Annotated in this window: 49 protein-coding genes, 2 tRNA genes and 2 pseudogenes (1 of these 53 cut by a window edge); 45 read left to right on the top strand and 8 right to left on the bottom strand. The window is 72.0% G+C overall.

What is annotated here, in order from left to right; genetic code table 11:
• From ACLF5H_RS05580 to obgE, 6 genes and pseudogenes are all read left to right on the top strand, one after another.
• Positions 1 to 2719: pseudogene (locus tag ACLF5H_RS05580) on the top strand (Rne/Rng family ribonuclease); the annotation flags it as partial.
• Between the two features lie 120 nt (positions 2720 to 2839).
• A complete protein-coding gene (locus tag ACLF5H_RS05575; RefSeq protein ID WP_381888159.1) occupies positions 2840 to 3592 on the top strand; it encodes a sugar phosphate nucleotidyltransferase in 753 nt (250 codons plus the stop codon).
• A complete protein-coding gene (locus ACLF5H_RS05570) occupies positions 3580 to 4647 on the top strand; it encodes an iron-containing alcohol dehydrogenase family protein (protein ID WP_421674934.1) in 1068 nt (355 codons plus the stop codon). Before ACLF5H_RS05575 ends, ACLF5H_RS05570 begins: the two co-directional genes overlap by 13 nt.
• Positions 4648 to 4817: 170 nt before the next feature.
• Complete coding sequence (rplU, locus tag ACLF5H_RS05565; RefSeq protein ID WP_009188585.1) at positions 4818 to 5138, top strand: 50S ribosomal protein L21; 321 nt, start codon at positions 4818 to 4820, stop codon at positions 5136 to 5138.
• Between the two features lie 14 nt (positions 5139 to 5152).
• The gene (gene rpmA, locus ACLF5H_RS05560) at positions 5153 to 5407 is read left to right on the top strand and encodes a 50S ribosomal protein L27 (protein ID WP_030779398.1); all 255 of its coding nucleotides are present in this window, start codon (positions 5153 to 5155) and stop codon (positions 5405 to 5407) included.
• A gap of 120 nt (positions 5408 to 5527) precedes the next feature.
• A complete protein-coding gene (gene obgE, locus ACLF5H_RS05555) occupies positions 5528 to 6973 on the top strand; it encodes a GTPase ObgE (protein WP_421674933.1) in 1446 nt (481 codons plus the stop codon).
• An 80-nt stretch (positions 6974 to 7053) separates the two neighbouring features.
• Here the strand turns inward: obgE and galU are convergent, their stop codons facing one another.
• Positions 7054 to 7962: a UTP--glucose-1-phosphate uridylyltransferase GalU gene (gene galU, locus ACLF5H_RS05550; RefSeq protein WP_421674932.1), complete on the bottom strand. Its 909-nt coding sequence runs from the start codon at positions 7960 to 7962 to the stop codon at positions 7054 to 7056.
• Between the two features lie 108 nt (positions 7963 to 8070).
• Entirely contained in the window at positions 8071 to 10374 is a 2304-nt protein-coding gene (locus ACLF5H_RS05545; RefSeq protein WP_421674931.1) for a bifunctional glycosyltransferase/CDP-glycerol:glycerophosphate glycerophosphotransferase, read from the bottom strand.
• A 787-nt stretch (positions 10375 to 11161) separates the two neighbouring features.
• Between ACLF5H_RS05545 and proB the strand changes: the two genes are divergently transcribed.
• The 5 genes from proB (at position 11162) to ACLF5H_RS05520 (ending at position 15984) form a co-directional block, all read left to right on the top strand.
• Entirely contained in the window at positions 11162 to 12268 is a 1107-nt protein-coding gene (gene proB, locus ACLF5H_RS05540) for a glutamate 5-kinase (protein ID WP_421674948.1), read from the top strand.
• A gap of 133 nt (positions 12269 to 12401) precedes the next feature.
• Positions 12402 to 12827: a hypothetical protein gene (locus tag ACLF5H_RS05535; RefSeq protein WP_128790027.1), complete on the top strand. Its 426-nt coding sequence runs from the start codon at positions 12402 to 12404 to the stop codon at positions 12825 to 12827.
• A gap of 94 nt (positions 12828 to 12921) precedes the next feature.
• Complete coding sequence (locus tag ACLF5H_RS05530; protein WP_421674930.1) at positions 12922 to 14208, top strand: glutamate-5-semialdehyde dehydrogenase; 1287 nt, start codon at positions 12922 to 12924, stop codon at positions 14206 to 14208.
• Positions 14209 to 14266: 58 nt separating this feature from the next.
• The gene (locus ACLF5H_RS05525) at positions 14267 to 14839 is read left to right on the top strand and encodes a hypothetical protein (RefSeq protein ID WP_421674929.1); all 573 of its coding nucleotides are present in this window, start codon (positions 14267 to 14269) and stop codon (positions 14837 to 14839) included.
• Positions 14840 to 14919: 80 nt separating this feature from the next.
• Positions 14920 to 15984 carry a hypothetical protein gene (locus ACLF5H_RS05520; RefSeq protein WP_421674928.1) on the top strand — a complete coding sequence of 355 codons (1065 nt, stop codon included), beginning with the start codon at positions 14920 to 14922 and terminating at the stop codon, positions 15982 to 15984.
• Positions 15985 to 15990: 6 nt separating this feature from the next.
• Here ACLF5H_RS05520 and ACLF5H_RS05515 read toward each other — a convergent pair whose 3' ends face one another.
• Entirely contained in the window at positions 15991 to 17070 is a 1080-nt protein-coding gene (locus tag ACLF5H_RS05515; RefSeq protein ID WP_421674927.1) for a M48 family metallopeptidase, read from the bottom strand.
• 100 nt (positions 17071 to 17170) lie between these two features.
• Here ACLF5H_RS05515 and ACLF5H_RS05510 point away from each other — a divergent pair, with 100 nt between their 5' ends.
• The 14 genes and pseudogenes from ACLF5H_RS05510 (at position 17171) to ACLF5H_RS05445 (ending at position 30915) form a co-directional block, all read left to right on the top strand.
• Positions 17171 to 17338: a hypothetical protein gene (locus tag ACLF5H_RS05510; RefSeq protein WP_421674926.1), complete on the top strand. Its 168-nt coding sequence runs from the start codon at positions 17171 to 17173 to the stop codon at positions 17336 to 17338.
• 131 nt (positions 17339 to 17469) lie between these two features.
• Entirely contained in the window at positions 17470 to 17625 is a 156-nt protein-coding gene (locus tag ACLF5H_RS05505; protein WP_164932529.1) for a hypothetical protein, read from the top strand.
• Positions 17626 to 17681: 56 nt separating this feature from the next.
• Entirely contained in the window at positions 17682 to 18383 is a 702-nt protein-coding gene (gene nadD / locus ACLF5H_RS05500) for a nicotinate-nucleotide adenylyltransferase (RefSeq protein WP_421674925.1), read from the top strand.
• A 16-nt stretch (positions 18384 to 18399) separates the two neighbouring features.
• Positions 18400 to 20199 (top strand): LytR C-terminal domain-containing protein, encoded by a 1800-nt coding sequence (locus tag ACLF5H_RS05495; protein ID WP_421674924.1) that lies wholly within the window; start codon positions 18400 to 18402, stop codon positions 20197 to 20199.
• 155 nt (positions 20200 to 20354) lie between these two features.
• Complete coding sequence (gene rsfS, locus ACLF5H_RS05490; RefSeq protein WP_421674923.1) at positions 20355 to 20798, top strand: ribosome silencing factor; 444 nt, start codon at positions 20355 to 20357, stop codon at positions 20796 to 20798.
• A complete protein-coding gene (locus ACLF5H_RS05485; protein ID WP_421674922.1) occupies positions 20798 to 21466 on the top strand; it encodes a histidine phosphatase family protein in 669 nt (222 codons plus the stop codon). The genes rsfS and ACLF5H_RS05485 overlap by 1 nt, the downstream gene beginning before the upstream one ends.
• 97 nt (positions 21467 to 21563) lie before the next feature.
• Positions 21564 to 21636 (top strand) — tRNA-Ala (locus ACLF5H_RS05480).
• A 133-nt stretch (positions 21637 to 21769) separates the two neighbouring features.
• A complete protein-coding gene (locus ACLF5H_RS05475) occupies positions 21770 to 22003 on the top strand; it encodes a hypothetical protein (RefSeq protein WP_037655034.1) in 234 nt (77 codons plus the stop codon).
• A 125-nt stretch (positions 22004 to 22128) separates the two neighbouring features.
• Positions 22129 to 22201: transfer RNA gene (locus ACLF5H_RS05470), tRNA-Ala, on the top strand.
• 250 nt (positions 22202 to 22451) lie between these two features.
• Positions 22452 to 25325 (top strand): leucine--tRNA ligase, encoded by a 2874-nt coding sequence (leuS, locus tag ACLF5H_RS05465; protein ID WP_421674921.1) that lies wholly within the window; start codon positions 22452 to 22454, stop codon positions 25323 to 25325.
• 128 nt (positions 25326 to 25453) lie between these two features.
• Positions 25454 to 26110 (top strand): hypothetical protein, encoded by a 657-nt coding sequence (locus ACLF5H_RS05460; RefSeq protein ID WP_421674920.1) that lies wholly within the window; start codon positions 25454 to 25456, stop codon positions 26108 to 26110.
• A 126-nt stretch (positions 26111 to 26236) separates the two neighbouring features.
• Positions 26237 to 27082 (top strand): DegV family protein, encoded by an 846-nt coding sequence (locus tag ACLF5H_RS05455; RefSeq protein ID WP_421674919.1) that lies wholly within the window; start codon positions 26237 to 26239, stop codon positions 27080 to 27082.
• Positions 27083 to 27204: 122 nt separating this feature from the next.
• Complete coding sequence (locus ACLF5H_RS05450) at positions 27205 to 28197, top strand: helix-hairpin-helix domain-containing protein (protein ID WP_421674918.1); 993 nt, start codon at positions 27205 to 27207, stop codon at positions 28195 to 28197.
• Positions 28194 to 30915: pseudogene (locus ACLF5H_RS05445) on the top strand (ComEC/Rec2 family competence protein). Before ACLF5H_RS05450 ends, ACLF5H_RS05445 begins: the two are co-directional and overlap by 4 nt.
• On the opposite strand, the gene ACLF5H_RS05440 reads toward ACLF5H_RS05445, so the two are convergent.
• Positions 30912 to 31457 carry a DUF3761 domain-containing protein gene (locus tag ACLF5H_RS05440; RefSeq protein ID WP_421674917.1) on the bottom strand — a complete coding sequence of 182 codons (546 nt, stop codon included), beginning with the start codon at positions 31455 to 31457 and terminating at the stop codon, positions 30912 to 30914. The pseudogene ACLF5H_RS05445 and the gene ACLF5H_RS05440 sit on opposite strands and share 4 nt — an antisense overlap.
• A gap of 253 nt (positions 31458 to 31710) precedes the next feature.
• Between ACLF5H_RS05440 and ACLF5H_RS05435 the strand changes: the two genes are divergently transcribed.
• The 3 genes from ACLF5H_RS05435 (at position 31711) to holA (ending at position 33978) form a co-directional block, all read left to right on the top strand.
• A complete protein-coding gene (locus ACLF5H_RS05435) occupies positions 31711 to 32601 on the top strand; it encodes a YceI family protein (RefSeq protein WP_421674947.1) in 891 nt (296 codons plus the stop codon).
• A gap of 41 nt (positions 32602 to 32642) precedes the next feature.
• Entirely contained in the window at positions 32643 to 32888 is a 246-nt protein-coding gene (locus tag ACLF5H_RS05430) for a hypothetical protein (protein ID WP_421674916.1), read from the top strand.
• A gap of 100 nt (positions 32889 to 32988) precedes the next feature.
• Positions 32989 to 33978 (top strand): DNA polymerase III subunit delta, encoded by a 990-nt coding sequence (holA, locus tag ACLF5H_RS05425; protein ID WP_421674915.1) that lies wholly within the window; start codon positions 32989 to 32991, stop codon positions 33976 to 33978.
• 187 nt (positions 33979 to 34165) lie between these two features.
• Here holA and rpsT read toward each other — a convergent pair whose 3' ends face one another.
• Positions 34166 to 34432, bottom strand: coding sequence for a 30S ribosomal protein S20 (gene rpsT / locus ACLF5H_RS05420; RefSeq protein ID WP_037655051.1), 267 nt, complete (start codon positions 34430 to 34432; stop codon positions 34166 to 34168).
• 226 nt (positions 34433 to 34658) lie between these two features.
• On the opposite strand from rpsT, the gene lepA reads away from it, so the two are divergent.
• From lepA to ACLF5H_RS05395, 5 genes are all read left to right on the top strand, one after another.
• Positions 34659 to 36533, top strand: coding sequence for a translation elongation factor 4 (lepA, locus tag ACLF5H_RS05415; protein WP_421674914.1), 1875 nt, complete (start codon positions 34659 to 34661; stop codon positions 36531 to 36533).
• 271 nt (positions 36534 to 36804) lie between these two features.
• A complete protein-coding gene (locus ACLF5H_RS05410) occupies positions 36805 to 38682 on the top strand; it encodes an AMP-dependent synthetase/ligase (RefSeq protein ID WP_421674913.1) in 1878 nt (625 codons plus the stop codon).
• Between the two features lie 161 nt (positions 38683 to 38843).
• A complete protein-coding gene (locus tag ACLF5H_RS05405) occupies positions 38844 to 40640 on the top strand; it encodes a SpoIIE family protein phosphatase (RefSeq protein ID WP_421674946.1) in 1797 nt (598 codons plus the stop codon).
• 55 nt (positions 40641 to 40695) lie between these two features.
• Complete coding sequence (gene hemW, locus ACLF5H_RS05400; protein WP_421674912.1) at positions 40696 to 41928, top strand: radical SAM family heme chaperone HemW; 1233 nt, start codon at positions 40696 to 40698, stop codon at positions 41926 to 41928.
• A 99-nt stretch (positions 41929 to 42027) separates the two neighbouring features.
• Positions 42028 to 42606: a Uma2 family endonuclease gene (locus ACLF5H_RS05395; RefSeq protein ID WP_093681343.1), complete on the top strand. Its 579-nt coding sequence runs from the start codon at positions 42028 to 42030 to the stop codon at positions 42604 to 42606.
• Here the strand turns inward: ACLF5H_RS05395 and ACLF5H_RS05390 are convergent.
• Both ACLF5H_RS05390 and ACLF5H_RS05385 read right to left on the bottom strand, forming a co-directional pair.
• Complete coding sequence (locus tag ACLF5H_RS05390) at positions 42584 to 43453, bottom strand: DUF3097 domain-containing protein (protein ID WP_421674911.1); 870 nt, start codon at positions 43451 to 43453, stop codon at positions 42584 to 42586. The two genes, ACLF5H_RS05395 and ACLF5H_RS05390, sit on opposite strands and share 23 nt — an antisense overlap.
• 34 nt (positions 43454 to 43487) lie before the next feature.
• Positions 43488 to 44210: an MBL fold metallo-hydrolase gene (locus ACLF5H_RS05385; RefSeq protein ID WP_421674910.1), complete on the bottom strand. Its 723-nt coding sequence runs from the start codon at positions 44208 to 44210 to the stop codon at positions 43488 to 43490.
• 172 nt (positions 44211 to 44382) lie between these two features.
• Here ACLF5H_RS05385 and hrcA point away from each other — a divergent pair, with 172 nt between their 5' ends.
• The 7 genes from hrcA to ACLF5H_RS05350 all read left to right on the top strand — a co-directional run bounded on the left by hrcA (position 44383) and on the right by ACLF5H_RS05350 (position 52864).
• Entirely contained in the window at positions 44383 to 45399 is a 1017-nt protein-coding gene (gene hrcA / locus ACLF5H_RS05380; protein ID WP_085564686.1) for a heat-inducible transcriptional repressor HrcA, read from the top strand.
• A complete protein-coding gene (dnaJ, locus tag ACLF5H_RS05375; protein ID WP_085564685.1) occupies positions 45400 to 46536 on the top strand; it encodes a molecular chaperone DnaJ in 1137 nt (378 codons plus the stop codon). It begins immediately after the preceding gene.
• Positions 46537 to 46691: 155 nt separating this feature from the next.
• The gene (locus ACLF5H_RS05370) at positions 46692 to 47765 is read left to right on the top strand and encodes a nitronate monooxygenase (RefSeq protein ID WP_421674909.1); all 1074 of its coding nucleotides are present in this window, start codon (positions 46692 to 46694) and stop codon (positions 47763 to 47765) included.
• Entirely contained in the window at positions 47762 to 48508 is a 747-nt protein-coding gene (locus tag ACLF5H_RS05365) for a 16S rRNA (uracil(1498)-N(3))-methyltransferase (RefSeq protein WP_421674908.1), read from the top strand. The genes ACLF5H_RS05370 and ACLF5H_RS05365 overlap by 4 nt, the downstream gene beginning before the upstream one ends.
• Before the next feature lie 17 nt (positions 48509 to 48525).
• The gene (locus tag ACLF5H_RS05360; RefSeq protein WP_421674907.1) at positions 48526 to 48918 is read left to right on the top strand and encodes a VOC family protein; all 393 of its coding nucleotides are present in this window, start codon (positions 48526 to 48528) and stop codon (positions 48916 to 48918) included.
• A 154-nt stretch (positions 48919 to 49072) separates the two neighbouring features.
• Entirely contained in the window at positions 49073 to 49606 is a 534-nt protein-coding gene (locus tag ACLF5H_RS05355; RefSeq protein WP_421674906.1) for a hypothetical protein, read from the top strand.
• Between the two features lie 108 nt (positions 49607 to 49714).
• Positions 49715 to 52864, top strand: a complete 3150-nt coding sequence (locus ACLF5H_RS05350; RefSeq protein WP_421674945.1) for a S41 family peptidase — start codon at positions 49715 to 49717, stop codon at positions 52862 to 52864.
• Between the two features lie 8 nt (positions 52865 to 52872).
• On the opposite strand, the gene ACLF5H_RS05345 is transcribed toward ACLF5H_RS05350, so the two are convergent.
• Positions 52873 to 53196, bottom strand: a complete 324-nt coding sequence (locus ACLF5H_RS05345) for a putative quinol monooxygenase (RefSeq protein ID WP_421674905.1) — start codon at positions 53194 to 53196, stop codon at positions 52873 to 52875.
• A 117-nt stretch (positions 53197 to 53313) separates the two neighbouring features.
• On the opposite strand from ACLF5H_RS05345, the gene ACLF5H_RS05340 reads away from it, so the two are divergent.
• From ACLF5H_RS05340 to ACLF5H_RS05320, 5 genes are all read left to right on the top strand, one after another.
• Positions 53314 to 53667: a histidine triad nucleotide-binding protein gene (locus tag ACLF5H_RS05340; RefSeq protein WP_421674904.1), complete on the top strand. Its 354-nt coding sequence runs from the start codon at positions 53314 to 53316 to the stop codon at positions 53665 to 53667.
• A gap of 6 nt (positions 53668 to 53673) precedes the next feature.
• The gene (locus tag ACLF5H_RS05335) at positions 53674 to 54579 is read left to right on the top strand and encodes a ribonuclease Z (protein WP_421674903.1); all 906 of its coding nucleotides are present in this window, start codon (positions 53674 to 53676) and stop codon (positions 54577 to 54579) included.
• A gap of 20 nt (positions 54580 to 54599) precedes the next feature.
• Positions 54600 to 55589: an adenosine deaminase gene (locus tag ACLF5H_RS05330; RefSeq protein WP_421674902.1), complete on the top strand. Its 990-nt coding sequence runs from the start codon at positions 54600 to 54602 to the stop codon at positions 55587 to 55589.
• A gap of 313 nt (positions 55590 to 55902) precedes the next feature.
• The gene (locus ACLF5H_RS05325; RefSeq protein ID WP_421674901.1) at positions 55903 to 57045 is read left to right on the top strand and encodes a carbohydrate kinase family protein; all 1143 of its coding nucleotides are present in this window, start codon (positions 55903 to 55905) and stop codon (positions 57043 to 57045) included.
• Between the two features lie 137 nt (positions 57046 to 57182).
• A protein-coding gene (locus ACLF5H_RS05320) for a PhoH family protein (protein WP_421674900.1) crosses the window boundary here: on the top strand, positions 57183 to 57214 show its beginning. The gene runs 1045 nt beyond the window's last position; only the first 32 of its 1077 coding nucleotides appear in the window; its start codon is at positions 57183 to 57185; the stop codon falls past the right edge of the window.

Below are 57214 nucleotides of genomic sequence, written 5' to 3'. Positions count from 1 at the left end.
ACACCAACGAGCCCGCGCGCGGCGCCGGGGCCGAGGAGGGCTCGCGCCGTCCGGCCCGGCCCGCCGTCGCCGTCTTCCAGGCGCCGGTGTTCGCCGAGCCGCGTTTCCAGACCCCCGAGCGGGCCGCCGCCGAGGCCGCCGCGGGAGCCGCCGAGCCCGTCGAGCCCGTCGAGGCCGAGCAGCCCGCGGAGCCGCAGCAGCGTGCCGAGTACGCCGAGGAGCGTGCCGAGGCCGGTTCGCGCCGCCGCCGTCGCCGTCGTGCCGAGCGCGTGGAGGAGGCCCCGGTCGTCGAGGCCGCCGCCGAGGACGAGGACGAGGAGCCGGAGGGCGCCGAGGGCGAAGCCGAGGACGGGGAGGGCTACGAGGAGTCCTCCTCGCGCCGCCGTCGCCGCCGGGGCGGCCGTCGCCGCCGTCGCGGGGACGCCGCCGAGGGCGAGGGCGGCGAGGAGTCCGAGGAGCTGGCCGCCGAGCAGGCCGCGCAGGACGCCGAGGACACCGCCGAGCAGGAGGAAGAGGACGACGAGGAGGCGCACGGCGAGGAGTCCGGTGGCTCCAGCGCCGGCAGCCGTCGCCGTCGTCGCCGCCGTCGTCGCGCCGGTGAGTCCGCCGCGGACGGCGAGCCGTCCTCCGACGACCCGGAGCGTACGGTCGTCAAGGTCCGCGAGCCGCGCAAGCAGAGCGAGCCGTCCGACGAGGTGCAGTCCATCAAGGGCTCGACCCGTCTGGAGGCGAAGAAGCAGCGCCGCCGCGAGGGCCGTGAGCAGGGCCGTCGCCGGGTCCCGATCATCACCGAGGCCGAGTTCCTGGCCCGCCGTGAGGCCGTCGACCGGGTGATGGTCGTCCGCCAGCACGGCGAGCGCACGCAGATCGGCGTCCTCGAGGACAACGTGCTCGTGGAGCACTACGTCAACAAGGAGCAGTCGACGTCGTACGTCGGCAACGTCTACCTCGGCAAGGTGCAGAACGTGCTGCCGTCGATGGAGGCCGCCTTCATCGACATCGGCAAGGGCCGCAACGCCGTGCTGTACGCCGGTGAGGTCAACTTCGGCGCGCTCGGCATGGGCAACGGCCCGCGGCGCATCGAGTCCGCCCTCAAGTCCGGGCAGTCGGTCCTGGTGCAGGTCACCAAGGACCCGATCGGGCACAAGGGCGCGCGTCTGACCAGCCAGGTCTCCCTGCCGGGCCGCTACCTCGTGTACGTGCCCGAGGGCTCCATGACCGGCATCAGCCGCAAGCTGCCCGACACCGAGCGGGCCCGGCTGAAGACGATCCTCAAGAAGATCGTCCCCGAGGACGCGGGCGTCATCGTGCGCACCGCCGCCGAGGGCGCGAGCGAGGACGAACTGCGCCGCGACGTCGAGCGGCTCCAGGCGCAGTGGGAGGACATCCAGAAGAAGGCCAAGAGCGGCAACGCGCCGACGCTGCTGTACGGCGAGCCGGACATGACCGTCCGGGTCGTGCGCGACATCTTCAACGAGGACTTCTCCAAGGTCATCGTCAGCGGTGACGAGGCCTGGCAGACGATCCACGGGTACGTCGCGCACGTCGCGCCCGACCTCGCGGGCCGCCTGTCGAAGTGGACCTCCGAGGTCGACGTCTTCGCCACCTACCGGATCGACGAGCAGCTCGCCAAGGCGCTGGACCGCAAGGTCTGGCTGCCCAGCGGCGGTTCGCTGGTGATCGACCGGACCGAGGCGATGGTCGTCGTCGACGTCAACACCGGCAAGTTCACCGGCCAGGGCGGCAACCTGGAGGAGACGGTCACCAGGAACAACCTGGAGGCGGCCGAGGAGATCGTGCGCCAGCTGCGGCTGCGCGACCTCGGCGGCATCATCGTGATCGACTTCATCGACATGGTCCTGGAGTCCAACCGCGACCTGGTGCTGCGCCGCCTGCTGGAGTGCCTGGGCCGCGACCGTACGAAGCACCAGGTGGCCGAGGTGACCTCGCTCGGCCTGGTGCAGATGACCCGTAAGCGGGTCGGCCAGGGCCTGCTGGAGTCCTTCTCCGAGACCTGTGTGCACTGCAACGGGCGCGGTGTCATCGTGCACATGGAGCAGCCCGGCTCCGCCGGTGGCGGTGGTGGCGGCGGCAAGCGCAAGAAGCGCGGCCGCGGCGGCGACGCGCAGGAGCAGCCGCACGAGCACGAGCATGTGCACGAGACCGCCGCGGTCGCCGTGGAGAGCGGCGAGGCCGCCGAGCCGGAGATCGAGACGGCCGCCGAGGTGGCCGCCGAGATCGCCGAGCCGGTCGCCCTCACGCCCCCGGAGTTCGCGCCGGACGAGGAGCTGTACAGCAGCGTCGCCGAGGCGGAGGCGGCGGCCGGTCGCGGCCGTGGCCGCCGCCGGGCGAGCCGTCGCGCGTCGGACGCTCTTCCGATCTCCGTCCGCGCCGTCGCGCGGTGCGGCAGACGGCCGCGCCGACCGCGTCCGAGGAGACGGCCGTCGTGGTCGTCCCGGCGGCCGCGGAAGAGGCGCCCGCGGCGGAGGCTCCCACCGAGGAGGCCCCCGCCGAGGAGGCTCCGGCCAAGAAGACCGCCCGCAAGGTGGCCAAGAAGGCCACGGCCAAGAAGGCGGCCACCAAGAAGACGGCGGCGAAGAAGACCGCCGCCAAGAAGACCGCCGCGAAGAAGACGACGGCCAAGAAGGCCACCGCCACGAAGAAGACGGCGGCGGCGAAGAAGACCGCGGCGACCCCGCAGTCGGCCTCCGTCGACTGACCGGTCACCGGCACGTCTGGGTGCGGTCCTGTCCGCGAGGAGAGGGCCGCACCTGCTTTTTCGGCGGGCCCGGGGCACCGCGCCCCCGGCCCGCCCCCCGAACCGAAGGAGAGAACCGCGATGATAGGCCTCGTGCTGGCGGCCGGCGCCGGACGGCGACTGCGCCCCTACACGGACACCCTGCCCAAGGCCCTGGTGCCGGTCGGCGCGCAGGACGCGCCCGAGGCCGTCTCCGTCCTGGACCTGACCCTGGGCAACTTCGCGGAGATCGGGCTGACCGAGGTCGCGGTCATCGTCGGCTACCGCAAGGAGGCCGTCTACGCGCGCCAGGCCGAGTTCGAGGAGAAGTACGGCCTCAAGCTCACCCTGATCGACAACGACAAGGCCGAGGAGTGGAACAACGCCTACTCCCTGTGGTGCGGGCGCGACGCGCTCAAGGACGGTGTGATCCTCGCCAACGGCGACACCGTGCACCCGGTCTCGGTCGAGAAGACGCTGCTGGCCGCCCGCGGTGACGGCAAGAAGATCATCCTCGCGCTGGACACCGTGAAGTCCCTGGCGGACGAGGAGATGAAGGTCGTCGTCGACCCCGCCAAGGGCATGACGAAGATCACCAAGCTGATGGACCCCGCCGAGGCGACCGGCGAGTACATCGGCGTGACCCTGATCGAGGGCGACGCCGCCGAGGAGCTGGCCGACGCCCTGCGCACGACCTTCGAGCGCGACCCCCAGCTGTACTACGAGGACGGCTACCAGGAGCTGGTCGACCGCGGCTTCCGGATCGACGTGGCGCCCATCGGCGACGTCGACTGGGTCGAGATCGACAACCACGAGGACCTCGCCCGCGGGCGGGAGATCGCATGCCGGTACTGACCCGGCTGTTCCCCTCGCCGATCGTCATGGACATCCGCGCGGGTGCCCTGGACGATCTGGCGGGCGTACTCGCCGACCAGCGCATCTCGGACTCCGGGCGGCTCGCCGTCGCCGTCAGCCGCGGCTACGGCGCCCAGCTGCGCGAGCGCCTCGCCCCCGCGCTGCCCGCCGCCACCTGGTTCGAGGTGGGCGGCGGCACCCTGGACGAGGCGGTCGACCTGGCCGACCGGATGAAGTCCGGCGACTTCGACGCGGTCGTCGGCATCGGCGGCGGCAAGATCATCGACTGTGCGAAGTACTCCGCGGCACGGATCGGGCTGCCCCTGGTCGTGGTGCCGACGAACCTCTCGCACGACGGCATCTGCTCGCCCGTGTCCAACCTGGACAACGACGCGGGGCGCGGCTCCTACGGAGTGCCCGCGCCCATCGCCCTGTTCATCGACCTGGACGTGATCCGCGAGGCCCCGCTGCGCTTCGTGCGCTCGGGGATCGGGGACGCCCTGTCCAACATCTCCGCGGTCGCGGACTGGGAGCTGGACCACCGGGTCAACGGCGAGAAGATCGACGGGCTCGCCGCGGCCATGGCCCGCCAGGCCGGTGAGGCGGTGCTGCGGCACCCCGGCGGCTGCGGCGACGACGGGTTCCTCACCGTGCTGTCCGAGGGGCTGGTGCTGACCGGTATCGCCATGTCGATAGCCGGGCACACCCGGCCCTCCTCGGGCGCCTGCCATGAGATCAGCCACGCGCTGGACCTGCTCCACCCCCGCCGGGCCGCCGCGCACGGCGAACAGGTGGGCCTCGGCGCCGCGTTCGCCACGTATCTGCGCGGCGACCACGACGGCTCCCGGCTGATCGTGGAGGGCCTGCGCAGGCACGGGCTGCCCGTGGTGGCCGAGGAGATCGGCTTCAGCGACGAGGAGTTCGTACGGGCCGTGGCGTTCGCGCCGGAGACCCGGCCGGGCCGCTACACCATCCTGGAGCACCTCGGCCTGGCGCCCGAGGGGATCGCGGAGGCGTACGCCGGGTACGTCGCCGCCGCCGGACGCCCAGTTTGACCCCTACGGCCCCGGCCCGTAACCTTGACCGTCGGCGTGTCATAGAGCCCGCCACATCCCCGTAAACCTGTTCCTCCCGGACGCTAGGCCGGCCGGGAGAGGTCGCCCATGCGTATGCCGGGTGGCTGGCCTGCGGGGGTGCCGTTTCTTCGAGCGAAAGAGAGATCCGCGTGTACGCCATCGTGCGCAGCGGTGGTCGCCAGCACAAGGTTGCTGTCGGCGACATCGTTGAGGTTGACAAGATTTCCACCGCCAAGGTTGGCGACACGGTCGAGCTCTCGACCCTGCTCGTTGTCGACGGCGACGCTGTGACCAGCGACCCGTGGGTGCTGGCCGGCATCAAGGTCCAGGCCGAGGTCGTGGACCACCACAAGGGCCAGAAGATCGACATTCTGCGCTACAAGAACAAGACCGGCTACCGCCGTCGGCAGGGCCACCGCCAGCAGTACACGGCGATCAAGGTCACGTCGATCCCCACGGCTGCGAAGTAAGGGACTGAGAAGACATGGCACACAAGAAGGGCGCATCGTCCACCCGGAACGGTCGCGACTCCAATGCCCAGCGGCTCGGCGTGAAGCGCTTCGGCGGTCAGGTCGTCAACGCTGGTGAGATCCTGGTCCGCCAGCGCGGTACCCACTTCCACCCCGGCGCCGGTGTCGGCCGTGGCGGCGACGACACCCTGTTCGCCCTGCTGCCGGGCGCGGTGGAGTTCGGTACCCACCGTGGCCGCAAGGTCGTGAACATCGTTCCGGTCGCCTGAATCACCTGATTCGGCATCGAACGTTTCGCGAGGCGGACCTCACTTCCCGATCGGGAAGGCGGGTCCGCCTTTCGCGTGTTAGTACCAAGACATACCCGTAATTTCTGGAGGCACTGAACCATGACCACCTTCGTGGACCGCGTCGAACTGCATGTCGCCGCGGGTAACGGGGGCCACGGCTGTGCCTCCGTCCACCGTGAGAAGTTCAAGCCGCTCGGCGGCCCGGACGGCGGTAACGGCGGGCGTGGCGGTGACGTCATCCTGACCGTGGAGCAGTCGGTCACCACGCTGCTCGACTACCACCACTCCCCGCACCGCAAGGCCACCAACGGCAAGCCCGGCGAGGGCGGCAACCGCGCCGGCAAGGACGGCCAGGACCTGATCCTGCCGGTCCCGGACGGCACCGTCGTGCTCGACAAGGCGGGCAACGTCCTCGCCGACCTGGTCGGGCAGGGGACGTCGTACATCGCCGCACAGGGCGGCCGCGGCGGCCTCGGCAACGCGGCGCTGTCCTCGGCCCGCCGCAAGGCGCCCGGCTTCGCGCTGCTCGGTGTGCCCGGCGACCTCCAGGAGGTCGTCCTGGAGCTGAAGACCGTCGCCGACGTGGCGCTGGTCGGCTACCCGAGCGCCGGCAAGTCCTCGCTGATCTCGGTGCTCAGCGCCGCCAAGCCGAAGATCGCGGACTACCCCTTCACCACCCTGGTGCCCAACCTCGGTGTCGTCACCGCGGGCTCCACCGTCTACACCATCGCCGACGTGCCGGGGCTGATCCCGGGCGCCAGCCAGGGCAAGGGCCTGGGCCTGGAGTTCCTGCGGCACGTGGAGCGGTGCAGTGTGCTGGTGCACGTCCTGGACACCGCGACCCTGGAGTCCGACCGGGACCCGCTCTCCGACCTCGACATCATCGAGGAGGAGCTGCGGCAGTACGGCGGTCTGGACAACCGGCCCCGCATCGTCGTCCTGAACAAGATCGACGTGCCCGACGGCAAGGACCTCGCCGAGATGGTCCGCCCCGACCTGGAGGCCCGCGGCTACCGCGTCTTCGAGGTGTCGGCGGTCGCCCACATCGGTCTGCGCGAGCTGTCCTTCGCCCTCGGCGACCTGGTCGGCAAGGCGCGTGCGGCCAAGCCCAAGGAAGAGGCCACGCGGATCGTCATCCGGCCCAAGGCGGTGGATGACGCCGGCTTCACCGTCACCCGTGAGGAGACCGGCGGTGAGCCGCTGTTCCGGGTGCGCGGCGAGAAGCCCGAGCGCTGGGTGCGGCAGACCGACTTCAACAACGACGAGGCCGTCGGCTACCTCGCCGACCGGCTCAACCGCCTCGGCGTGGAAGAGCAGTTGATGAAGGCGGGCGCCCGGGGCGGCGACGGCGTCGCCATCGGTCCCGAGGAGAACGCGGTCGTCTTCGACTGGGAGCCGTCGGTCACGGCGGGCGCCGAGATGCTCGGCCGCCGCGGCGAGGACCACCGCTTCGAGGCACCCCGTCCCGCGGCCCAGCGCCGCCGGGACCGGGACGCCGAACGGGACGAGGCCGGCCGGGAGTTCGACGACTTCGAGCCGTTTTAAGCAGAGCCGATGACAGAGGGCGGGCCCGGAGGAGAAATCCTCCGGGCCCGCCCTCTGCCGTATCCGCCGCGGTGGCCGCCTCAGCCCTCGGTCAGCTCCTGGCCGACGTAACCGCGCAGCCAGGTCCGGAACTCCGGGCCCAGGTCCTCGCGTTCGCAGGCGAGCCGGACGATGGCGCGCAGGTAGTCGCCGCGGTCGCCGGTGTCGTAGCGGCGGCCGCGGAAGACGACGCCGTGCACCGGGCCGCCGAGCTTCTCGTCGCTGGCGAGCTGCTGGAGCGCGTCGGTCAGCTGGATCTCGCCGCCCCGGCCCGGCTCGGTCTCGCGCAGGACGTCGAAGATCTGCGGGGCCAGCACATAACGGCCGATGACCGCGTAGGTGGAGGGGGCGTCGGCCGGGTCGGGCTTCTCGACCAGTCCGCTGATCTTGACGACGTCGCCCTCGGCGGTGGCCTCGACGGCGGCGCAGCCGTAGAGGTGGATCTGCTCGGGCGCGACCTCCATGAGGGCGATCACGCTGCCGCCGTGCCGCTCCTGGACCTCGATCATGCGCTGGAGCAGGGGGTCGCGGGGGTCGATCAGGTCGTCGCCGAGCAGGACCGCGAAGGGCTCGTGGCCGACGTGCGGGGCCGCGCACAGCACGGCGTGGCCGAGACCCCTGGGGTCGCCCTGGCGGACGTAGTGCATGGTCGCCAGGTCACTGGATTCCTGCACCTTGGCGAGCCGGCTCGCGTCGCCCTTCTTCTGAAGGGCCGACTCCAGCTCGTAGTTGCGGTCGAAGTGGTCCTCCAGGGGACGCTTGTTACGACCGGTGATCATCAGGACGTCGTCGAGCCCCGCGGACACGGCCTCCTCGACCACGTACTGGATCGCGGGCTTGTCGACGACCGGGAGCATCTCCTTGGGAGTCGCCTTGGTCGCCGGCAGGAAGCGGGTGCCGAGACCCGCCGCCGGTATGACCGCCTTGGAAATGGTGGGGCGGGAAGCCATCAGGTGTTCGTCTCTCTCGTTTAGCGCGTCGGGCGCCGGTGCGGCCGGGGTCGGTCCCGGCCGCGTTCGGGCGTCGATGAGCCGTGCTCAGGCGTGGCGGGGCCCGGCTCAGGCGTCGATGAGGCCGTGCTCACCGGTGGGCTGCCGCGGGATGCGGGCCTGGGCGAGGGACCCCGGTGCGGGCGCGGGCGTCCGGTCGTCCAGCGGAAGCACCGCGGGGGTGGTCTCCCGCTGGCCGAGGAAGAGCCGGCGCACCACACGCTCGGCCGCGTTTCCGTCGTCGAACTGCACGAAGCGCTCACGGAACGCGGCACGCAGCTCGGCGGCCTCGGAGCCGTTCCAGGCACCGGAACGGAAGACCTCGATCAGCTGGTCCTCGTCGGTCGCGGTCGTACCCGGCGTCTCGCCCGGCTGCCCGGAGAGGATGTCGAAGTAGACACCGCGGGCCTTGCGGTAGACCTCCCAGTCGTCCGCGTAGGTGACGATCGGGCGGTCCAGGCACGCGTAGTCGAACATGATGGACGAGTAGTCCGTGATCAGCGCGTCGGCGGCCAGGCAGAGGTCCTCCACCACCGGGTACGTGGACACGTCCTTGATCAGACCGCGCTCCTGGAGGGCCTCCAGGCGGGGGTCGGCGCCGTAGAAGTAGTGCGTGCGCACCAGGACGACGAAGTCCGGGCCGAGCTCGGAGCAGAAGCGCTCCAGGTCGATACGGGGGACGTAGCCCTTCTGGTAGTCGCGCACGGTCGGGCAGTACAGGATGGCCTTCTTGCCGTCCTCGATGCCCAGCTCGCGGCGGATGCGCAGGACGTCGTCACCGTCGGTGCGGAAGAAGACGTCGTTGCGTGGGTAGCCGAACTCGATCGCCTCGAACGCGCAGGGGTAGACCCGCTCCCAGTTCTCCGTGGAGTGCTGGTTGGAGGTGAGGCTCAGGTCCCACTTGTCGGCCCGCTCCAGCATCTTGGCGAAGCTCATGTTCTTCGCCGCCGCCGGGTACTTCTGCTGGTCGATGCCCATCTGCTTCAGCGGGGTGCCGTGGTGGGTCTGCAGGAAGACCTGCTCGGGCCGCTTGACGATGTTGTTCGGGAAGTTGACGTTGTTGACGAGGTACTTGGCGCGGGCCATGACCTCCCAGTAGCGCGGCGAGTTGGCCACCACGTAGTCGACGCCCGCGGGGACGTTGTCCACCATGTCGCGGCGCACGATCCACACGCCGTGCACGTTCGGGGCGAGTTCCTTGGCCTTGTAGTAGATGGCCGCCGGGTTGCAGGCGACACCGCGGTTCCAGTAGGCCGCGTAGACCGCGAGGTTCTCGTCCACCGGGCGGCGCAGGTGCAGCCGGTACAGCCGGTTGTAGGCGGTCTTGCCGAGCTTGGTCTTGACCTTGGTGGCGCGCTGGATGACCTGGCGGCGGGTGTTGCCGGCGGCGGTCACCGCGGCGTACGCCGTGTAGGAGCCGCGCTCCAGCAGCTGGAACCGGACGCCCTGGGAGCCCTCGGGGAGCACGAAGCCCTTGGGCTTGTAGCGCTTGTACGAGGCGGCCGCGAGCTTGAAGAACTCCGCGCGGTCCTTGGGGACGATGCGGTCCTCGCGGGCCAGCGTGAACAGGTAGTGGCTCGCCGCGCGCTCGAACAGCAGGGCGCGCACGGGCTCGGTCTCGGGGTGCTGGTCGAGGAACTCGAACAGGCGCGCGTACTGCTGGAAGATGCCGAAGTGCTTGCGGCCGGGCGTGCGCATGGAGTTGCCCTGGCGGCGCTGGCGGTACTCGACGCAGACGTGGTCGGTGGCGGCGATGGTCTCCGCGGTCAGCATGGTCTTGTAGACCATGAGCGCGTCCTCGTAGATGCCGTCCGTGAAGATGAAGTTGTTGCCGACGTAGAACTCGCGGCGGTAGGCGCGGTTCCAGACGACGGCGAACATGGTGAGGAAGTCCGGCCGTTCGAGGGCCGTGAAGACGTCCGTGCCCGCGCTCGCGAGGAGTTCACCGGCCGCGCTCGCCTGGACCCGGTTGTTCCAGTACGTGCGGACGTGGTTGAGCAGCAGGATGTCCGGGTCGCCCGTGGCCTCCAGCCGGTCGGCGATCGCCTGGAGCGCGCCGTCGGCCAGGGTGTCGTCGCTGTCCAGGAAGAGGATGTACTCGCCGCGGGACTTCAGCGCACCGGCGTCACGCGCCTTTCCGATGCCCTGGTTCTCCTCCAGGTGCACGGGTATGACGCGGTTGTCGAGGGCGGCGTATTCATCGAGTATCCGACCGCAGGCGTCGGGCGAGTGGTCGTCGATGGCGACGATCTCGAAGTCCTCGAAGGACTGGGACAGAATGGAGTCCAAGCACGCACGGAGATATCCCTGGACTTTGTAGACAGGGACGACAACGCTTATTTTCGGCGAAGCGTTTCCATTCGCTACGGGCATGCTTGGGGCTCCTGGACTGTCGGTCAGACTCTCAACCGCCTCCCGCTGCCGGTGCGGAGCGGAAGGCGAGAGGCACAAGGAGTGCGAGGTTAAGGGGCGTTTAACCCTACCCTAACGTGCCCTACCGGATGGTCTCACCGTATGACCGGACGGGACCCGGTGGCCCGGGTGTGGCGTGACTCACGGGCGCGGGCGCAGGGCTCCCGAGGTGGCCGGATCCGGCCCCGCGGGCAGGGCGGTGCCGATGCGTCCCGGTGGCCGCCCGCCTGGGTAAGAGAAGGTGAGCCCACGGTGAGAGCGGCGCTTTCGGCGGCGCGAACCGGACGATCCGGTCAACCCGCCCCGCGCGGCCGTGCCGGGGCCCGTGGTGCGGATGTTGTGCGTTCCGGTCCATGGTTTCGGGCGGGATGTGGTGGATTCGACACCGACCCGCACAGCGCGGTCGCAAGCCCGGCCCCGGCCGGGCCCCGGTCGGCGGCGCCTGGTGCGGCGGCTGTGGTGGCACTCGCGCGGTGGCAGGGGTGACGGGGGCGGCTTGGTGAAGAATTCCCCGCCCCTGAAAACCGGAAAAGAAAAAAGCGGCGCGCCCTTCGTGAATTGCGAACCTTGCTGAATGGTCGCGCGCTCTCCCTTTCCCGTCGGTTCCTCGGCGCCGGCCGCCGGTGGCGGGTGTCCGCCCGGCGAAACCGGAGCGCACCGAAGGCCCCTGGTCGCGTACATTGCGCAGCACGAGGCCGGTACACGGGCGAAAGGGACGGCGGGCAAGGTGGCAAGCGCGAGGCAGGCCGTGGGCACGGCCCACAGGATCGTCGTCAAGGTGGGGTCCTCCTCCCTGACCAGTGCGGCGGGCGGCCTGGACGCCGACCGGGTGGACGCCCTGGTGGATGTGCTGGCCAAGAGCCGCGGCACCGGAAACAGGGAGGTCGTCCTCGTCTCCTCCGGCGCCATCGCCGCCGGGCTCGCGCCGCTCGGGCTGCGCCGCCGCCCCCGTGACCTCGCCCGGCAGCAGGCCGCCGCCAGCGTCGGGCAGGGGCTGCTGGTCGCCCGCTACACCGCCTCCTTCGCCCGGTACGGCGTCCGCGTCGGCCAAGTCCTGCTCACCAGCGACGACATGAGCCGCCGCGCCCATCACCGCAACGCCTCGCGCACCCTCGACAAGCTCCTCGCGATGGGCGCCCTGCCGATCGTCAACGAGAACGACACCGTCGCCACCGACGAGATCCGCTTCGGCGACAACGACCGGCTCGCCGCCCTCGTCGCCCATCTCGTCCACGCCGACCTGCTCGTCCTCCTCTCCGACGTCGACGGCGTCTACGACGGGGACCCCAGCAGGCCCGGCACCTCCCGGATAGCGGAGATCCACGGCCCCCAGGACCTCGCGGGCGTCGAGATCGGCAGCGCGGGCAAGGCGGGCGTCGGCACCGGCGGCATGGTGACCAAGGTGGAGGCCGCCCGGATCGCGGCCGCCGCCGGCATCCCGGTGGTGCTGACCAGCACTGTGCACGCGGCGGACGCCCTCGGCGGCGGCGACACCGGCACGTACTTCCACCCCACCGGCAAGCGCTCCGCCGACCGGCTGCTCTGGCTCCAGCACGCCTCCACCCCGCGGGGCGCGCTCACCCTGGACGACGGCGCCGTGGCGGCGGTCGTGCAGGGCCGCAAGTCGCTGCTGCCCGCCGGGATCGCCGCCGTGGAGGGCGAGTTCAGCGCGGGCGACCCCGTGGAACTGCGGGACGCCGGTGGCCGCGCGGTGGCGCGGGGGCTCGTCAGCTTCGACGCCAAGGAGATCCCCCGGCTGATCGGGCGTTCGACCCACGAGCTGGCACGCGAACTGGGTCCGGCGTACGAACGCGAGGTCGTACACAGGGACGACCTGGTGCTCCTGCACGGGTGACACTCGTACAGCGGGGCGCACCCGGGGGCCTCCGGTGGGGGACGTTCCGTAAAACCGCCCCGCGAAGCCTTACGGCCTGCTCAACTTTGTGTGCGAGACACGTTTTCCGAGCACGTGGGTGAAGGAGGCCGTCGTGAGACGAGTGCGCCCTGGGGGTACCACCCGAGGTGCCCTGACGAGCGTCGCGGCCGGGGGCACCTACGAGGAACCCAGGGACCTGCCCCGGCTGTGGCACGTCACGCTCAGCGTGGCCGGCAAGAGCGTCCCCCTCACGGACCTGCGCCGGGCCCTGGAACAGCTGGCTCACGACCACCCCTTCCTGCTGACCAGCAGATACGCGAGCGACCACGCCGAGATCCGGTACTGGGAAGAGGCCCGCGACCTGCATGACGCGGCCGCGGTCGCACTGCGCCTGTGGGGCGAGCACCGGCTCAGCGCCGGACTGCCCCCGTGGGAGATCGTCGGTCTGGAGGTCATCGACCGCGAGACGTACCACCAGCGCATCGCGGAGGGGTACGGACCGCCGCCCGCGACCCCCGTAGGGGTCCACCCCTTCTGATCCCTCACCGGGGATATCCGGGGTTTTCCGGGTTTTCGTCTCGGGGTGTGGAACGTGCGCGGAAGGGCTCCGCGCCGCGCACTACCCTTCCCCCATGACCACGCTCTCGCCGTACGACTCGATGTCCCCGGTCACCCAGGCCGCCTACCGGGCCAGGGCCGCCGCCGCCGACCTCGCGCCGCTGCCGCGCGCCGTGAAGGACGACGCGCTGCTGGCGATCGCCGACGCCCTGGAGGTGCGGACCGGGGAGATCATCGAGGCCAACGCCAAGGACGTGGCCAAGGCGCGCGAGAGCGGCACCGGCGAGGCCGTCGTGGACCGGCTCGCCCTCACCCCCGAGCGGGTCCGGGCCATCGCCGCCGACGTCCGGGACGTGGCGGGGCTGCCCGACCCGGTCGGCGAGGTGGTCCGCGGCTCCACCCTGCCCAACGGCATCGACCTGCGCCAGGTCCGCGTCCCGCTCGGCGTCGTCGGCATCGTCTACGAGGCCCGCCCCAATGTCACCGTGGACGCCGCCGCGCTCTGCCTGAAGTCCGGCAACGCGGTCCTGCTGCGCGGCTCCGCCTCCGCCTACGAGTCCAACACCGCCCTCGTCCGGGTGATCCGGGACGCGGTCGGCGGCGCCGGGCTGCCCGCCGACGCCGTACAGCTGGTGCCGGGGGAGAGCCGCGAGTCCGTGCGCGAGCTGATGCGCGCCCGCGGCCTCGTCGACGTCCTCATCCCGCGCGGCGGCGCCTCCCTGATCAGGACCGTGGTCAGCGAGTCCACCGTGCCCGTCATCGAGACCGGCACCGGCAACTGCCACGTCTACGTCGACGCGCAGGCCGACATCGACACGGCGATCGACATCCTCGTCAACTCCAAGGCCCAGCGGGTCAGCGTGTGCAACGCGGCCGAGACCCTGCTGGTCCACCAGGACATCGCCGCCGAGTTCCTGCCGCGCGCCCTGGACGCGCTGGCCGAGGCCGGTGTCACCGTGCACGCGGACGAGCGGGTCATGGCCCACGCCGAGGGCTCGAAGGCCACCGTGGTCGAGGCGACCCCGGAGGACTGGGAGACCGAGTACCTGTCGTACGACATCGCCGCCGCCGTCGTGGACTCCCTCGACAAGGCCGTCGAGCACATCCGGCTGTGGACCTCCGGGCACACCGAGGCGATCGTCACCACCTCGCAGCAGGCCGCCCGCCGGTTCACCCAGTTGGTCGACTCGACCACGGTCGCCGTGAACGCCTCCACCCGGTTCACCGACGGCGGCCAGTTCGGCTTCGGCGCGGAGATCGGCATCTCCACCCAGAAGCTGCACGCCCGTGGGCCGATGGGCCTGCCGGAGCTGACCAGCACCAAGTACATCGTCACCGGCGACGGGCACATCCGCCGCTGACATCCCGCCTCGCGGGGCGTCTCGACAGGCGGATGAATTTCCGTACCGTCTGCCCAAATTGACCCCCCAGGTCTACTCTGGACATGTGCCGGAGGACGTGGGGGGCACGCCGTTCCCTGACGGCTGGGAGCCCGACGACGACCACGACCGCGGGGTGTCGGACGAAGAGTTCGCCTCCGTGGTCTTCGACGAGGACTTCGTACGGGCGGCCACGGTCCATGAGCCGACCGCCGTCGAACGCCTCCTTGCCGCCGCGGAGGCCAGAGCCGAGGCCTCCGAGGCCGCCCGCCGCGCCCGCGCCCGGAGCGAGCGGTACGACGACGCCTACGGGGGCGCCGATCTCGGCGAGGACCCGGACGACGACTTCGACGAGCTGGACGACGTCTACGCCCTCGACCGGGGGCCCTTCGACGGCCATGGCAGACAGGCCCGCTGGCACCGGCCGGTGGCCTGGGTGCTCGCCGTGGTGATGGGCGTCGGCATGGTCGCCCTCGCCTTCGCCGCGGTCTACCGGGGCGCCTCCTCGGGCACCCGGGACCAGCTGCCGTCGTCCACCACGACGGGCCAGAACCGGATCCCCGCCGTGGCTCCCGTGCGCCCCACGGTGTCGGCGGTGCCCCACCTGCCCTGATCGGCTCCGGGTGAGGAGTTGTCAGAAGTTGTGGTGGAGCGGGGCGTTTACCCGGGGCCCCACAAACCCACTCTGAAAGTATGGGCGGGCCTGGAGACCCACCGGAGGGGACACCCGAGGGCGGCCCCGGTGGTGCGGAGGACGAATACCGATCCGTCGTGTTCGACGAGTCGTTCGTGCGCGCTGCCCGCCTCCAGGAGTACTCGGCCGAGGAGCGGATGGCCGACCACGCGCCCGCCGTGCGCCGCCGGCCGCTGCACCGGGGGCTCGTCCGCCAGGCGATGGTCCTGGCGCTGCTGATCGCCGTGGCCTTCGGCACCGCCGTCTACATGGGGGTGCGCCATCCGTACGACTCCGCCGAGGCCCCCCGGCCCGTGGAGCCGCTGCGGATGACGGTCATACCGCTCGCCCCGCAGGGCGAGGTGCCCGGGGGCACGGACGCGGAGACGCTGTACGCGCACAGTCCCGCCGCGCAGTTCGACGTCGGCGCCGAGGGGGTCCCGCTGCCGGCCGCGCGGGGCACCGCGCACTTCTCCGACAGCCAGGTCATGACGGCGCTGACCACGGCCAAGGACTACATCGTCCGCTCCGCGCTCTACCCGGAGGTGCTCACCGGGCACGAGACGGCCCCGGCGCGGGCGCTGGTCGACTCCGACCAGCTCGCCCAGTTCGACCGCAGCTTCGACCGCCCGGCGGCGGACGGGCGGCACGCACCGACCGGCTGGGTGGTGCGCCTGGACCCGGCCCGCGACCGGCTGGCCGACGACCGGATCCGGGTCCGGGGCGAGCTGCGCTTCACCGAGGCGGACCCGGCGACCCTGGAGGTCAGCGCCGACCACACCTTCGTCTACGCCCTGCGCCCCACCGGCACCGCGAGCGCCCCCGTCTCCCTCTTCACCGTCCGCCGCGCGCTGACCTTCCGCTTCACCCGCGACGACCTGCGCACCCGCCAGGTCCAGCTGATCACGGCCTATGTGGAGGCCGGCCCGCTGTCCTGCGCTGAGGACTCCACGGCGTACCTCCACCCCCTGCTGGCGGGCCAGGCCCCCCACCCGGGCGCCCCCGCGGGCACCGATCCGTACCAGACGGACAGCCCCGCCTCCCTGTGCGGCACGCTGGCCACGGGGGCGCAGCCCAGGGCGTGAGGGCGCCTACTCGGCCGCCGGGGCCGGACCGCCCTTGGCCGGCGGGGGGCTCTTGAAACCGTCGAAGCCGCGCTTGACGCGGCCGCCCAGGTCTCCCGCGCCCCCCGCCAGATCGCTGACCAGCTTCATCAGCGGGTCCTTGGAGTCCTTGACATCGCTCGCGTAGCTCGCCGCGGACTCCCGGAAGGAGTCGCTGACCTTGGCGTCCTTGTCGTCGTCGCGGCGCGGGTAGTGGCCGTCCACGATCCGCTGGTAGTCCCGCGACTCGGCCCACTTCTTCAGCTCGGCGGCGCGCACGGTGGTGAACGGGTGCGAGCGGGGCAGCACGTTCAGGATCTTCAGCACGGAGTCGCGCAGGTCGCCGCCGGAGTCGTACTCCTCGGCCTGCTCCAGGAACGCGTCCACGTTCATCTCGTGCAGGTGGTTGCCGCCCGCGATCTTCATCAGGCCGCGCATCGAGGCCCGTACGTCCTGGCCCACCAGCAGCCCGGCCCGGTCCGCGGACAGTTCGGACTTGCGGAACCACTCCCGCAGCGCCGCGATGATCGCCATGATCGCGAGATTGCCCAGCGGGATCCAGGCGACCTTGATCGCCAGGTTCGTCAGGAACAGCAGGACGGTGCGGTACACGGAGTGCCCGGACAGCGCATGTCCGACCTCGTGGCCGACGACCGCGCGCATCTCCTCCTCGTCCAGCAGCTCCACCAGACCCGTGGAGATCACGATGATCGGCTCGTCCAGGCCGATGCACATCGCGTTCGGCTGCGGGTCCTGGGTGACGTACATCGGCGGGACCTTCGGCAGGTCCAGGATGTAGCAGGCATCCAGCAGCATGTCGTGCAGATGGCCGAACTGCCGTTCGGAGACGCGCACCGAGTCGGACAGGAACAGCAGCCGCAGACTCCGCTCCGGCAGCAGCCCGCTCAGTGCCTTGAACACCTGGTCGAACCCGCTGAGCTTGCGCAGCGCCACCAGGGCGGACCGGTCCGCCGGGTGCTCGTACGCCCGCGAGGAGATCCCCGGAAAGCGCGTCCGCTGCCTGCTGGGCACCCGCTCGTGCCCGCTCTGCCGATCGCCGTCGTGCATGTCTTCCCCCAAGTGCGTGTGAGTGCGGTGAGCCCCCGAGGCGGGGTTCAGCCTAGGCGGAGATACCGTGGACGGGCAGACAGCCGAAGGAGTCCACGCCATGGAGCACCACCCCGCAGCCGCCCGGCTGACCGAGGCCGCAGCGAGCGCCGCCCAGCAGCAGGGAGGCGGAGGCGACATGCTCCGCATCGTGCTGCTCGTGATGATCGCGGGTTGCGCGCTGACCGCCTGGTTCCTGCTGCGCGGCTACAAGCAGAAGGACGACTGAGGGGCGGCGGGAGTTCCCCGCCCCGGCCCCCTCGCTTCCCAACGGCGGAGTCGGCGTGATCGCCGAAGGACCGCCCGCATACGATGAGTCGACGTCTTTATCCCGCCCACACGCGATAGGTCCTGTCGAAGATGATGCTCACCAGCGCCGCAGCCCCGCTGATCTCCCTCGCCGCCGAAGAGGGCGGCCACCACGACAGCCTGAACCCCGCCGTCACCGGCGGCGCCGCCTTCATCATCCTGCTTCTCCTGCTGTGGATCACCACCCGCTTCAACCGCGACCGCTGAGCCGGGGGACCGGCCCCGGCCGGACGCCGAGGACCGGGCCGGTAGGGTCTGCACGCATGGGAGAGCAGGACATGCCTACCGGTCCGGCGCACGATGGCGCCGACGACGCCGACATGACCGATCAGCCGCAGTACCGCCGGCACCGGCCGGGCCACGGCCCCGCCCGCTCCGGCAAGCGGCGCCTGGGCGTCATGGGCGGCACCTTCGACCCGATCCACCACGGGCACCTCGTGGCGGCCAGCGAGGTCGCCGCGCAGTTCCAGCTGGACGAGGTGGTGTTCGTCCCCACCGGCCAGCCGTGGCAGAAGTCCTACCGCCAGGTCTCCCCGGCCGAGGACCGCTATCTGATGACGGTCATCGCCACCGCCGAGAACCCGCAGTTCTCCGTCAGCCGCATCGACATCGACCGCGGCGGCCCCACCTACACCGTGGACACCCTGCGCGACCTGCGCGCCCTCAACCCGGACACCGACCTGTTCTTCATCACCGGTGCCGACGCCCTCGCCCAACTGCTGACCTGGCGCGACAGCGAGGAGCTGTTCTCCCTCGCGCACTTCATCGGTGTCACCCGGCCCGGCCACCACCTCAGCAACCCGGGACTGCCGGAAGGCGGCGTCTCGTTGGTCGAGGTTCCGGCGCTCGCCATTTCCTCCACAGACTGCCGTGCGAGAGTCGCCAAGGGCGACCCCATCTGGTACATGGTGCCGGACGGAGTCGTGCGCTACATCGACAAGCGCGAGCTGTACCGCGGCGAGTGAGCCGAGAGGGGCACCGGTGAACGACCGATACGACGCGGGACAGTACGAGATCGTCGGTTACGACGAGTACGGGCAGCCCGTCTACCGCCAGGTTCCGGCGCAGCAGGCTCCGGGCGGGTCCGGCTCCGGGTCCGGGGCTTACGACCCCTATGCCCAGCAGCAGGGATACGGCTACGACCCCTACGGCACCGGCGCCTCCCAGCCGGCGCACCCGTACGGGTCGTACGGCACCGGGCAGCAGCCGCAGGTCCCGTCGTACCCCTCGAACGACGGCTACCCCGGCAACGACGGCTACGGCGGGTACGACCCCTACGGGACCCAGGGCCAGGGGCACGGGGCGAATTCCGGGAACCCCGGGAATCCCGGGTACGACCCCTACGGGCAGGTCGCGAGCAGCGGGCCCCAGCCCCGGGTCGCCGAGCAGACCGCGCACATCCCCCAGCAGGCGCGCCCCCAGGATCCGCCCCGGCACAACCCGTACGCGGAACTGGCCAGCGACGACGGGGACGACGGCGACGACGGGCACGCGGACGGCGAACCGGGCCACCACACCGAGCAGTTCGCGTTCGTGGAGGAGCCGGACGGCGACTCCGAGGACGTCATCGACTGGCTGAAGTTCACCGAGAACCGCACCGAGCGCCGCGAGGAGGCCCGCCGCCGCGCCCGCAGCCGGCTCGTCGCCCTCGGTGTCGTCCTCGCCCTGGTCGCGGTCGGCGGCGTCGGCTACCTCTGGTACGCCGGGAAGCTGCCCTTCCTGTCCTCCTCCGGCGCGGGCGGCGGGGCGGCCACCGCGGTCGGCGCCCAGAAGCGCGACGTGATCGTCGTCCATCTGCACAACACCGGCAAGCGCGGCACCTCCACCGTGCTGCTGGTCGACAACACCACCACCAAGCGGGGCAGCACCGTCCTGCTGCCCAACTCCCTGGCGCTGACCGACGACGACGGTTCCACCACGACCCTCGCCAAGTCGGTGGACGAGGACGGCTCCTCCGGCACTCGCGACCAGCTGGACACCGTCCTCGGCACCAACATCCAGGGCACCTGGCGGCTGGACACGCCCTACCTGCAGAACCTGGTCGACCTCGTCGGCAACATCGACATGGACACCGATGTCGCCGTGCCCGACCCGGACGCCAAGAAGAAGGGTGCCGAGCCGCTCGTCGCCAAGGGCAGCGATCAGACCCTCAGCGGCAAGATGGCCGTCGCCTACGCCACCTACCGGGCCCCCGGCGAGTCGGAGAACGCCCAGCTGGAGCGGTTCGGGCAGGTCATACAGGGCGTGCTGCGCAAGGTCTCGACCGACGCCTCGGACGCCACGGTCACCGTGCAGAGCCTCGCGCAGATCCTCGACCCCTCGCTCACCGACAAGGACCTCGGCACCTTCCTGGCCAAGCTCGCCGGACTCGCCAAGGAGGGCGACTACAGGACGGCCCTCCTGCCGGTGCAGCCGGACGGCACGCTCAGCGCCCGGACCAGCGACAGTGTGGTCAAGGACATCCTCGGCGGCACCGCCAAGAGCCCCGACGCCGGCAGCGCGGTCCGGGTCTCGGTGCAGAACGCCACCGGGGTCAAGGACGACACCGAGCAGGCCCGCGTGGTGCTCCTGAACGGCGGGTTCACCTTCCTGGAGGGCGGCAGCGGCGGCAGCCGGTCGACCTCGAAGGTCGTCTACCAGGACGCCTCGGACAAGCAGAACGCCGTCGAGGTCGCCAAGACCCTCGGCCTGCCCGCGGGCTCCGTCGCCAAGGGCCCGGTCTCCTCGGGCGCCGACGTCTCGGTGGTCCTGGGCCAGGACTACAAGCCGTCCGGCTCCTGAGCGCGCACCCGGGCGCCTCCCGCGAGCCTCCGCTCGCGCGGGGCGCCCCCGGCGATGCCGTTGATCACGTGGGGCGCCCCCGGTAATCACGTGGGGTGCCCCCGGCGGTCCGTGAGACCCTTGAGGTTCAGTGCCCGCCGACGGAAAGCCACGCAGTGACCGCCACCGATCGTTCCCTTGAGCTCATCACCACCGCCGCCCAGGCGGCTGCCGACAAGCTCGCCCATGACGTCATCGCCTACGACGTCAGCGACGTCCTGTCGATCACGGACGCCTTCCTGCTCGCTTCCGCGCCGAACGACCGCCAGGTCAAGGCCATCGTCGACGAGATCGAGGAGCGCCTCCAGAAGGAGCTCGGCGCCAAGCCGGTGCGCCGCGAGGGCGACCGCGACGCCCGCTGGATCCTGCTCGACTACGTCGACATCGTGGTCCACGTCCAGCACAGCGAGGAGCGGGTCTTCTACGCCCTGGAGCGGCTGTGGAAGGACTGCCCCGAGCTGGAGCTGCCCGCCGACGCCAAGGCCACCCGCGGCAAGGGCGAGGAGCACGCCAAGCTCGTGGAGTCCGAGGCCGACGGGGAGCCGGGCGGGCAGTGGTGATGAGCGCCACCGGTGAGGTGACCGACCGCAGGGACCGGGGCCGCCGCGTCATCCTGTGGCGGCACGGCCAGACCTCGTGGAACGTGGAGCGCCGCTTCCAGGGCAGCACCGATGTGCCGCTGACCGAGACCGGTGTCGGGCAGGCCCGCCGTGCCGCCCGGCTGCTGGCCTCCCTGCGCCCCCACGCGATCGTCTCCTCGGACCTGACCCGGGCCGCGGACACGGCCGCCGAGCTGGCCGCCCTCACCGGTCTCGGCATCACCCGCGAGGAGGGCCTGCGCGAGACCTACGCGGGCGTCTGGCAGGGGCTGACGCACGCGGAGATCATCGCCCGCCACGGCGACGAGTACACCGCCTGGAAGCGCGGTGAGGCGATCCGCCGCGGCGGGGGCGAACTGGAGACCGAGGTCGCCGACCGGGCCGCGCCCGTCGTCCTGCGGCATGTGGAGAAGCTGCCGGTGGACGGCACCCTCGTGGTCGTCAGCCACGGCGGCACCATCCGCACCACCATCGGGCGGCTGCTCGGCCTGGAGTCCCCGCACTGGGAGAGCCTCGGCGGCCTCTCCAACTGCTGCTGGTCCGTGCTGGGCGAGGGCGCGCGCGGCTGGCGCCTGCTGGAGCACAACGCGGGCACCCTCCCCGAGCCGGTCCTCGGCGACGACGACTGACCCCGCGGCGGCGCCGTACCCCCCGGATTTCACTTTCCGGCAGGTCACAGGCTAAAGTTCTTCTTGTTCGCCCCGCCGAGCGGGAAGAACACAGCAAGGGGCTATAGCTCAGTTGGTAGAGCGCCTGCATGGCATGCAGGAGGTCAGGAGTTCAATTCTCCTTAGCTCCACAGGAGGAAGATCCCGTCCCCGTCAGGGGGCGGGATCTTCTGTTTGTGCTACTGAAGCGTCGCTGACCGTGTCGGTCCCCTCATGGCAGAATCGGACGGCCGGAAGGGGGTGCGGTCCGACGGGAGCTGATCGATGGGTGCACACAGGCGGAAGTGCGACTGGTGCGGCAGCGGTACGCCCATCGTGCGCGACATGGAGCCGGTCAACGCCGACTACCAGTACTGGTGCGAGGAATGCGCGCGGGCGCTGATCATAAAAGGCGACCCCATCGAGACGTACCGGGAGCTGGAGGGCGAGCCGATCTACGGCCGGCTCCTGGAGGAGCACTGCACCCTCAAGAGGTTCTACTCCTTCGTCGCCGCCTGAGTTGATCATCGTAAAAACGGACATTCGCGACTAAGTGGTCGCAACGGAAACCGATTTGGCGCTCCAGCCCAGTGCCTGTAATGTTTACGACGTCGCCAGGGAAACCGGGCGGAGAAACAAAACAAGGGGCTATAGCTCAGTTGGTAGAGCGCCTGCATGGCATGCAGGAGGTCAGGAGTTCAATTCTCCTTAGCTCCACAGAAGTCGAGAGCGGATCATCCGGAAGGATGGTCCGCTCTCGGCCTATTCGCGCCCTGCGTCCCCGTCGGATCGACGCCTGCGGTACCCTGGGCGCCATGCGTGCCGTACGCCTTCTGCTTAGCGGGCCGCGCTGATCAGTACCGACCCCGGTGGTACCCGTGAGGTCGGCATCGGCGCGGCGTCCCCTCCTGTGTGAGGGGATTTTTCATTTTTGCAGGCAGAGACGATCGATGGAGCTTTGAGGATCATGAGCGAGACGAACCCCGCTGCCGCCGCGACGCCGGCGGAAGCCGCCCCGTACCGCTACACGGCCGCCATGGCCGCCGACATCGAGGCACGCTGGCAGGACTTCTGGGATGCCGACGGCACGTATGCCGCGGACAACCCCAAGGGCGACCTGGCGGGCGAGGACGCCGCCAAGCCCAAGAAGTTCATCATGGACATGTTCCCGTACCCCTCCGGCGCCGGTCTGCACGTCGGCCACCCGCTGGGCTACATCGCCACCGACGTCTACGCCCGGTTCCAGCGCATGACCGGCCACAACGTCCTGCACACCCTGGGCTTCGACGCCTTCGGCCTGCCCGCCGAGCAGTACGCCGTGCAGACCGGCACGCACCCGCGGGTGTCCACCGAGGCCAACATGGAGAACATGAAGGCCCAGCTGCGCCGCCTGGGCCTGGGCCACGACAAGCGCCGGTCCTTCGCCACGATCGACCCGGACTACTACAAGTGGACCCAGTGGATCTTCCTGCAGATCTTCAACTCCTGGTACGACGACGAGGCCGGCAAGGCCCGCCCGATCGCCGAGCTGATCGCCCAGTTCGAGACCGGTGAGCGCGCGATCGAGGGCACCACGCGCGGCTGGCACGAGCTGAACGCCGCCGAGCGCGCCGACGTCCTGGGCGAGTACCGCCTGGCCTACGCCTCCGACGCCCCGGTCAACTGGTGCCCCGGCCTGGGCACCGTGCTGGCCAACGAGGAGGTCACCGCCGACGGCCGCAGCGAGCGCGGCAACTTCCCCGTCTTCAAGTCCAAGCTGCGCCAGTGGAACATGCGCATCACCGCCTACGCGGACCGCCTGCTGGCGGACCTGGACGAGCTGGACTGGCCCGAGGCCATCAAGCTGCAGCAGCGCAACTGGATCGGCCGCAGCGAGGGCGCCCGCGTCGACTTCCCCGTCGACGGCGAGCGGATCACGGTCTTCACCACCCGCCCGGACACCCTGTTCGGCGCCACCTACATGGTGCTGGCGCCCGAGCACCCGCTGGCCGACAAGTTCACCCCCGCGGCCTGGCCCGAGGGCACCCACGAGGCGTGGACCGGCGGCCACGCCACCCCCGCCGAGGCCGTCGCCGCCTACCGCGCGCAGGCCGCCGCCAAGTCCGACGTCGAGCGCCAGGCCGAGGCCAAGGACAAGACCGGCGTCTTCACCGGTGTCTTCGCCGTCAACCCGGTCAACGGCGAGCAGGTCCCCGTCTTCATCGCCGACTACGTGCTGATGGGCTACGGCACCGGCGCGATCATGGCCGTCCCCGCGCACGACACCCGCGACTTCGCCTTCGCGCGCGCCTTCGAGCTGCCCGTGCGCTGCGTGGTCGAGCCGACCGACGGCCGCGGCACCGACACCGCCGACTGGGACGACGCGTTCGCCTCGTACGACGCGAAGATCGTCAACTCGACGGGCGAGGGCATCACCCTGGACGGCCTGGGCGTCACCGAGGCCAAGGCGCGCATCACCGAGTGGCTGGAGCGCAAGGGCATCGGCCGGGGCACCGTCAACTTCCGCCTGCGCGACTGGCTGTTCAGCCGTCAGCGCTACTGGGGCGAGCCCTTCCCGATCGTCTACGACGAGGACGGCATCGCGCACTCGCTGCCCGAGTCGATGCTGCCGCTGGAGCTGCCCGAGGTCGAGGACTACAGCCCGCGCACCTTCGACCCGGACGACGCGGACACCCGGCCCGAGACCCCCCTGTCGCGCAACGACGAGTGGGTCCATGTCACCCTGGACCTGGGCGACGGGCCGAAGAAGTACCGCCGCGAGACCAACACCATGCCCAACTGGGCCGGTTCCTGCTGGTACGAATTCCGCTACCTGGACCCGCACAACGACCGGAAGATGGTCGACCCGGAGATCGAGCAGTACTGGATGGGCCCGCGCGAGGGTCAGCCGCACGGCGGTGTCGACCTGTACGTGGGCGGCGCCGAGCACGCCGTGCTGCACCTGCTGTACGCCCGCTTCTGGTCCAAGGTGCTGTTCGACCTGGGGCACGTCTCCTCCGCGGAGCCGTTCCACAAGCTGTTCAACCAGGGCATGATCCAGGCCTACGTGTACCGCGACAGCCGCGGCATCGCCGTACCGGCCGCCGAGGTGGAGGAGCGCGACGGCGCGTACTACCACCAGGGCGAGAAGGTCAGCCGCCTGCTGGGCAAGATGGGCAAGTCCCTGAAGAACGCGGTGACCCCGGACGAGATCGCCGCCGAGTACGGCGCCGACACGCTGCGCCTGTACGAGATGGCCATGGGCCCGCTGGACGTCTCCCGCCCCTGGGACACGCGCGCGGTCGTCGGCCAGTTCCGGCTGCTGCAGCGGCTGTGGCGCAACATCGTGGACGAGAACACCGGCGAGCCGACCGTCACCGACGCGGCGCCCGACGAGGACACGCTGCGCGCCCTGCACAAGGCGATCGACGGAGTGCGCCAGGACCTGGAGGGCCTGCGCTTCAACACCGCCATCGCCAAGGTCACCGAGCTGAACAACCACCTGACCAAGGGCGAAGCCGCCCTGCCGAAGTCGGTGGCCGAGCCGCTGGTGCTGATGGTCGCCCCGCTGGCCCCGCACGTCGCCGAGGAGCTGTGGCGCCGCCTGGGCCACACCGACTCGGTCGTCCACCAGGACTTCCCGGTCGCCGACCCGCGGTACGTGATCGACGAGACCGTGACCTGCGTCGTCCAGATCAAGGGCAAGGTCAAGGCCCGCCTGGAGGTGCCCCCGGGCATCTCCGAGGAGGAGCTGGAGAAGGTGGCCCTGTCCGACGAGAAGGTCGTCGCGGCGCTGGACGGCGCGGGCATCCGCAAGGTGATCGTGCGCGCGCCGAAGCTGGTGAACATCGTTCCGGCGTAATCGCGACGCCTCTCGGGGTACTCCCCTACGGGCAGGTTCGGGGTTTTTCTGGAACCCCGGGCCTGCCCGTTGCGTTTACCGTTGAGGAGTGCCGCGACATGCGGCGCACCTGCCCGAGGAGGAGCGCCGTGGAAGCAGTGATCATCGTCATCTCCCTGTTCTTCCTGGCCTTCGTCGCCCTGGGCGCGTATGCCACGATCAAGGTGGTGGGCGCCGCCAAGCGCGGCGTGGACCGCACCATCGTCCAGGCCCGGCGCACCGTCGAGGACCACACGCTGCGCGCCAAGTCCTTTGCCCAGGTGGGCCCGGCCGCGGAGCTGGCCCAGCTGCGGCTCACCCTGCGCACCTCCATGCGCGCCACCCAGGACGCGCTGCAGGCGGGCGCGGCCGAGGACGAGTCGCTGAAGGAGTCCCTGGGCCTCTTCGAGCGCCTCAGCGCGCACGGACACGAGCTGGACGCCGACCTCAAGCGCCTGGAGTCCGAGCCCGACCGCGGCACGCTCGCCGCCCGGCTGCCCGGTCTGCGCGCCCGCACCGAGCGGATCACGCAGTCCGCCGACGCCCTGCGCTGGGCCGTCCGCGACCGCGCCCGCCGCTTCGCCGACGACGATCTCGGTACCCTCAGCGCCCAGATCGACATAGAGGCCGACGCCCTGCGCCACTGGACCCGGCCCGGCACCACCGACGAGCCGGCCCCGGAGCCCGCGCCCCACTCCCTCACCCCGCCCACGCCGCGCCCGTCCTACCCGTGGCAGAAGAGCCCCCGCCCAGAGAGCACCACCTGACCGTCGTCGGACCACCCGGGGGTCCGGGTTCGTTCCGGGCTCGCTCCGGGCTTGCGGGGGCCGGCCGCGGGCACACGTCAGGGGCCGGGCTGCCGCGCGTGCGCCCCGGCGGGTAACCTCCAGCTCATGTCCCGCCATGTCGCCATCGTCACCGATTCCACGGCCTACTTGCCGCACCGGACGATGGAGCGGCACGGCATCACCGCGGTCCCCCTGACCGTGGTCCTCGGCGACCAGGCGCTCGAAGAGGGCACCGAGATCTCCACCCGCGCCCTCGCCCAGGCCCTGACCAAGCGCCGCCCCGTCACCACCTCCCGCCCCAGTCCCCAGATGTTCGCCGAGACCTACCGCCGGGTCGCCGAGTCCGGCGCGCGCGGCATCGTCTCCCTGCATCTGTCCGGCGAGCTGTCCGGCACCTACGACGCGGCCGTCCTCGCGGCCCGCGAGGCGCCGGTGCCCGTGCGGGTGGTGGACACCGGGATGGTCGCGATGGCCCTCGGCTTCTGCGCCCTCGCCGCGGCCGAGACGGCGGAGGCGGGCGGCACCGTGGACGAGGCCGTCACCGCCGCCGAGAAACGGGCCGCCGGCACCTCCGCCTACTTCTACGTCGACACCCTCGACTATCTGCGCCGCGGCGGCCGTATCGGTGCCGCCCAGGCCCTGCTCGGCTCCGCGCTCGCGGTCAAGCCGCTGCTCAGCCTCGACGGCGGCCGCATCGAACTGCTGGAGAAGGTCCGTACGGCCTCGAAGGCGATCGCCCGCCTGGAAGAACTCGCCGCCGAGCGGGCCGGGGGCGCGGAGGTCGACATCGCCGTCCACCACCTGGCCGCTCCCGAACGCGCCGCCGCACTCGCCGACCGGCTGCGGGAACGGCTGCCGGGGCTGGGGGAGTTGCACGTCAGCGAGGTGGGAGCGGTGATCGGGGCGCACACCGGGCCGGGGCTGCTGGGCGCGGTGGTCTCGCCGCGCTGAGTGCCTCGCGGCGGGTGCCGGGAGTCACCCGCACGAGTGGCGAAGTTATCCACAACGCATCCGGTTTCCCCGGGAATTGACCAAGATCATCGCGAAGTGGCGGGATGTCCGATCCTCGTCGCATGGCACTTCGATCACGTCCTCGCACCGTCACTCCGACCAGCGGCCCCGGCCGCGGTCCGGGCTCCGACGTCCGCACGCGGCATCGCGCGTCCGAGCAGCGCCGTATCCGGCACCGCGCGCACGCACCCGCGGAGGATCTGCGGCGCCGGGCGGAACTCCTCTTCGGCGAACAGGCCGTGCGCGGGCGGGAGTCGGAATGGCGGGAGCCGGGGAAGGCGCCGCCCGCACCGAGCACTCCCGGACCGGTGGATCGGCCGCCGGAGCACGCGGATCCGCAGCCGGAGCATACGGACCCGCCGCCGGAGCATGCGGATCCGCCGCCCCCGGACCGGCGGGAGCGGGCCGGGGCGGCGCTGCGGGAGCGGCTGCCGGTGTGGTTGCAGTCGCGATGCGGGGTGGAGCGGCCCGGGACCGTGGCGCTCGCCGTGCTGCTGGTGGTGGCCGCGCTCTTCGCCGTGCAGCACTTCTGGGTGGGCCGCCCCGAGGCGGTGAGCGCGCCCCAAGTGGTGCGCGCGCGGCCGGCATACACGAAGGCACCCGGCGCGAGCGGGGGCGACGCCGCGACCGCGGGCGGGCAGATCGTCGTGGACATCGGCGGCAAGGTCCGTGCTCCGGGGATCCGCCGTCTCCCCGCGGGTTCCCGGGTGGCCGACGCGCTGCGGGCGGCGGGCGGGGTCCGGCCCGGCGTGAACACCGACGGCCTCAACCGGGCCCGCTTCCTGGTCGACGGCGAGCAGGTGGTGGTCGGCGCGTCGGCGCCCGCCGCCCCCGGCGACAGCGCGGCACCGTCCGGCCCGACCCCGCAGGTCTCCCTCAACACGGCCACCGAGGACCAGCTCGACACCCTGCCGGGGGTCGGCCCGGTGCTGGCCCGGCACATCGTCGACTACCGCACCCGGCACGGCGGTTTCCGTTCGGTGGACGAACTCCGTCAGGTCAACGGCATCGGCGACCGCCGCTTCACCGACCTCCGCGACCTGGTACGACCATGAGCGCCGCCCTTTCGCACGGCACCGGGCCCGACCCCGAACCGGGCCCCCTGGATCTGCGCCTGGTGCCACCCGCGCTCGCCGCCTGGGCCACGGCGGCGTTCACCCTGGACGCCCCGACGGACTGGACCGTGTGGATCGCGGCCGTCTCCCTGCTCGGCGGGACCGTCCTGCTGGCCGCGAGCCGGGCGGGTCCGGAACCCCCGGGGCTCCAGGCAGGCCGGACCGCCTGGGCGCGGGCCTCCCTCGCCGCGGTGCTCCTCTGCGTCGCAGCGTCGGCCGTGTCCGCCGGGCTGCAGGGCGCGGACGTACGACGCGGACCGGTCCCCGGGCTGGCCCGCCGCTCCGCCATCGTGACCGCCGACATCGAGCTGACCGGCGATCCCTGGCTGAGCAGGCCCCGGGTGCGCGGGGACCACACCGCCCCGGCGGCGGTGCTGATCCGGGCGGAGGTGCGGCGGGTCGAGGAGAGCGACGGGAGGAGCACGCGGACCCGGGCGCCGGTTCTGGTGGTGGTCGACGGGGGTGTGGCGGGGCCGGAGGGGCGGACCGGAGCGCGATCGGAGCGGGAGACTCCCGAGGGCCCGGAGGCACCGGACCGGGCGGGTGCGGCGGCCGGAGACGGGTCGGCGTCGGAGTCGGAGTTGGATTCGGTGTCGGCGACCGGCGGCTCCCGGGTGCGTGCCGGGCAGGGCGGCTGGCTTCGATTGCTGCCGTCCACGCGGTTGCGGGTGGGTGGGCGGCTGGCGCCCGCTCTCGCCGGGGGCGATCGGACGGCGGCCGTGCTCAGGGTGCGGGGGCTGCCCCGGGCGCGGGTCCTGGCGGGGCCGAGCGGGCCGCAGCGGTGGGCGGGGCGGCTGCGGGACGGACTGCGGGCGGCGACCGACGGACTGCCCGGGGACGCGCGGGCCTTGCTGCCCGGCCTCGTCGTCGGGGACACCGCGCGGATCACGCCCGAGCTGGACGACGCCTTCAAGGCCACCGACCTGACCCACACCCTCGCGGTCTCCGGCAGCAACCTCACCGTGCTGCTCGCCCTGCTCATCGGCCCGCCCGGCCTGGCTCAGCTGACCGAACGCCGGGGCCTGGCCCCGCGCCTGGGGCTCTCCCTCAGGGCGACCGCCCTGTCCGCGGGGGCGCTCACGCTGGGATTCGTGCTCGTGTGCCGGCCCGACCCCAGCGTGCTGCGGGCCGCCGCCTGCGGAGCGATCGCGCTGCTCGCCCTGGCCACGGGCCGCCGCAGATCCCTCGTCCCGGCCCTGGCCACGGCCGTACTGCTCCTGGTGCTGTACGAGCCATGGCTCGCCCGCGGCTACGGCTTCCTGCTCTCCGTGCTGGCCACCGGCGCCCTGCTGGTGCTGGCCCCCGGCTGGAGCGAGGGGCTGCGGCGGCGCGGGGTGCCGCCGAGGCTCGCCGAGGCGCTGGGCGCGGCCGCCAATCTCCGAGGCGCTGGGCGCGGCCGCCGCGGCGCAGGCGGTGTGCGCGCCGGTCGTGGCCGTGCTGTCGGCCCGGGTGAGCCTGGTGGCGGTGCCGTGCAATCTGCTGGCCGAGGCGGCGGTGGCGCCCGCGACCGTGCTGGGGTTCGCCGCGCTGGCGACCGCGCCGGTGGCGATGCCCCTGGCCGAGCTGCTGGCCTGGGGCGCGAGTTGGCCGACCCGGTGGATCGCCGGTGTCGCGAGGGCCGGGGCCGCGCTGCCCGGCGCGGGCGTGGACTGGCCGGACAGCTGGCCGGGGGCGCTGCTGCTCGCGGCGGTCACGGTGGCCGTCGTCCTGGCCGGGCGGCGGCTGGTGCGGCACCCGTGGTGGTGCGGGCTGCTCGGGGCGCTGCTCCTGCTGGCGCTGGTGCGCCCCGCGCCGCTGACCCGGATGGTGACGGGCTGGCCGCCGCCGGGATGGCGGTACGCGATGTGCGACGTCGGACAGGGCGACGCGACCGTGCTGGCGGCGGGCGCCGGAGCGGGCGTGGTCGTGGACGCCGGTCCCGACCCGGTGGCGGTGGACCGCTGTCTTCGGCGACTGGGCATCACCCGCGTCCCCCTCCTCGTGCTGACCCACTTCCACGCCGACCATGTGGCGGGGCTGCTCGGGGTGCTGCGGGGGCGGGAGGTGGCCGCGATCGAGACGACGGGGTTCGAAGAGCCGGGGCAGGAGGCGGAGTTCGTGAAGAGGGAAGCGGCCGGGCGCCACATCCCGGTGACCCGGGCCGTCGCGGGCGAGGAGCGGCACACCGGCCCGCTGTCCTGGCGGGTGCTGTGGCCACCGGCGAACACGGGCCCGCCGAGGGGGAGCGGCCCACCCACCGGACCCGGCCCGGTCACCGCCCCCGAGTTCGACGGGCCGAACGATGCCAGCGTGGCGTTGCTGGTCCGCACGGGAGGACTGCGGTTGCTGCTGCTCGGGGACCTCGAACCCCCGGATCAGCAGGCGCTGCTGAGGTCCCCGGAGGCGGCGGGGATGGCCGGGGTGGATGTGCTGAAGGTCGCCCACCATGGATCGGCCTACCAGGACCCGGAGTTGATACGGCTCGTGGCGCCCCGGGTGGCCCTCATCTCGTGCGGCACCGGGAATCCTTATGGGCACCCGGCCCCGTCGACGGTGGCCGCGTTGCGGGCCGGTGGCGCGCTGGTGCTGCGGACCGACCGGGACGGGGCGCTCGCGGTGGGCGGGGTCGGGGGCGCGGGCCGGGAGGTGAGGGTGACGCGGGACGGGCCGTCCGGCTAGCGGTAGAAGACGGCCACACCGCCGTGGTGCGAGCAGGCGCCCTGGTGGTGGGCGGCGTAGGAGTAGGTGCCGTCGTTGCACAGGGCGGTGGCACCGCTGCCGGCGCCGGTCGAGCCCCCCGAGGAGCCGGAGCCGGAGCCGCCGCCGCTCGACGAACCGCCGGACGAACCCCCCGACGAGCCACCGGAGGAGCCGCCCGAGGAGCCCCCGCTGTCGCCCGAACCCGCGGCCGGTGCGTGTGCGGTGACGGTCACCTCCACCTTGACGGTCTTCGTCGCGGTGACCGTCGGCGCGGGCTCGGGCGCCGCCGTCTCCGTGGCGGTGGCGGTCGCCGTGACCGTGGCCGTCGGCTGCACCTTGGCGGCCGTCGGCTTGGCGTCGGTCCCGTCGCCCTGGCCGCCGGCGCCGGCCCCGATGCCGAGGAGGAAGGCGAGCCCGATGGCGGGCAACACATAGCGCTTCCGAGCCCACTTGGGGGCGGTCCGGGTGGGCGGCTGCGGCGGCTGCGGTGGCACGGCGTACGGCTGGTACGGGTTGCTCATGGGTCCCCCACGGTGCGTCGGAGGTAGGACCGTAACTCCAGATGTGATGTTCATGTGAAGTTTTCATGAGGAAGTCGCTTGTTCGTGACGTGATGAAGGTGATGCGAATCAGGCATTGGGCGATCAAATGCGCTCAGTTGTGGCGCATGCGCTGGATTCCTGTGATGTGGGCCCGTGTTGCCCCGAAAGCCGCAACAGTGATCGAATGGATCTTCGACAGCAGAAGATGTCGAGACGTACAGGGGTGCAGTGGATGTTCGGCCGCTGGCTGGGGAACCGGACGAACGGGATACGACCGGCGAGCCCTCTGGGGGCGGTTCGGACACCGGCCGGTGCGGGGGTGATCGGCTGCCGGGTGGTCGATCCGGTCAACCAGCCCGTCACCGGGGCCGAGTTCACGGCCAGCGACACCATGGGGCGCAAGGTGGTGACCGGGGGGACGGATCCGTACGGCTCGTTCCTGGCGACCGTACCGGCGGGGGAGTACCGGCTCTCGGTGACGGCCGAGGGATACACGCCCTACCGGGCCACCGCGCTGGTCGCCGAGGACACCCTGGCCTCGCTGGGCGATGTCACCCTCCAGGTCGCCCCGCCGCCGGAGCCCCCGGCGGCGGGCGAGTGGCAGCTCGACCCCGGACACTCCTCGATCGGCTTCACCGCGCGGCACATCGGCCTGGCCCGGATCCACGGGCGCTTCAACTCCTTCGCGGGCGCGGTGCGGATCGCCGAGCGGATCGAGCGGTCGGCGATGCATGTGGTGATCGACGCGGCGTCCATCGACACCGGGGTGCGGATGCGCGACGACCATCTGCGGTCGGGGGACTTCCTGGACGTACGGCGGTTTCCGACGCTGGAGTTCTACAGCGACCGGCTCACCCACCGGGGCGGCAGCCGGTGGTCGGTCACCGGCGCGCTGTCGCTGCACGGGGTGACCCGGACGGTGACGCTCGACACCGAGTACCTCGGGCTCGGCAACGGCGTCGGGGGCGAGACGCGGGCCGCCTGCCGGGCCACCACCGAGCTGCACCGGGACGACTTCACGGTGAGCTGGCAGTCGATGCTGGCCCGGGGGATCGCGGCGGTGGGGCCGAGCATCCGCGTCGACCTGGATGTCCAGCTCGTGCCCCAGGGGTCCACGGGCTGACCTGGCGATCCGGCGCCATGGGCGTGCCGGACAATGGCGGCGTGAGCGATGTGAGACATGTGCTGGTGCTGCCCGACCGGGACGCGGCGGAGGAGGCGGTGGAGGCGCTCGGGGAGCGGTTCGCCCTCGATGAGGAACCCCGGCTGCTCCGGGACGCGCTGGCCGGTGAGGACGACGCCGAGGACGCGCAGTGGCTGGTCGTACTGGCCGACGAGGAACGGCGGCTGGACCCCCGGGAGCTGGACGAGTTCGCGGGGGAGTGGGACGGGTGGCGCGAGGAGCCGTGAGCCGCGGGAAGCCGTAGCCCCGGTGCCGTGAGCCGCTGGGAGCGCTGGTGTCGGCGGCGGACTCGGGGCGTTGTCGGTGGGGCGTGGGATGCTTGGTGCGATGGCCAGGAAGACTGCGAATGACGATGTTCTCGCCCCGGTGACGCTTGCCGTGGGCCAGGAGGACCTGCTGCTGGACCGCGCCGTGCGGGAGGTGGTGGCCGCCGCGCGCGCCGCCGACGCCGACACGGATGTGCGGGACCTGACCCCGGACCAGTTGCAGCCCGGCACGCTCGCCGAGCTGACCAGCCCCTCGCTGTTCGCCGAGCGCAAGGTCGTCGTCGTACGCAACGCGCAGGATCTGTCGGCCGACACCGTCAAGGACGTGAAGGGGTACCTCGGCTCGCCCGCCAAGGAGATCACGCTGGTGCTGCTGCACGCGGGCGGCGCCAAGGGCAAGGGCCTGCTGGACGCCGCGCGCAAGGCGGGGGCGCGGGAGGTGGCCTGCCCGAAGATGACCAAGCCGGCGGACCGGCTGGCGTTCGTGCGGGGCGAGTTCCGTACGACGGGACGCTCCGCGACGCCGGAGGCGTGCCAGGCGCTGTGCGACGCGATCGGGAGCGATCTGCGGGAGCTGGCGTCGGCGGTGGCGCAGTTGACCGCGGATGTCGAGGGGACCATCGACGAGGCTGTCGTCGGGCGCTACTACACCGGGCGGGCCGAGGCCTCCAGTTTCACGGTCGCGGACCGGGCGGTGGAGGGGCGTACGGCGGAGGCGCTGGAGGCGCTGCGCTGGTCGCTGTCGACCGGGGTGGCGCCGGTGATGATCACGAGCGCGCTGGCGCAGGGGGTGCGGGCGATCGGGAAGCTGTCGTCCGCGAGGGGCGGGCGGCCGGGTGATCTGGCGCGGGAGCTGGGGATGCCGCCGTGGAAGATCGACCGGGTGCGGCAGCAGATGCGCGGCTGGACGCCGGACGGGGTGTCCGTGGCGATGCGGGCGATCGCCGAGGCGGACGCGGGGGTGAAGGGCGGCGGCGACGATCCCGAGTACGCCCTGGAGAAGGCGGTCGTGACCATCGCCCGCGCGGCCCGCTCACGGGGGCGCGGGTAGTCACCGCATGCCGAGAACCCCACCCCCCGCCCTGGGGAAGGGCGGGTGGCGGGGTTCTCGGTTCACGATGTTGAAGCCTCACCCGCGTGGCGAACGCAGGCCGCGTGAGGCTTCGGGGCTGCCGGTCGGGAGCGGATGAGAGAGGGCCCGCTCTTGGTCTTTCCGGCGGTCAGATCAAAGGGGTTGTTCAGCCCTTGATGGACGCGACCTTGGAAGCAAGCGCCGACTTCTTGTTGGCGGCCTGGTTCTTGTGGATGACGCCCTTGGAGACGGCCTTGTCGAGCGCACGCGCGGCGGCGCGCTGCAGCTCGGTCGCCTTGGCGGTGTCACCCGCGGCAGCGGCCTCGCGGGCCTTGCGGATCGCGGTCTTCAGGGAGGACTTGACGGCCTTGTTGCGCAGCCGAGCCTTCTCGTTGGTCTTGATCCGCTTGATCTGGGACTTGATGTTCGCCACGAAGGAGCCTTTTCAGGTTCAGGCACGGGGCCGCAGGGTCCCGTGCCGGTGATCCAAAATTTCTCTGATCGTGCCTCGGGCCGAGAGGGCATGAGGCACAGCCATCTACAGTACCAGTGGCCCTGCGAGCGGCCCAAAACGCCCTTCGGTCCCTCCGCGTGGGACCATGGAGACTACGTATCGATCCGACCCGAGGCATAAGGCGCCTCAAGAGACAGGACCCTGCGTGCCCGCGACCCCTAACCACGTGCCCGAGCCGAGCCGTACCGCCCCGGCGCTGATCCGCAATTTCTGCATCATCGCGCACATCGACCACGGCAAGTCCACGCTCGCCGACCGGATGCTCCAGCTGACCGGCGTGGTCGAGCAGCGGCAGATGCGTGCTCAGTACCTCGACCGGATGGACATCGAGCGCGAGCGCGGCATCACGATCAAGTCCCAGGCGGTGCGTCTGCCCTGGGCCCCGACCGAGGGCCCCGACCAGGGCACGACGCACATCCTCAACATGATCGACACCCCGGGGCACGTCGACTTCACCTATGAGGTCTCGCGGTCGCTGGCCGCCTGTGAGGGGACCGTCCTCCTCGTCGACGCCGCCCAGGGCATCGAGGCGCAGACCCTCGCCAACCTCTACCTGGCGATGGAGAACGACCTCAAGATCATCCCCGTGCTCAACAAGATCGATCTGCCGGCCGCCCAGCCGGAGAAGTTCGCCGAGGAGCTGGCGAACCTGATCGGCTGCGAGCCGCAGGGCGTGCTCAAGGTCTCCGCCAAGACCGGTCTCGGCGTCGAGGCGCTGCTGGACAAGGTCGTCGAGGAGATCCCGGCCCCGGTCGGTGTCGCCGACGCCCCCGCCCGCGCGATGATCTTCGACTCGGTCTACGACTCCTACCGCGGTGTCGTGACGTACGTCCGTGTCATCGACGGCCAGCTCAACAAGCGCGAGCGCATCAAGATGATGTCGACCGGCGCGACCCACGAGCTGCTGGAGATCGGCGTCAGCTCGCCCGAGATGCTCCCGGCCGACGGCCTGGGCGTCGGCGAGGTGGGCTATCTGATCACCGGTGTGAAGGACGTCCGCCAGTCCAAGGTCGGTGACACCGTCACCAGCCAGAGCAAGGGCGCCACCGAGGCCCTCGGCGGCTACAAGGACCCGAAGCCGATGGTGTTCTCGGGCCTGTATCCGCTGGACGGCTCCGACTACCCCGAGCTGCGCGAGGCCCTGGACAAGCTCCAGCTCAACGACGCCGCGCTGGTCTACGAGCCGGAGACCTCCGCCGCCCTCGGCTTCGGCTTCCGCGTCGGCTTCCTCGGCCTGCTCCACCTGGACGTGATCCGCGAGCGCCTGGAGCGCGAGTTCGGCCTCGACCTGATCGCCACCGCCCCCAACGTGGTCTACCGCGTGCTCATGGAGGACGGCGCCGAGCACACGGTGACCAACCCGAGCGAGTTCCCCGAGGGGAAGATCGACGAGGTCTACGAGCCGGTCGTACGGGCCACGATCCTCGCGCCCACCGAGTTCATCGGCGCGATCATGGAGCTGTGCCAGACCCGGCGCGGCACCCTGCTCGGCATGGACTACCTCTCCGAGGACCGCGTCGAGATCCGCTACACGCTGCCCCTCGCGGAGATCGTCTTCGACTTCTTCGACCAGCTGAAGTCCAAGACCCGCGGCTACGCCTCGCTCGACTACGAGCCCACCGGCGAGCAGTCCAGCAGCCTGGTCAAGGTCGACATCCTGCTGCACGGCGACAAGGTGGACGCCTTCTCGGCGATCACCCACAAGGACCAGGCGTACGCGTACGGCGTGCGGCTCGTCGCCAAGCTCAGGGAGCTGATCCCGCGGCAGAGCTTCGAGGTGCCGGTCCAGGCCGCCGTCGGCTCCCGGGTGATCGCCCGCGAGACCATCCGCGCCATCCGCAAGGACGTCCTCGCCAAGTGCTACGGCGGCGACATCTCCCGTAAGCGCAAGCTGCTGGAGAAGCAGAAGGAAGGCAAGAAGCGGATGAAGATGGTGGGTTCGGTGGAGGTTCCGCAGGAGGCCTTCATCGCCGTCCTGTCCAGCGATGACAGCGCGGGGTCGGCCAAGGGCAAGAAGTAACCGAAGGTAACAAACGGTCGCGTCCGCAAAACGGACACCGGGGGGCCCGTCGTGCGAAAGCGCGGCGGGCCCCTGCGCGTGGGTGCGGTCACTCCGCGTCGACACTGAGGGGAAAGAGACAGGGTGAAGCCCCTTACGCAGCGGGCGGTCGCGCCTTACTCTGATGCCTGCTCGATAGTTACTCGCGAGTTAAACAACAGCCCGAACCCCACCGTGAGTTAACCCAGCCGCACGAGTACCAACCGCGCTGTCGCGGGCCCCGGAGGATGTCGTGAGCGACACACAGACCCAGATCGAGAACCGTCCGCCGTCCGTCGCGGCCCTCTTCCTTGAGCGCGTCGCGGCGACACCGGACGCCGAGGCCTACCGCTACCCGGTGCCTCCCGCCGCAGGGCAGGGCCCGGACGACTGGAAGTCGCTGAGCTGGGCCCAGTCGGCCGACCGGGTGTACGCGATCGCGGCCGGACTCACCGAGCTGGGCATCGAGTCCGAGCAGCGCGTGGCGCTCGCCTCCTCCACCCGCGTCGAGTGGATCCTCGCCGACCTCGGCATCCTGTGCGCCGGCGGCGCCACCACCACGATCTATCCGCAGACCAACGCCGACGAGTCCGCGTTCATCCTCGCCGACTCCGAGAGCCGGGTGCTGATCGCCGAGAACGCCGCCCAGGTCGCCAAGGCGGTCGAGAAGCGCGCCGAGCTGCCCGAACTGGCCAAGGTCGTCGTCATCGACCCGGAGGGCGTGCCCGAGGGCGACGACTGGGTGATCACCCTCGCCGAGCTGGAGAAGCGCGGCGCCGCCTACCTGGAGCAGCACCCGCAGCTGATCAAGGAGCGGGTCGGCGCGATCACCAAGGACCAGCTCGCCACCCTCATCTACACCTCCGGCACCACCGGCCGCCCCAAGGGCGTACGGCTGCCGCACGACAACTGGTCGTACATGGCCAGGGCCATCGCCGCGACCGGGCTGCTCGGTCCGGAGGACGTGCAGTACCTGTGGCTGCCGCTCGCGCACGTCTTCGGCAAGGTGCTCACCTCCGGGCAGATCGAGATCGGGCACGTCACCGCCGTGGACGGCCGCGTCGACAAGATCATCGAGAACCTCCCGGTGGTGCGGCCGACGTACATGGCCGCCGTGCCGCGCATCTTCGAGAAGGTCTACAACGGCGTCGCGGCCAAGGCCCGGGAGGGCGGCGCGGCCAAGTACAAGATCTTCCAGTGGGCGGCCGAGATCGCCCGCGAGTACGCCAAGGCCGAGCAGGACAACTTCCGGCACACCGGCAACCGCACGGTGCCCTTCGGTCTCGCCGCCAAGCACAAGGTCGCCGACACCCTCGTCTACGCCAAGATCCGCGAGGCGTTCGGCGGCCGGCTGCGCGCCTGTGTCTCCGGCTCCGCCGCGCTCGCGCCCGAGATCGGCTACTTCTTCGCCGGCGCCGGTGTCCATGTCCTGGAGGGCTACGGCCTGACCGAGTCCTCGGCGGCGTCCTTCGTGAACCCCGGGGAGGCGTACCGCACCGGCACGGTCGGCAAGCCGCTGCCCGGCACGGAGGTGCGCATCGCGGACGACGGCGAGATCCTGCTGCGCGGCCCCGGTATCATGCAGGGCTACCACAAGCTGCCCGACAAGACCGCCGAGGTGCTGGAGTCCGACGGCTGGTTCCACACCGGCGACATCGGCGAGCTCTCGCCCGACGGGTACCTGCGGATCACCGACCGCAAGAAGGACCTCATCAAGACCTCCGGCGGCAAGTACGTCGCGCCGGCCGAGGTCGAGGGCCAGTTCAAGGCGGTCTGCCCCTACGTCTCCAACATCCTGGTGCACGGCGCCGACCGCAACTACTGCACCGCGCTCATCTCCCTGGACGAGATCGCGCTCGCGGAGTGGGCCAAGGAGAACGGCCTGGGCGGCAAGCCGTACGCCGAGATCGTCGCGGCGCCGCAGACCGTGGAGATGGTCGACGGGTACGTCCAGCAGCTCAACGCCGGGCTCCAGCGCTGGCAGACGATCAAGAAGTTCCGGCTGCTGCCGCGGGATCTCGATGTGGAGCACGGCGAGATCACGCCGAGCCTGAAGCTGAAGCGGCCGGTGGTGGAGCGGGCGTACAAGGGGCTGATCGACGAGATGTACGCCGGGGCGCGGGAGAAGTAGGGCTCCCGCGCGGGCCCGGATCAAGGGCGCTTTTCTGGCCACCGGCGCTCGAAAAGGTTCCCCTTCCGATGCCGTCCTAGCACGCTTCTCGGCCATGCGTGGCCACTTCAGTGACTTCACGCTTATGCGCGACCCCCGTCTGTCACCCTGGCCGCATGGACATGGCGGCCATACCCACGCAGCGGGAGACGGTGGGCCGGACACGCGGGCACGCCGCGCTGCCCGGCAGTCCGCTCGCGCCGGGCTCCGCGCGGGCCCTGGTGCGGGCCGCGCTGGCCGACGCACCCGTGGCGCCCCGGCTCGTCGACGACGCCATGGCGGTCGTCAGCGAGCTGGTCACCAACGCCGTGGTGCACGCGGGCACCGAGATATCCCTCGACTGGTGCCTGGAGGACGGCGGCACGTTCCTGGTCGAGGTCGGGGACCGGCACCCGGCCCGGCCACCGCGGGACGCGACCGCGGGCGAGCCGTCGTACGACACCCTGGAGTACGGCCGCGGACTGCGCCTGGTCGGGGCGCTCGCCGAGTCCTGGGGGGTCACCTACCGCACCGGCGCCAAGTCGGTGTGGGCCAGGCTGCCCCCGGGCGGCAGCGAGCCGCCGCCCGGCGGCGGGGCGCGGGACGCGCTGGAGGTCGCCGAGGCGCTGGCCCCGCAGTCGCAGCGCACGGACAGCGACCGGGACTGGCTCGGCCGGGGCGCGCTGTCCTTCCTCGCCGAGGCGTCCGACCTGCTCGCGGGCCAGCTGGACGAGAACCTGGTCACGGCCCTCACCGGCCAGCTGATCGTGCCCCGGCTCGCCGACTGGTGCGCGGTGTGGCTGGAGGACGAGGCGTCGGTGCGCGGCGGGTCGTACGACGGCCCGGCGCGGGTCTGGCACGCCAGCGAGAACCGCATCGAGGAACTGCGCCGCACCCTGGAGAAGGAGCCGCCGCGGCCGGGGGACGGGGTCGGCTTCGGCCCCTCGCCGTACCCCTGGCCCGGTGATGCGCTGGGTGCCCAGGGCGCGGACGGCACGGCGCTGGCGTACCGGCTGGTCGCGGGCGGGCGGCCGCTGGGCACGCTGGTCATCGGGCGGTGCGGGCTCGCGCGCTTCCCCGACGAGATCACCGGCCTGGTGGAGGACCTGGGCCGCCGGGTGGCCCTCGCCATCGGCGCGGCCCGGCAGTACGCCCGGCAGGCCACCATCAGCGCCATCCTCCAGCGCGGTCTGCTGCCCGGCGCGGTCGCCGAGATCCCCGGGATGAGCAGCGCGCTGGTCTACGAACCGTGCGACAAGAGCGGCCCCAGCGGCGACTTCTACGACCTGTTCCCGGCGGGTGACGGCCGCTGGTGCTTCGCGATCGGCGACGTCCAGGGCAAGGGCCCGGAGGCGGCGGTCGTGATCGGCCTCGCCCGGCCCTGGCTGCGGCTGCTCGCCCGCGAGGGCTACCGGGTCGCCGATGTCCTCGACCGCCTCAACCAGCTCCTCCTCGACGACGCCACGGAGGCCGCCGACGCCGCGGCGCGCGCCCTGGTCGCCGTCGACGGCCGCGGGGAGGGCCCGCAGACGCGCTTCCTCTCGCTGCTGTACGGCGAGCTGATCCCGCACGAGGGCGGGGTTCGCTGCACCCTCGCCTCCGCCGGGCATCCCCTGCCGCTGGTCCTCGGACCCGACGGTACGGTGCGCACCGCGGCCCGCCCGCAGACGCTGCTCGGCGTGGTCGAGGACGAGACCTACACCAGCGAGACGCTGGACCTCGGGCCCGGCGACAGCCTGCTGTGCGTCACCGACGGGGTGACCGAACGCCGCCGGGGCCCCCAGCAGTTCGACGACGCCGACGGCCTCGCCACCGCCCTCGCCTCCTGCGCCGGCCTCACCGCCGACGAGATCGCGGAAAGGATCCGCCACCTGGTCCACACCTTCGGCGAGGCACCTCCGGAGGACGATCTGGCCCTGCTGGTGCTCCAGGCGGAGTGAGGGGGCTCCCGCGCTCGGCGCCCGGGGAATCCCGGCGGTGCTGGACAATGGGCCTATGCCTTCCGCACTCCCCGACGGTGAGCCCGTACCCGACGACGGCGCGCTGCCCGCGCACGCGCTCGACGGGGCGGGGGAGCGTCCGCTCGGTTTCTATCTGCACGTGCCGTACTGCGCGACCCGCTGCGGCTACTGCGACTTCAACACGTACACCGCGACCGAGCTGCGCGGCACCGGCGGGGTGCTGGCCTCCCGTGACAACTACGCCGAGACGCTGGTCGACGAGGTCCGGCTGGCCCGCAAGGTGCTCGGGGACGACCCGCGCCCGGTGCGCACGGTGTTCGTCGGCGGCGGTACGCCCACGCTGCTGGCCGCCGGCGATCTCGTCCGGATGCTGGCGGCGATCCGCGACGAGTTCGGGCTCGCCCCGGACGCCGAGATCACCACGGAGGCGAACCCCGAGTCGGTCGACCCGGCCTATCTCGCGACCCTGCGCGAGGGCGGTTTCAACCGGATCTCCTTCGGGATGCAGAGCGCGCGGCGGCATGTGCTGAAGATCCTCGACCGCACCCACACCCCCGGCCGCCCCGAGGCGTGCGTCGCGGAGGCCCGTGCGGCGGGCTTCGCGCATGTGAACCTCGACCTGATCTACGGCACCCCGGGCGAGAGCGACGACGACTGGCGGGCCTCCCTCGACGCGGCGATCGGCGCCGGACCCGACCACGTCAGCGCGTACGCCCTCATCGTGGAGGAGGGCACGCAGCTCGCCCGCCGGATCCGCCGGGGCGAGGTCCCGATGACCGACGACGACGTGCACGCCGACCGCTATCTGATCGCCGAGGAGACCCTCTGCGCGGCGGGCTTCGACTGGTACGAGGTCTCCAACTGGGCCACCTCCGAGGCGGGCCGCTGTCTGCACAACGAGCTGTACTGGCGCGGCGCGGACTGGTGGGGCGCGGGCCCCGGCGCGCACTCCCATGTGGGCGGCGTGCGCTGGTGGAACGTGAAGCACCCCGGCGCGTACGCCTCCGCCCTGGCCGCCGGCCGCTCCCCGGGCGCGGGCCGCGAGCTGCTGTCCGCCGAGGACCGCCGCGTCGAGCGGATCCTGCTGGAGCTGCGGCTGCGCGAGGGCGTCCCGCTGGCCCTTCTCAAGGACCAGGGCCTCGCCGCCTCCCGCCGCGCCCTGTCCGACGGCCTCCTCCAGCCCGGCCCGTACGCCGAGGGCCGCGCCACCCTCACCCTGCGGGGCCGCCTGCTGGCGGACGCGGTGGTGCGGGACCTGGTGGACTGATCACTCCGGCGAGTGAATCGGTGCGGGAGGCCGGTTCGGTGCCTAGTCTGGCTCGTAGGCTGCCGCCGAAAGGACGCGGTGGATGTGCAGGCCGCGGAGATGACCGCTGTGGACGAGCGTGGACTGGCCAAGTGCTTCGACAATTTCGAGCCTCCCGAGGGCGTCAAGGCTGAGCTTCTTCGGGGGGTAGTCGTGATGATGGCCGGCCCTGATCTGGTGCACAACCTGATCGCGCTGCACACCCAGCGGCAGATTCCGCTGGAACGGTGGTATCCGATTCAGACCCAGGACGTGAGCATCGCAGGTGAGGACAGCGTCCCCGTCCCGGATCTGGTGGTCGCGGCGCCGGACGCATTGCCCGGCTCGGGGCGTCTGCTGCCCTCCGAGCTGATCACGGCAGTGGTGGAGATCGTTTCCAAGTCCAGTGTCCTCAACGACTACTTGGTCAAGCGCTCGATCTACGCGGCGGGAAAGATCCCCACCTACCTCATTGTCGACCCGATCATGGCGCAGTGCGTCCTCCTGACCGACCCGGCAGGGCAGGGGGACGACGCCAACTATCTGAGCCAGCACGTCACCAAATTCGGGGACCCGGTCCGGCTGGAGGCCCTCGGAGTCGAACTGGACACCAGCGAGTTCGGCACCCTCCCCGACGTCAGGCCCCACCGCTACCCGTGACGAAGTCGATCAGCTCCTCCACCCGCCCCAGCAGTTCCGGTTCCAGGTCCTTGTAGGAGTGCACGCGCTTCAGGATCGCCTGCCACACCGCGCCGGTGTTGTCCGAGGGCCAGCCCAGGGCGCGGCACACGCCCGTCTTCCAGTCCTGGCCGCGCGGCACCCGGGGCCACTCCGGGATGTCCAGGGACGCGGGTTTCACCGCTTCCCAGATGTCGATGTACGGATGGCCCACCACCAGCGCGTGCTCGCTGGTCACCGACCGGGCGATATGGAACTCCTTCGAGCCCGGCACGAGGTGGTCCACGAGGACGCCGAGGCGGGCGTCGGGGCCCGGGCCGAAGTCGGTGACGATCGAGGGGAGGTGGTCCACGCCCTCCAGGTACTCCACGACCACACCCTCGACGCGCAGGTCGTCGCCCCAGACCTTCTCGACCAGCTCGGCGTCGTGCCGGCCCTCCACATAGATGCGGCCGGCCCGGGCCACACGGGCGCGGGCAGCGGGGACGGCGACGGAACCGGAGGCGGTGCGGGTGGGGCGCGCCGGTTCTGTGGAAGGCCGTACGAGGGTCACCGCCCGGCCCTCCAGCAGGAAGCCGCGCGGCTCCAGCGGGAACACCCGGTGCTTGCCGAAGCGGTCCTCCAGCGTCACCGTGCCCGCCTCGCAGCGGATCACCGCCCCGCAGAACCCGGTGCCGGGCTCCTCCACGACCAGACCCGGGGCGGCGGGTACCTCGGGCACCGGCCGGGGCTTCTTCCAGGGAGGGGTCAGGTCGGCGGAGTACTGGCGGGAGCGCGGGCCCGAAGGGCCCTCGTTGGAAGGGCGGTGGTGGGAGACGGGTGGGCGCATTCGGATGACGATAGGAGAAGCGGCGGGCGCGTGCCTACGACACGCCGAACCGCGCGGCCAGCGCGTCCCGTTGGCGTCGTACGAAGGCCGCGTCGACCACCGCGCCGTGACCGGGCACGTACAGCGCGTCCTCGCCGCCCAGCGCCAGCAGCCGGTCCAGCGCGTCCGGCCAGCGCGACGGTACGGCGTCCGGGCCCGCCTGGGGCTCGCCGGACTCCTCCACCAGGTCCCCGCAGAACACCACCTCCGGCTCGCCCGGCACCAGGATCACCAGGTCATGGGCGGTGTGCCCGGGGCCCACGTTGGCCAGCAGCGCCTGGCGGCCGCCGCCCAGGTCCAGGGTCCGCTCCCCGGAGACCAGCTGCCGGGGCGGCACCAGCGCCAGCGCCGCCTCCTCGGCCTCGTCCGCCGGGAGCCCGTGGTGGACGGCGTCGTGCCGCAGCTCGTCCCGGCCGCGGCGGAACACCCCGTCCGCCCCCACCGCCGCGTACACCGCGGCCCCCGCGAAGGCCGGTGCCCCGAAGACATGGTCGAAATGGACATGGGTCAGCGCGAGATGGGTCACACGTCCACCGGCGAGCGCCTCGGCCGAGGACCGCAGCCGGGCCCCCTCCGCCAGGCTCGACCCGGCGTCCACCATCAGCGCCCTGCCCGCGCCCAGGACCAGCCCCGCCGTGCAGTCCCAGCCCGGCAGCCGGCACCGCCCCACCCCGGCGGTGATCCGCTCCCATCCGTGCTCTTCCCAAGTCACCGTCATACCGCGACGCTAACCGGGGCCGGGGTCGCGCGGGCACCGACCTTGCCCGATGCGTACCCCACGGCCGTACACTGACCGGGGAACGCTGGCACTCGCATGCGAAGAGTGCCAAGACGGACATCCGAGGGACGACCGCGCGAGTGAGGGGACGACGTGCTGGAGGTGCGCGCCGATGCTGAGTGAACGCAGACTTCAGGTGCTGCGCGCCATCGTCCAGGACTATGTCGGCACCGAGGAGCCGGTCGGCTCCAAGGCCCTGACCGAGCGGCACAACCTCGGCGTGTCCCCGGCGACCGTCCGCAATGACATGTCGGCCCTGGAGGACGAGGGGTACATCGCGCAGCCGCACACCAGCGCCGGGCGCATCCCCACCGACAAGGGCTACCGGCTGTTCGTCGACAAGCTCGCGGGCGTCAAGCCGATGACCGCGCCCGAGCGCCGCGCGATCCAGAACTTCCTGGACGGCGCCGTCGACCTGGACGACGTCGTGGCGCGCACGGTGCGGCTGCTCGCGCAGCTGACCCGGCAGGTCGCCGTCGTGCAGTACCCGTCCCTGACCCGGTCCACCGTGCGGCACGTGGAACTGCTCGCGCTCGCCCCGGCGCGCGTGATGCTCGTGCTGATCACGGACACCGGCCGGGTCGAGCAGCGGATGGTCGACTGCCCGGCGCCGTTCGGTGAGGCATCCCTCGCGGATCTGCGCGCGCGGCTCAACAGCCGGGTCGCGGGACGGCGGTTCGCGGATGTGCCGCAGCTGGTCGAGGACCTGCCGGACGCCTTCGAACACGAGGATCGCGGTACGGTCTCCACAGTGCTCTCCACCCTTCTGGAGACACTGGTCGAGGAGAACGAGGAGCGGTTGATGATCGGCGGCACCGCCAATCTCACCCGCTTCGGACATGATTTTCCCCTCACGATCCGGCCCGTCCTGGAGGCCCTTGAGGAGCAGGTCGTGCTCCTCAAGCTCCTCGGCGAGGCGAAGGATCCGGGCATGACCGTGCGCATCGGGCACGAGATCGCCCATGAGGGACTCAACTCCACCTCCGTGGTGTCGGTGGGCTACGGTTCGGGCGGCGAGGCGGTTGCCAAGCTCGGCGTGGTCGGACCGACCCGCATGGACTACCCGGGAACGATGGGAGCGGTACGCGCAGTGGCACGGTACGTCGGACAGATCCTGGCGGAGTCGTAAGTGGCCACGGACTACTACGCCGTTCTCGGCGTGCGCCGCGACGCGTCGCAGGATGAGATCAAGAAGGCGTTCCGTCGGCTCGCGCGCGAGCTGCACCCGGACGTCAACCCGGATCCGAAGACCCAGGAGCGGTTCAAGGAGATCAACGCCGCTTACGAGGTGCTGTCGGATCCGCAGAAGAAGCAGGTCTACGACCTCGGCGGGGACCCCCTCTCGCAGTCCGGCGGCGCCGGCGCGGGCGGCTTCGGGGCCGGTGGCTTCGGCAACTTCTCCGACATCATGGACGCGTTCTTCGGCACGGCGTCGCAGCGCGGGCCGCGCTCGCGCACCCGGCGCGGCCAGGACGCGATGATCCGGATCGAGGTGGAACTGGACGAGGCGGCCTTCGGGACGACCAAGGAGATCCAGGTGGACACCGCGATCGTCTGCAACACCTGCAACGGCGAGGGCGCGGCGCCGGGCACCTCGGCGCAGACCTGTGACATGTGCCGCGGCCGCGGTGAGGTCTCGCAGGTCACCCGGTCCTTCCTGGGCCAGGTCATGACCTCGCGGCCGTGCCCCCAGTGCCAGGGCTTCGGGACCGTGGTCCCCACGCCCTGCCCGGAGTGCGCCGGTGACGGCCGGGTCCGCTCGCGGCGCACGCTGACCGTGAAGATCCCGGCCGGTGTCGACAACGGCACCCGGATCCAGCTGGCAGGCGAGGGCGAGGTCGGCCCCGGCGGCGGTCCGGCCGGTGACCTGTACGTCGAGATCCACGAGCTGCCGCACGCGCGGTTCCAGCGCCGCGGCGACGATCTGCACTGCACGGTCACCATCCCGATGACCGCGGCGGCCCTCGGCACCAAGGTGCCGCTGGAGACGCTGGACGGCCTGGAGGAGATCGACATCCGGCCCGGCACGCAGTCCGGGCAGTCGATCCCGCTGCACGGCCGCGGTGTCACGCATCTGCGGGGCGGCGGCCGGGGCGATCTGATCGTGCATGTCGAGGTGCAGACGCCGACGAAGCTCGACGCCGAGCAGGAGCGGCTGCTGCGCGAGCTGTCCAAGCTGCGCGGCGAGGAGCGTCCGCAGGGGCAGTTCCAGCCGGGCCAGCAGGGGCTGTTCTCGCGGCTGAAGGACGCGTTCAACGGGCGCTGACCGCCGGCCGCGACGGGTGTCGCGACGGCCTCCGACCGGAGGCCGTCGACGCCTTCGACCGGTGGCCGTCACCGCCTCTGACCGGGCGCGTAGGGGAATATGCCGATCGTGACACCCGATTCGGACTTGTTCGGGGGACGTGACACCATGCGGTCATGTCCTCCGCACTGACCGATCTTCTCCCTCACCCGATCGTGCAGGCCCCCATGGCGGGCGGCGTCTCCGGCCCGGAGCTCGCCGCCGCCGTGTCCGAGGCCGGTGGGCTCGGGTTCCTGGCCGCCGGGTACAAGACGGCCGACGGCGTGTACCAGGAGATCAAGCGGCTGCGGAGCCTCACCGACCGGCCCTTCGGCGTGAATGTGTTCATGCCGCAGCCCGAGTATGCGGAGAGCGGCGCGGTCGAGGTCTACGCCCATCAGCTCGCGGGCGAGGCCGCCTGGTACGAGACCGAGCTGGGCGATCCGGACAGCGGCCGCGACGACGGCTTCGACGCCAAGCTCGCGGTGCTCCTGGACGATCCGGTGCCGGTGGTCTCCTTCCACTTCGGGGTGCCGAGCCGGGAGGCGCTTCAGCGGCTGCGGCGGGCCGGGACGTTCACGCTGGTCACCGCCACCACCGCCGAGGAGGCCGTCGCGGTGGAGCGGGCCGGGGCGGACGCGGTGATCGCCCAGGGCGTGGAGGCGGGCGGCCACCAGGGCACGCACCGGGACGTCCCGGAGAACGACGGCACCGGCCTCGGCCTGCTGTCCCTGATCGCACAGATCCGTGAGGCGGTGCACATTCCCGTCGTCGCCGCGGGCGGGATCATGCGCGGCGCCCAGATCGCGGCGGTCCTCGCGGCGGGGGCGCGCGCGGCCCAGCTGGGCACCGCCTTCCTCGCCACCCCCGAGTCCGGCGCGCCCGCCGTGCACAAGGAGGCGCTGACCAACCCCCTGTTCGTCCGCACCGAGCTGACCCGCGCGTTCACCGGCCGGCCGGCCCGCGGGCTGGTCAACCGCTTCCTGCGCGAACACGGACCGTATGCGCCCGCCGCGTACCCGGAGATCAACCACCTCACCTCGCCGCTGCGCAAGGCCGCCGCGAAGGCCGGGGACGCGCAGGGCATGGCGCTGTGGGCGGGTCAGGGCCACCGGCTGGCCAGGGACCTGCCCGCCGGGCGCCTGGTCGAGGTGCTGGCGGCCGAACTCGCCGAGGCCCGCGCGGCGTTCGCCGAGGGGGGTGCCCGATGACCGCGCCCGTGTTCGTCGTGGCGGACCTCACCGCGGACGGCGACCGCTATGTCCTGGACGGACCCGAGGGCCGGCACGCGGTGTCGGTCAAGCGTCTGGAGGCCGGCGAGGAGGTCGTGCTCACCGACGGCGCGGGGCGTTACGCGGTGTGCGAGGTGCTCGGCAGCGAGGGCAAGGACCGGCTGGTCGTACGGATGCCACAGGTGTCCGAGGAGCCCGCGCCGCGGCCCCGGATCACGGTCGTACAGGCGCTTCCCAAGGGCGACCGGGGGGAGTTGGCGGTCGAGACGATGACCGAGGTCGGGGTCGACGCGATCGTGCCGTGGCAGGCCGCGCGCTGCATCACGCAGTGGCGGGGCGAGCGGGGCCTGAAGGCGCTCGGCAAATGGCGGGCGACCGCGCGCGAGGCCGGGAAGCAGTCCCGTCGGGTGCGGTTCCCGCAGGTCGCGGAGGCGGCGAGCACCAAGCAGGTCGCGGCACTTCTGGCCGGGGCCGACTTCGCGGGGGTGCTGCACTCCGACTTCGAGCACACCAGTGCGGCGCTGGCCACCGCCGAACTCCCCGCCGAGGGCGAGATCGTGCTGGTCGTCGGACCCGAAGGGGGCGTCTCCCGGGACGAGTTGGCGCTCTTCGAGGAGGCGGGCGCGCGGGCGTATGTCCTCGGTCCGAGCGTGTTGCGCACATCCACCGCCGGTACGGCGGCCGCGGCCCTCCTCCTGGGACGCACCGGCCGCTGGTCCTGAACTCCCCTGGGGGACACATGGAACTCGCCCAAGTACGGCTCCTGGTCACCGACTTCGCCGCCTGCTACCACTTCTACGCCGACGTCCTCGGCCTGAAGCCGCAGTCCGGCGCGACCGAGGGCCCCTACGAGAAGTTCAGCCCCCACACGGGCTCCGCCGGGATCGCCCTCCAGGACCGCGCCATGATGGCCGAACTCCTCCCCGAGCTCGCCGACCCCGCCGACGGCCACCGCTCCCTGGTCGTGCTGCGCGTCGACGACCTCGACGCCTACTGCGCCGACATCACCGCCCGCGGCGCCACCCTCCTCCAGCCCCCCACCCCCCTGACCGACCGCATGCGCGTCGCCCACCTCAAGGACCCCGAGGACAACCTGGTGGAACTCCAGGAGTGGCTGCTGCTGCAAGGCTGAGGGGCCGTCACCCCCCTCCGTCAACCCCCCTCCGTCAGCCCCCTCCGTCACCCCCCCTCCGGGTACGCCGTTCCGAAGGAACCGGCCCGCCGAACGGGTGAGTGCCCGGGCACGGGCTTCCGTCCGTCCCGCCGGTGCTGGCACTCTGCCGTGCATGGGGGCATTCCTGTGGATTCGGCCGCGGACGATCGCCGTCGCCGGGATCGTCGTCGCGGCCGGCGCCGGTGTCGTGGGGTGCCAGTCGGACGTGCTCGGATCGGCCGGGGTCGCCTACACCACCGGGACGATGGCGAGCGCGCGGCTGGAGCAGGCGGACGTGGACGTCAGCTGGCTCAACTGCGTCGGCGACCCGGGCGGGAGCGCCGGGGCGACGGTCGCGCCGGGGCGGAGCGCGGTCGTCTCCGTGGACTGCCGGGGCGAGACCAGGGGCCGGGGGCGGATCACCGTCAACGGAGAGGTGACCCGGGCCGTGGACGGCGCCTGTGTGCGGGGCGATCTGCGGGCCAGGGTCGGCGGCAGGCAGGTGTTCCACGTCAGCGGGCTCGGCGACTGCTCGGCCGCGCCGGGGCCGACGTACCGCCCGCCCGGCTATCCGCCCGTCGGCGCCCAGCCCGCCGTCACGGTCACCGTCACCCGGACCCTCTGGTGCCAGAGCGACCCCAACTGCCTGCCCGTGGCGGGCAAGTGATCGAAAAGGGACTCGCGGGCGGCGGCCGTTGCGTAAAGTGACGGGGTGACTCAGGGCGCTTCGACAGGAACCTCCGGCTACCTCCGATTCCCGCACCTGCACGGCGACTTGGTGACATTCGTCGCCGAGGACGACGTGTGGCTCGCCCCCCTCGAAGGGGGCCGCGCCTGGCGGGCCAGTGCCGACAACATCCCGGTGGACCACCCCCGTATCTCGCCCGACGGCACCACCCTCGCCTGGACCTCCACCCGCGACGGCGCCCCCGAGGTGCACACCGCCCCCGTCGCCGGGGGAGCGGCCAAGCGCCTCACCCACTGGGGCAGTTGGCGGACCCAGGTGCGCGGCTGGACCCCCGAGGGCCAGGTCCTCGCGCTGAGCACCACCGGCCAGCCCAGCCCGCGCCGCACCTGGGCCCGCGCCGTCCCGCTCGACGGCGGCCCCGCCACCACCCTGCCGTACGGCCCGGTCGGCGATGTCGCCCACGGCCCGCACCCCGTGCTGCTGTCCGCCCCGATGGGCCGCGAGGCCGCCTGGTGGAAGCGCTACCGCGGCGGCACCGCGGGCAAACTGTGGATCGACCGCGACGGAGACGGGGAGTTCGCCCGGCTGCACCAGGAACTCGACGGCAACATCGAGTACCCCCTCTGGGTCGGCGACCGTATCGCCTTCCTCTCCGACCACGAGGGCACCGGCGCCCTCTACTCCTCCCGCGCCGACGCCTCCGACCTGCGCCGACACACCCCGGTCGACGGTTTCTACGCCCGCCACGCGGCCACCGACGGCACCCGCGTCGTCTACACCAGCGCCGGTCGGCTCTGGCTCCTCGACGACCTCGACGGCGGCGCCCCGCGCCCCCTGGACATCCGCCTCGGCGGCCCCCGCGTCGACCTTCAGCCCTTCCAGGCGAGCACCTCCCACTGGTTCGGCTCGGCCGCCCCCGACCACACCGCCCGCGGCAGCGCCGTCGGCCTGCGCGGCGCCGTCCACTGGGTCACCCACCGCTCCGGACCGGTGCGCGCCCTCGCCGCCGCACCCGGCGTCCGCACCCGGCTGCCCCGCACCTTCCGCGCCGACGGCGAGGAATGGGTCGTCTGGGTCACCGACGCCGAGGGCGAGGACGCCCTGGAGTTCGCCCCCGCCACCGGCCCCGCCCTCGGCGCCACCCCGCGCCGGCTCGCCGCCGGACGCCTCGGCCGGGTCCTGGAACTCGCCATGGCCCCCGACGGCAGCCGCGCCGCCGTCGCCGCCCACGACGGGCGGCTCCTGCTGGTCGAACGGGAGACCGGCGAGGTCCGCGAGGTCGACCGCGGCGAGGACGGCGACGTCCGCGACCTCACCTTCTCGCCCGACTCCGCCTGGCTCGCCTGGACCCACCCCGGCCCCCGCCCGCTGAGCCAGCTGCGCCTCGCCCACACCACCGACCTGACCGTCAGCGAGGCCACCCCGCTGCGCTTCCAGGACCACGCGCCCGCCTTCACCCTCGACGGCAAGCACCTCGCCTTCCTCTCCAACCGCTCCTTCGACCCGGTCTACGACGAACACGTCTTCGACCTGGCCTTCGTGGGCGGCACCCGCCCCTACCTGATCACCCTCGCCGCGACCACCCCCTCGCCGTTCGGACCGCAGCGCCACGGCCGCCCGTTCGAGACCTCCGACAAGGAGGAGACCCCCGACAGCGAGGGCGTCCCCTCCACCCGGATCGACCTCGACGGGCTCGCCGACCGCATCGTGCCCTTCCCGGTCGAGTCCGCCCGCTACGGCAATCTGCGCGCCGCCAAGGACGGCGTGCTCTGGCTGCGCCACCCGCTGCAGGGCGTCCTCGGCACCACCCGCGCCACCCCCGACGAGGCCGACCCCGGCACCGAGCTGGAGCGCTACGACCTCGCCCAGCGGCGCCTGGAGCATCTCGCCGCGGACGCCGACCACTTCGAGGTCAGCGGCGACGGCAAGCGGGTCCTGCTGTGGACCGACGGCAAGCTCAAGGTCGTACCCAGCGACCGCCGCGCCTCCAGCGACGAGGACAGCGACTCCAACATCACCGTCGACCTCGGCCGCATCCGGCAGACCGTCGACCCCGCCGCCGAGTGGCGGCAGATGTACGACGAGACCGGCCGCCTCATGCGCGACAACTTCTGGCGCCCCGACCTCGGCGGCGTCGACTGGGACGGCGTCCTCGACCGCTACCGCCCCCTCCTTGACCGCCTCGCCACCCATGACGACCTCGTGGACCTGCTGTGGGAGGTGCACGGCGAACTCGGCACCTCGCACGCCTACGTCATCCCCCGCGGCGGCCACGGCCACGGCCCCCGCCAGGGCCTGCTCGGCGCCGACATCTCCCGGCACGAGGACGGCAGTTGGCGTATCGACCGCATCCTGCCCTCGGAGACCTCCGACCCGGGGGCCCGCAGCCCGCTCGCCGCACCCGGTGTCGCCGTCCGCCCCGCAGACGCGATCCTCGCCGTCGGGGGTCACCCCGTCGACCCGGTGACCGGACCCGGCCCGCTGCTCACCGGCACGGCCGGGCGGCCCGTCGAACTCACCGTCTCGCCCGCGGCCGGCGGCGACCCCCGGCATGTCGTGGTCGTCCCGCTCGCCGACGAGGAACCCCTGCGCTACCACGCCTGGGTCGCGGACCGCCGCGCCCACGTCCACGAAGGCTCCGGCGGTCGCCTCGGCTATCTGCACGTCCCCGACATGCAGGCACCCGGCTGGGCCCAGATCCACCGGGACCTGCGCGTCGAGGTCGCCCGCGAGGGCCTGATCGTGGACGTCCGGGAGAACCGCGGCGGGCACACCTCGCAGCTGGTCGTGGAGATGCTGGCCCGCCGCATCGTCGGCTGGGACGTGCCCCGCGGCAGCCGCGCCTTCAGCTACCCCCGGTACGCCCCGCGCGGCCCCGTCGTCGCCGTCGCCAACGAGTTCTCCGGCTCCGACGGCGACATCGTCAACGCCGCCATCAAGGCCCTCGGCATCGGCCCGGTCGTCGGCACCCGCACCTGGGGCGGCGTCATCGGCATCGACAGCCGCTACCGCCTGGTCGACGGCACCCTCGTCACCCAGCCCAAGTACGCCATGTGGCTGGAGGGCCCCGGCTGGGCCATGGAGAACCACGGCGTCGACCCGGACGTGGAGGTCGTACAACGCCCTCAGGACTGGGCGCGGGGCGCGGACCCGCAGCTGGACGAGGCGGTCAGGCTGGCCCTGGAAGCGCTGGAGGCGGCACCCGCCAGGACGCCTCCGGCGCTACCGCCCCTCTAGGGCCCGCGTCAGCCGATGCTGAGCTCGCCCATCGCGCTCCAGCCGTCCGCTCCCTCGATGGTGGTGCTGACGATGTCGGGGGTGCGGCGCAGCAGGGGGCGCATCGCTTCGAGACCGGCGCGGAAGTGGTCGGAGTCGACGTGCGCCGCGCCGGCGTCGTCCTGGAAGGCCTCGACGAGGACGTAGGTGTCGGGGTCCTCCAGGCTCCGGGACCACTCGAACCACAGATTGCCGGGTTCGGCGCGGGTGGCCCGGGTGAAGGCCTCGACGTGCTGCGGCCACTCTTCGGTGTGCTCGGGCTTCACGGGGAACTTGACGACGATGAAGATCATCCATCGATGATAGGCGGCCGGGTTTCCCGGGGGCGCGAACGACCACGACCCACCCGCGCCCCCACCGACTACGATGATCCCCTCGACCCGATCCCGGCGAAAGCGAGCGCACGCGAAATGGCTGGAGAACCGCAGGACGACTGCCTGTTCTGCAAAATCGTCGCGGGCCACATCCCGGCCACCGTCGTCCGGGAGACGGAGACCACCGTCGCCTTCCGGGACATCAACCCCCAGGCGCCCACGCACATCCTGGTGATCCCCAAGGTCCACTACCGGGACGCCGCCGCGCTCGCCGCCGGTGCCCCCGAGGTCGCCGCGGACGTGCTGCGCGAGACCCAGGCCGTGGCCGACGAGGAGAAGCTGGACAGCTACCGCGTCGTCTTCAACACCGGGACCGGCGCCGGACAGACCGTCTGGCACGCCCACGGGCATGTGCTCGGCGGCCGCGGTCTCCAGTGGCCGCCCGGATAGACCGCCGTGTCCGTCCGTGAACTCGTCGTCCTCGGCACCGCGAGCCAGGTCCCGACCCGGCACCGCAATCACAACGGCTATCTGCTGCGCTGGGACGGCGAGGGCATCCTCTTCGACCCCGGCGAGGGCACCCAGCGGCAGATGCTGCGCGCCGGGGTCGCCGCGCACGATCTGAACCGCCTCTGCGTCACCCACTTCCACGGCGACCACAGCCTCGGCCTCGCCGGGGTCATCCAGCGCATCAACCTGGACCGGGTGCCGCACGAGATCACCGCGCACTACCCGGCCTCCGGGCAGCGCTTCTTCGACCGGCTGCGGTACGCCACCGCGTACCGGGAGACCGTCGGCGTCACCGAGGTCCCGGTGCCCGCCGACGGCATTCTCGCGGTGACGCCGTCGTACACCCTGGACGCCCGCAGGCTCTCGCACCCGGTGGAGTCGTACGGATACCGGCTGACCGAGCCCGACGGCCGCCGGATGCTGCCCGAGCGGCTCGCCGCGCACGGCGTCAAGGGCCCGGACGTGGGGGTGCTCCAGCGCGCGGGGAGGCTCGGGGGCGTGACGCTGGAGGAGGTCAGCGAGGTACGGCGCGGACAGCGGTTCGCGTTCGTCATGGACACCCGGCTCTGCGAGGGCGTGTACACGCTCGCCGAGGGCTGCGATCTGCTGGTCATCGAGTCCACCTTCCTGGACGAGGACGAGGAACTCGCCGTGGAACACGGGCACTTGACGGCCGGGCAGGCCGGGGCGGTGGCCCGCGGGGCGGGCGTGCGGCATCTCGTGCTCACCCACTTCAGTCAGCGGTATCCGGAGCCCGACGAGTTCGAGCGGCAGGCGCGGGCCGCCGGCTTCGAGGGTGAGCTGACCGTGGCGTACGACCTTCAGCGAGTGCCGGTTCCAAAACGACGGTAAATGCGCCGTACGATGCTTTGATGCCCCTCCCCAAAGCAGAACTGCACCTCCACATCGAAGGCACCCTGGAGCCGGAGCTGGCCTTCGACCTGGCCGCCCGCAACGGCGTGAAGCTGCGCTACGCCGACACGGAAGAGCTGCGCGAGGCGTATCGGTTCGCGGACCTCCAGTCCTTTCTGAACCTGTACTACGAGCTGATGACCGTGCTGCGTACCGAGCGGGACTTCGAGGACCTGGCCAACGCCTATCTGACCCGCGCCGCGGCGCAGGGCGTCCGGCACGCGGAGATCTTCTTCGACCCGCAGGCCCACCTGGCCCGCGGTCTGGACATGCGCACCGTGGTGGAGGGGCTGTGGCGGGCGCTCGGGCGCGGCGAGGAGAACCACGGGGTCTCCACCAAGCTCATCCTGTGCTTCCTGCGCGACGAGTCCGCCGACTCCGCGCTGGAGACCCTGGAGGCCGCGCGGCCGTACCTCGACCGGATCACCGGCATCGGCCTGGACTCCGCCGAGGTCGGGCACCCGCCGGCGAAGTTCCGCCAGGTGTACGAGACCGCCGCCGGGCTCGGGCTGCGCCGGGTGGCGCACGCCGGTGAGGAGGGGCCGCCGGAGTACATCACCCAGTCCCTTGACCTGCTCGGCATCGAGCGCGTCGACCACGGGCTGCGCTGCATGGAGGACCCCGAGCTGGTGGAGCGGCTGGTGCGCGAGCGGATCCCGCTCACCCTGTGCCCGCTGTCCAACGTCCGGCTGCGCACGGTGGACACCCTGGCCGACCACCCGCTGCCCGCCATGCTGGAGGCGGGGCTGCTGTGCACGGTCAACTCCGACGACCCCGCCTACTTCGGCGGCTACGCCGACGACAACTTCCGGGCGGTGCGCGAGAGCCTCGGCCTGACCGAGGACCGGCTGCGCGAACTGGCCCGCAACTCCTTCCTCGCCTCCTTCCTGGAGGACGACGAGGAGCGCCGCGCCCGGTACCTCGCCGAGGTGGACGCCTACGTGTTCTAGACGCACACGCGTTCCCCGCGTGTTCGGCGCCGGCCTCGGCATGGGCTATGATTGATCATGTCGAGGCCGCCGGAACTCCGGTAGCCGGACAGTGCGTTGGTGGTCCAAGGAAAGACGCCCCGCTTCCTGCGGGGAAATGCAGGTGCAAGGCCTGCCCGGCGCTCCACGCAGAGCCCCGTCCCGCCGTGTGCGGGGCGGGGCTCTTCGCTGTGCGCGCGGACTTGTCCAGGTGTGCGCGGGCGAGGCGGTCTGCCCCTGCGCGGCGCCCCCGGTGGTGCACACTGGCCAGACCCAGCACACCAGGGAGCGCACCGTGACCTCGTCGCACACCCTCATCGGAGAGGAACCCGAGCACCTCACCCGGGCGGGGCACCGCCAGGCCCAGGTCGATCCGCTCGCCGCGCGGCGCGCCCCCGGGGATCCGCCCTGGGACGTCTATCTCACGGGCACCGTCTTCCTCGACATCATCTTCACCGGCCTGGACTCGGCGCCCGTGCGCGGCACGGAGTCCTGGGCCCGCGGCATGGGCTCCAGCCCCGGCGGGGTCGCCAACATGGCCAGCGCGCTGGCCCGGCTCGGGCTGCGCACCTCGCTCGCGGCCGCGTTCGGGGACGACCACTACGGGGAGTACTGCTGGGACGCCCTCGAACAGGGCGAGGGCATCGACCTCACCCCGTCGCGGACGGTGCCCGGCTGGCACTCGCCGGTGACCGTGTCCATGGCGTACGAGGGCGAGCGCACCATGGTCTCGCACGGGCACGAGCCGCCGCCGGAGGAGCCGGCCCCCGACTGCCCGCCCCGCGCCCGGGCCGCCGTCGCCTCCCTCACGCCGGGCCGCCGCGCCCCCTGGATCGCCCAAGCCGCGCGCGGCGGGACCCGGATCTTCGCCGACGTCGGCTGGGACGAGACCGGCGCCTGGGACCTCGCGGGGCTGTCCGACCTCGAACACTGCGAGGCGTTCCTGCCCAACGCGGAGGAGGCGAAGCGGTACACGGGCGCCGACTGCCCCCGGCTCGCCGCGCACGCGCTCACCGAGTACGTGCCGGTGGCGGTGGTGACGCTGGGCTCGGAGGGCGCGTACGCGGTGGACCGCCGTACCGGCGAGGCCGCGGAGGTCCCGGCGATCGCGGTGCGGGCGCTGGACCCGACGGGCGCGGGGGACGTCTTCGTCGCCGGCTTCGTGACCGGCTCCCTGGCGGGCTGGCCGCTGGCCGACCGGCTGGCCTTCGCGGGTCTGACGGCCGCGCTGTCCGTGCAGGAGTTCGGCGGCTCCCTGTCGGCGCCGGGCTGGTCGGAGATCGGCGCGTGGTGGCGGCGGGTCCAGTCCCTGCCCGCCCAGGACCCCATGGCGCTCCAGCGGTACGCCTTCCTCGACCAGCTGGTCCCGGAGGAGCTGGACCGCCCCTGGCCGCTGCGCCGGGCCGTGCCCACGATCGGCTTCCGGGGCCCCAGCTGACGGGCGGCGGCGCGTCCCCCGGCCGGAGGAAAAGTCCTACAGGCTTCTGAGCCGTCCGGCGTACTCTGGACAGCGACGAGGCCGCCCTTGGTTGCGCGGTCGCGATGAGGAGGAAGCACAAGGCTTCGCGCCGGCCCATGACACAGACACCCACAGCTCACACCCCCAC

It is taken from the genome of Streptomyces sp. LaBMicrA B280 (genome assembly GCF_049222185.1).
GTDB lineage: Bacteria > Actinomycetota > Actinomycetes > Streptomycetales > Streptomycetaceae > Streptomyces > Streptomyces murinus.
This window is presented reverse-complemented; position numbering and strand designations above follow the sequence as displayed.

What these genes read in the sequence shown, in the direction of transcription:
- ACLF5H_RS05575 (WP_381888159.1), top strand. Translation starts at nt 2,840, where the DNA reads ATGATAGGCCTCGTGCTGGCGGCCGGCGCCGGACGGCGACTGCGCCCC.
- ACLF5H_RS05570 (WP_421674934.1), top strand. Translation starts at nt 3,580, where the DNA reads ATGCCGGTACTGACCCGGCTGTTCCCCTCGCCGATCGTCATGGACATC.
- rpmA (WP_030779398.1), top strand. Translation starts at nt 5,153, where the DNA reads ATGGCACACAAGAAGGGCGCATCGTCCACCCGGAACGGTCGCGACTCC.
- obgE (WP_421674933.1), top strand. Translation starts at nt 5,528, where the DNA reads ATGACCACCTTCGTGGACCGCGTCGAACTGCATGTCGCCGCGGGTAAC.
- galU (WP_421674932.1), bottom strand. Translation starts at nt 7,962, where the DNA reads ATGGCTTCCCGCCCCACCATTTCCAAGGCGGTCATACCGGCGGCGGGT.
- ACLF5H_RS05545 (WP_421674931.1), bottom strand. Translation starts at nt 10,374, where the DNA reads ATGCCCGTAGCGAATGGAAACGCTTCGCCGAAAATAAGCGTTGTCGTC.
- ACLF5H_RS05530 (WP_421674930.1), top strand. Translation starts at nt 12,922, where the DNA reads ATGACCACGCTCTCGCCGTACGACTCGATGTCCCCGGTCACCCAGGCC.
- ACLF5H_RS05520 (WP_421674928.1), top strand. Translation starts at nt 14,920, where the DNA reads ATGGGCGGGCCTGGAGACCCACCGGAGGGGACACCCGAGGGCGGCCCC.
- ACLF5H_RS05515 (WP_421674927.1), bottom strand. Translation starts at nt 17,070, where the DNA reads ATGCACGACGGCGATCGGCAGAGCGGGCACGAGCGGGTGCCCAGCAGG.
- ACLF5H_RS05510 (WP_421674926.1), top strand. Translation starts at nt 17,171, where the DNA reads ATGGAGCACCACCCCGCAGCCGCCCGGCTGACCGAGGCCGCAGCGAGC.
- ACLF5H_RS05505 (WP_164932529.1), top strand. Translation starts at nt 17,470, where the DNA reads ATGATGCTCACCAGCGCCGCAGCCCCGCTGATCTCCCTCGCCGCCGAA.
- nadD (WP_421674925.1), top strand. Translation starts at nt 17,682, where the DNA reads ATGGGAGAGCAGGACATGCCTACCGGTCCGGCGCACGATGGCGCCGAC.
- ACLF5H_RS05485 (WP_421674922.1), top strand. Translation starts at nt 20,798, where the DNA reads ATGAGCGCCACCGGTGAGGTGACCGACCGCAGGGACCGGGGCCGCCGC.
- ACLF5H_RS05475 (WP_037655034.1), top strand. Translation starts at nt 21,770, where the DNA reads ATGGGTGCACACAGGCGGAAGTGCGACTGGTGCGGCAGCGGTACGCCC.
- leuS (WP_421674921.1), top strand. Translation starts at nt 22,452, where the DNA reads ATGAGCGAGACGAACCCCGCTGCCGCCGCGACGCCGGCGGAAGCCGCC.
- ACLF5H_RS05455 (WP_421674919.1), top strand. Translation starts at nt 26,237, where the DNA reads ATGTCCCGCCATGTCGCCATCGTCACCGATTCCACGGCCTACTTGCCG.
- ACLF5H_RS05450 (WP_421674918.1), top strand. Translation starts at nt 27,205, where the DNA reads ATGGCACTTCGATCACGTCCTCGCACCGTCACTCCGACCAGCGGCCCC.
- ACLF5H_RS05440 (WP_421674917.1), bottom strand. Translation starts at nt 31,457, where the DNA reads ATGAGCAACCCGTACCAGCCGTACGCCGTGCCACCGCAGCCGCCGCAG.
- ACLF5H_RS05435 (WP_421674947.1), top strand. Translation starts at nt 31,711, where the DNA reads ATGTTCGGCCGCTGGCTGGGGAACCGGACGAACGGGATACGACCGGCG.
- holA (WP_421674915.1), top strand. Translation starts at nt 32,989, where the DNA reads ATGGCCAGGAAGACTGCGAATGACGATGTTCTCGCCCCGGTGACGCTT.
- ACLF5H_RS05405 (WP_421674946.1), top strand. Translation starts at nt 38,844, where the DNA reads ATGGCGGCCATACCCACGCAGCGGGAGACGGTGGGCCGGACACGCGGG.
- hemW (WP_421674912.1), top strand. Translation starts at nt 40,696, where the DNA reads ATGCCTTCCGCACTCCCCGACGGTGAGCCCGTACCCGACGACGGCGCG.
- ACLF5H_RS05395 (WP_093681343.1), top strand. Translation starts at nt 42,028, where the DNA reads ATGACCGCTGTGGACGAGCGTGGACTGGCCAAGTGCTTCGACAATTTC.
- ACLF5H_RS05390 (WP_421674911.1), bottom strand. Translation starts at nt 43,453, where the DNA reads ATGCGCCCACCCGTCTCCCACCACCGCCCTTCCAACGAGGGCCCTTCG.
- ACLF5H_RS05385 (WP_421674910.1), bottom strand. Translation starts at nt 44,210, where the DNA reads ATGACGGTGACTTGGGAAGAGCACGGATGGGAGCGGATCACCGCCGGG.
- hrcA (WP_085564686.1), top strand. Translation starts at nt 44,383, where the DNA reads ATGCTGAGTGAACGCAGACTTCAGGTGCTGCGCGCCATCGTCCAGGAC.
- ACLF5H_RS05370 (WP_421674909.1), top strand. Translation starts at nt 46,692, where the DNA reads ATGTCCTCCGCACTGACCGATCTTCTCCCTCACCCGATCGTGCAGGCC.
- ACLF5H_RS05365 (WP_421674908.1), top strand. Translation starts at nt 47,762, where the DNA reads ATGACCGCGCCCGTGTTCGTCGTGGCGGACCTCACCGCGGACGGCGAC.
- ACLF5H_RS05360 (WP_421674907.1), top strand. Translation starts at nt 48,526, where the DNA reads ATGGAACTCGCCCAAGTACGGCTCCTGGTCACCGACTTCGCCGCCTGC.
- ACLF5H_RS05355 (WP_421674906.1), top strand. Translation starts at nt 49,073, where the DNA reads ATGGGGGCATTCCTGTGGATTCGGCCGCGGACGATCGCCGTCGCCGGG.
- ACLF5H_RS05345 (WP_421674905.1), bottom strand. Translation starts at nt 53,196, where the DNA reads ATGATCTTCATCGTCGTCAAGTTCCCCGTGAAGCCCGAGCACACCGAA.
- ACLF5H_RS05340 (WP_421674904.1), top strand. Translation starts at nt 53,314, where the DNA reads ATGGCTGGAGAACCGCAGGACGACTGCCTGTTCTGCAAAATCGTCGCG.
- ACLF5H_RS05330 (WP_421674902.1), top strand. Translation starts at nt 54,600, where the DNA reads ATGCCCCTCCCCAAAGCAGAACTGCACCTCCACATCGAAGGCACCCTG.